The sequence below is a fragment of the Halomonas nitroreducens genome (genome assembly GCF_003966155.1).
Taxonomy (GTDB): domain Bacteria; phylum Pseudomonadota; class Gammaproteobacteria; order Pseudomonadales; family Halomonadaceae; genus Halomonas; species Halomonas nitroreducens.
This window is the reverse complement of the sequence record NZ_RXNS01000013.1, coordinates 56,127-111,446: the sequence shown is the minus strand read 5'-3', so window position 1 is coordinate 111,446 and position 55,320 is coordinate 56,127. Positions and strand designations below refer to the sequence as shown.

Sequence of the window (55,320 nt, the reverse complement as noted above, 5' to 3'; positions counted from 1 at the left end):
ATGCCGCCGGCTTCCGCGTGCAGAGCATCACCGACGCGACGCCCATTCCCCACAATGGCTGCCGTCCGCCGAAGAAACGCCGCGTTTAAGGAGACAGATTCATGGCTCGTTATATTGGACCGAAGTGCAAACTGTCTCGTCGTGAAGGCACCGACCTCTTCCTGAAGAGCGGTGTCACTCCCTTCGAGAAGAAGTGCAAATCCGAGCAGATTCCGGGTGTGCACGGCCAGCGTCGTCAGCGTATTTCCGACTACGGCTTGCAGCTTCGCGAGAAGCAGAAAGTACGTCGCATGTACGGCGTGCTCGAGAAGCAGTTCCGCAACTACTACAAGGAAGCGGCCCGCCTGAAGGGCGCGACCGGTGAGCTGTTGCTGCAACTGCTTGAATCCCGACTGGACAACGTCGTCTACCGCATGGGCTTCGGCGCCACGCGTTCCGAGGCGCGTCAGCTGGTCAGCCACAAGGCGATCGCCGTCAACGGCAAGGCCGTCAACGTGGCGTCCTACAAGGTCAAGCCGGGTGACGTGGTCTCCGTCCGTGAGAAGGCCAAGAACCAGGCGCGTATCCAGAACGCCCTGGGCATCGCCGCCAACCGTGGCGACGTGGCCTGGATCGAGACCGATGCCAAGAAGATGGAAGGCACTTTCAAGGCTCTGCCTGAACGCGGTGACCTGTCTGCCGACATCAACGAAAACCTGATCGTCGAGCTGTACTCGAAGTAAGCGGCCCCGCCGTGGCGCTCCCCGGCGACGGGGAGCGGCCTTCAGTACCGAGTATCCGTTTGGCAGCCTGAAAGGTATTCATAATGCAGCGTTCAGTGACAGAGTTTCTCCGTCCTCGCGACATCAAGGTCGAAGAGATCAGCGCACACCACGCGAAGATCGTGCTCGAGCCCTTCGAGCGTGGTTTCGGCCACACGCTGGGGAATGCACTGCGTCGCATCCTGCTCTCGTCCATGCCCGGCTGTGCCGTGGTGGAAGCCGAGATCGCCGGTGTCGACCACGAGTACAGCGCGATCGAGGGCGTCCAGGAAGATGTCATCGAAATCCTCCTGAACCTCAAGGACGTGGCGATCAAGATGCACAGCCGCGACGAGGCGGTGCTCTCGCTGAACAAGCAGGGCCCGGCCGTCGTGACCGCGGGTGACATCGCCCTCGACCATGACGTCGAGATCGTCAATCCCGAGCACGTCATCGCGCACGTCAACGAGGGCGCCGAGCTGAAGATGCAGCTCAAGATCGCCCGCGGCCGCGGCTACGAGCCGGCGGACGTTCGCGGCGAGGCGGACGACGAGACTCGTGCCATCGGCCGCCTGCAGCTGGATGCGACCTTCAGCCCCGTGCGTCGGGTTTCCTACTCCGTCGAGGCCGCGCGTGTCGAACAGCGCACCGACCTCGACAAGCTGATCATCAACCTGGAAACCGACGGCACCCTGGACCCGGAAGAGGCGATCCGTCGCAGCGCGACCATCCTGCAGGAGCAGCTGGCCGCGTTCGTCGACCTGGAAGCCGACAAGGAACAGGAAGTGGAGGAGGAAGAGGATCATATCGATCCGATCCTGCTGCGCCCCGTAGACGATCTCGAGTTGACCGTGCGCAGCGCCAACTGCCTGAAGGCCGAGAACATCTACTACATCGGGGACCTGATCCAGCGCACCGAGGTGGAGCTGCTGAAGACCCCGAATCTCGGCAAGAAGTCCCTGAATGAGATCAAGGACGTGTTGGCCGCCCGTGGTCTGTCCCTTGGCATGCGGCTGGAGAACTGGCCGCCGGCTAGCCTGAAGGACGACAAGGCCTCCGCGTGAGCGTCGACTCGAGTCCCAGTTTGGTAAGGAATCACAACCATGCGTCATCGTAAGAGTGGTCGTCACCTGAATCGTACCAGCTCGCACCGCCAGGCCATGTTCAAGAACATGAGCGTGTCGCTGGTCGAGCACGAAGTGATCAAGACAACCCTGCCCAAGGCCAAGGAGCTGCGTCGCGTCATCGAGCCGCTGATCACCCTGGCCAAGCAGGACAGCGTCGCCAACCGTCGTCTGGCCTTCAGCCGCACCCGCTCCAAGGAAGCGGTCGGCAAGCTCTTCAACGAGCTGGGTCCGCGTTACGCCGAGCGTCCGGGCGGTTACGTCCGTATCCTCAAGTGCGGCTACCGCACCGGCGACAACGCCCCCATGGCCTACGTCGAACTGGTCGACCGTCCGGTCGTCGAGGAAGCCGCCGAGGACTGATCCTCGTGCGCGCCTCCTGGGCCTCAGACGAAACCGGCTCCCCTTCGGGAGCCGGTTTTTTTGCGCCCGGCTTCGCCGGGAGTCGGAAGCCATAAGCTGTAAGCCAAAAGAAAACCCCGTCAGATGCTGTCCTTCGGGGGTCTATGCGGTGCTTACAGCTTAAGAGGCGGCTTCCGTCTCGGCCTTGGCGGCCGTGCCGCGTGCCAGCAGCGGCCTGAGGAAGCGCCCGGTGTGCGAGTCCTCGCGGCGGGCGACCTGCTCCGGGGTGCCCTCGGCGATGATCCGTCCGCCGCCGGAGCCGCCCTCCGGGCCGAGATCGATCAGCCAGTCCGCGGTCTTGATCACGTCCAGGTTGTGCTCGATGACCACGATGGTGTTGCCGTGGTCGCGCAGCCGGTGGAGCACCGTGAGCAGCTGGCGGATGTCCTCGAAGTGCAGGCCGGTGGTGGGCTCGTCGAGGATGTACAGGGTCTTGCCGGTGTCGCGCTTGGCCAGCTCCCGGGCCAGCTTGACCCGCTGGGCCTCGCCGCCGGAGAGGGTGGTGGCGCTCTGGCCGAGGCGGATGTAGGACAGCCCGACGTCCATCAGCGTCTGCAGCCGGCGAGCGATGGCCGGTACCGGGCTGAAGAACTCCAGGGCCTCCTCCACGGTCATCTCCAGAACCTCATGGATGCTCTTGCCCTTGTACTGGATCTCCAGGGTCTCGCGGTTGTAGCGCTTGCCCTTGCAGACATCGCAGGGCACATAGATGTCCGGCAGGAAGTGCATCTCCACCTTGATCATGCCTTCGCCCTGGCAGGCTTCGCAGCGCCCTCCCTTGACGTTGAAGGAGAAGCGGCCGGGCTTGTAGCCCCGGGACCGGGCCTCCTGGGTACCGGCGAACAGCTCGCGGATCGGCGTGAAGATGCCCGTGTAGGTCGCGGGGTTCGAGCGCGGGGTGCGGCCGATGGGGCTCTGGTCGATGTCGATGACCTTGTCGAGGTGCTCGAGCCCCTCGATGCGGTCATGGCTCGCCGGGGTCAGGGCCGTGGCTCTATTGAGCTCGCGAGCGGCGATGGGCATCAGTGTCGCGTTGATCAGCGTCGACTTACCCGAGCCCGAGACGCCGGTGACGCAGACGAAGAGTCCCAGGGGCAGCGTCAGGGTCACGTCCTGGAGGTTGTTGCCCCGGGCACCGGAGAGTCGCACCGTCTTCTCGGGATTGCCGGGGATCCGCCAGGGGGGCACTTCGATGCACTTCACGCCGGCCAGGTACTGGCCGGTGAGGGAGGCCGGGGTGGCCATGATCTGCGCGGGCGTGCCCTGGGCCACCACCTGGCCGCCGTGGACGCCGGCGCCGGGGCCGATGTCGAGCACGTGGTCGGCGGCGCGGATGGCATCCTCGTCGTGCTCGACGACGATCACGGTGTTGCCCAGGTCGCGGAGGTGCTCGAGGGTCTTGAGCAGGCGGTCGTTGTCACGCTGGTGGAGGCCGATGGAGGGTTCGTCGAGGATGTACATCACCCCCACCAGGCCGGCGCCGATCTGACTGGCAAGGCGGATGCGCTGGGCCTCGCCGCCGGAGAGGGTCTCGGCGCTGCGCTCCAGGTTGAGGTAGTCCAGGCCCACGTTGACCAGGAACTCGAGCCGTGCCTGGATCTCCTTGATGATCTTCTCGGCGATCTCGCCGCGCCGGCCGGGGAGGGCCAGAGCCTGGAAGTAGGTCAGGGCCTCGCCGATGGGCAGGTGGACCAGCTGGGGCAGCGGGCGGTCGTCGATGTAGACGTGCCGGGCCTCCTTGCGCAATCGACTGCCCTCGCAGGCCGGACAAGACTGGGTGGCGATATAGCGGGCCAGTTCCTCGCGCACCGCGCTGGACTCGGTCTCCCGGTAGCGGCGCTGCATGTTGGGCAGCACGCCCTCGAAGGGATGCTCCCGGGTGACCTTGCGGCCGCGGTCGTTGACGTAATGGAAGGCGATGGCGTCATGGCCGCTGCCGTGGAGGATGACCTCGCGTTCATGGCGGGCCAGATCCTGCCAGGGCGTCTCCAGGGTGAAGCGGTAGTGGTCGGCCACCGCCTGCAGCTGGTTGAAGTAGTAGACGCTGCGCCTGTCCCAGCCCTTTATCACGCCTTCGGCCAGCGACAGCTCGGGGTGGCTGATCAGCTTGTCCGGGTCGAAGTACTGCTGGACACCGAGGCCATCGCAGCTCGAGCAGGCCCCGGCGGGATTGTTGAAGGAAAACATCCGCGGCTCGAGCTCGGCGATGGAGTAGCCACAGACCGGACAGGCGAAGCGTGCCGAGAAGGCGATGTCGTCGGCCTCGCCGTCCATGAAGTGGACCAGGGCGATGCCATCGGCCAGGCCGAGGGCGGTCTCGAAGGATTCCGCCAGGCGCTGGGCCAGGCCCTCACGGACCTTGATGCGGTCCACCACCACGCTGATGTCGTGCTTGCGATTCTTGTCCAGCGGCGCGATATCGTCGAGCTCGAGCACCTGGCCGTCGACCATGGCGCGTACGAAGCCCTGGGCGCGCAGCTCGGCCAGCAGCTGCAGGTGCTCGCCCTTGCGGCCCTTGACCACTGGAGCCAGCAGCATCAGCTTGCTGCCCTCGGGCAGCCCCAGCACCTGGTCGACCATCTGCGAGATGGTCTGGGCCTCGAGGTCCTCGCCGTGCTCGGGGCAGCGCGGCGTCCCGGCGCGGGCATAGAGCAGGCGCAGATAGTCGTAGATCTCGGTGATGGTGCCCACGGTGGAGCGCGGGTTGTGGGAGGTGGATTTCTGCTCGATGGAGATCGCCGGCGAGAGGCCCTCGATATGGTCGACGTCGGGCTTCTCCATCATCGACAGAAACTGCCGGGCGTAGGTGGAGAGCGACTCCACGTAGCGGCGCTGACCCTCGGCATAGAGGGTGTCGAAGGCCAGCGAGGACTTGCCCGATCCCGACAGGCCGGTGACCACGATCAGCTTGTCCCGGGGCAGCTCGACGTCGATCTGCTTGAGGTTGTGGGTGCGGGCACCCCTGACCAGAATCCTGTCCATTCCCACCTCGCGAGACACGGCAAAAGGACGATTATACGTGGCCCCGCGCGGCCCCGGCAAAGCCCCGCCCGGCGCCGGCTTTCCCTGGGGGGCGGCGAGCCGCTAGAATATGCGGTCCATTCCGGTCCGCCAGCCTCCACCCACGGAACGTCATCCCCTATGCGAAAGGTCTCAGGACTGCTGTTAGCCTCGGAGCGCCGCGCCATCACCGGCCTGGCCGGCCTCTATGCCTCGCGCATGCTGGGGCTGTTCATGGTGCTGCCGGTGCTGGCCCTGCATGCCGACGACCTGGCCGGGGCCACGCCCCTGCTGGTGGGGCTGGCCCTGGGCGTCTACGGCCTGACCCAGGCGGCGCTGCAGATTCCCTTCGGCCTGCTCTCCGACCGCATCGGCCGCAAGCCGGTGATCGCCGGCGGCCTGGTCCTGTTCATGCTCGGCAGCGTGGTGGCGGCACTGGCCGACAGCATCGGCGGGGTGATCCTGGGGCGCTGCCTGCAGGGCAGCGGCGCCGTGGCGGCGGCGATCATGGCCCTGCTCGCCGACCAGACCCGCGAGCAGGTGCGCACTGCCGCCATGGCCACCATTGGCCTGTCCATCGGGGTGGCCTTTGCCGTGGCCATGGTGCTGGGGCCGCTGGTCTCGGCGCGCTACGGACTGGCGGGCGTCTTCTGGTTCACCGCTGCCCTGTCCCTGGTCGGCCTGGCCGTGCTGTGGCGGCTGGTGCCGCCGGCGCCGCGGCGCCGGGGCCACCGGGACGTGGGCCTCGACCGGGGGCAGCTAGGGACCATCCTGGGGCGCCTCGACCTATGGCGCATGGATGCCTCGATCTTCGCCCTGCACCTGATCCTGATGGCGATCTTCGTCGCCGTGCCCTTCCGGCTGGTCGAGGCGGGCATCGTCATCGAGCAACATGGCTGGGTCTACCTGGGCATCATGGCCCTGGCCTTCGTGGCCATGGTGCCGCTGGTGATTGTCGCCGAGAAGCGCCGCCGGATGAAGGCCATGTGCCTGGGGGCGATCGGTGCCATCACCCTGAGCCTCGCCGGCCTGGCGGGGCTTGCCGACGGTCTCTGGGCGCTGATGAGCTGGCTGCTGGTGTTCTTCACCGCCTTCAACCTGCTGGAGGCGACCCTGCCCTCCATGCTCAGCAAGCTCGCCCCGGCCGGGGCCAAGGGCACGGCGATGGGCCTCTACTCCACCAGCCAGTTCCTGGGGGCCTTCCTGGGCGGCGTGCTGGGCGGGGCCCTGTCCCAGCAGTGGGGGCTCTCGGCGGTGTTCATCGGCTGTGCCATGCTGGGGGTGGCCTGGTGGGGACTGATGATCGGCATGACACCACCGCGGCATCTGTCCAGCGAGGTGGTCGCGCTGGACGAAAGCCATCATGATGATGCCCTGGACACCCTGATGGCGCGCTTTGCCGACGTGGCCGGCGTCGAGGACGTGATGGTGGTACCCGAGGAACGGCTGGCCTATCTCAAGGTCGATCGCCAGCGCCTCGACGAGCGGGCCCTGGCGGAGCTGGTGGCCCCGGGCAAGGAGCGGGACGGCACCTGATCCCGCCGGGTCGCGAGACCCTGACACGGTGGCGAGGCCGGCCCGCCGGCCTCGCCGATTCAGCAGCATTATGCATTCGAGAAGGAGTCAACCATGGCCCGTGGCGTCAACAAGGTCATTCTCATCGGCAACCTCGGCCAGGACCCGGAAGTGCGCTTCACGCCGTCCGGCACCGCGGTGGCCAACCTCAACCTCGCGACCACTGACACCTGGACCGATCGCCAGAGCGGCCAACGTCAGGAACGCACCGAGTGGCACCGGGTGGTGATGTTCAACAAGCTCGCCGAGATCTCCCAGCAGTATCTGCGCAAGGGCTCGCGGGTCTACGTCGAGGGCCGCCTGCAGACCCGCAAGTGGCAGGACCAGAACGGCCAGGACAAGTACAGCACCGAGATCGTCGCCAACGACATGCAGATGCTCGACTCCCGCAGCGGCGGCGAGATGGGCGGCGGCATGCCCCCGCAGGGCGGCAACTTCGGTGGCCAGCCCCAGCAGGGCGGTGGCTTCGGCGGCCAGCAGCAGGGCGGCAACTTCGGTGGCCAGCCCCAGCAGGGCGGCAACTACGGCGGTGGCCAGCCCCAGCGCCCGGCCCCCCAGCCGGCGCCCAACCAGGGCGGTGGTCAGCAGCAGGGCGGCAACTACGGGGCCCCGGATCCGGGCAGCTTCGACGACTTCGACGACGAGATCCCCTTTTGATCAAGCCCGTCCTCGGCTAGCCGCTAGGAGTCGCCGTGAAGCTGTTGATCTTGGATGCCGGGCATTGCCTGAGCCTGGCGCTGGCCCGGGAGGCCAATCGCCGCAGTGACGTCGAATTGCTGATCGAGCCAGGCTTGGCGCTGACCGTGGCGCGCCTCGACGAGGTGCGCCCGGATGCCCTGGTGATCCCGCCTCTGTCGCGTCCGCTGACTGCCGACCCGGCAGCCGTGACGGCCCATGCCGAGGCCGTCATGGCCTGCATGGCGGCGTGTCGGGCCCGGGACGTCCCGCTGACCTGGTGCGTGTCGGACCAGCTCTACGAGGATGGCTTCGAGAGCCCCATCGACGAGCACGTGATCCCCGAGCCGCGTGACGAGGGCCTGCGGCAGCTGGTGGCGGCCGGCGACCGGATCCGCGCCGAGCTGCCCCGTCACCTCATCGTGCGCCTGGGACCGCTGTTCGCCCTCGAGGGCAGCCATGCCTGGCTGGGCGAGCTGCTCGATACCCTGATGGCGGGCGGTGACCTGCGCGCGGAATCCGACGTGATTTTCTGTCCGACCTCCGCCGATGCGGTGGCGATGGCGCTGATCGGCATGCTGCAGCAGCAGCACTGCGGCGCCGAGGCCTGGGGCAGCTATCACCTGGCCGGCACCGAGCCGGTCAGCGCCTACACCTTCGTCTCCATGGTGCGCACCCAACTGTCCACGCGTCTCGAGGGGCGTGGCGAGACGGTCGCCCTGGGCGGGGTCAAGGCGCTCAGCCACCACCACGACCAGCCGCTGCGCCGTGTGCTCAACTGCCGACGGGTGCTGAATGTCTTCGGGGTCCACCAGAAGCCCTGGCGGCTCGAGGTCGGCCGCATGCTGGATGCCTGGTGCCTGGCTCGGGATGACGACCCCGGGGCGACCAAGGAGGCCGACCAGGCATGAACCCGATTCGCAGCGTCATCTTCTATATCGGCTACGTCCTGGCCATGCTGGTCTGCGGCGTGCTGTTCCTGCCGCCGTCGCCCTTTCTGCCGCTGAAGTCCCGCTACCGGCTGCTCAACCTCTACAACCACTTCATCATCGCCTGGTTCGGCCTGGTGTGTGGCGTGCGCTATGACATCCGCGGCCGCGAGCGTCTACCCGACGGGCCCTGCGTGATCCTGGCCAACCACCAGTGCGAGTGGGAGACCGTCTACCTGCAGCTGCTCAAGCCACCGGTGTGTACGGTGCTCAAGCGGGAGCTGCTCAATATCCCGATCTTCGGCTGGGGGCTGCGCCTGCTGCATCCCATCGCCCTTGACCGTTCCAAGCCGGCCCGGGCGATGAAGCAGGTGCTGACCCAGGGCAAGCGCCGGCTGGAGAAGGGGCTCTCGGTGCTGATCTTTCCCGAGGGCACCCGCGTGGCGCCGGGCCAGCGGCGTCGCTACAACAAGAGCGGCGCGGTAATCGCCTGCCGAGCCGGCATGCCGGTGGTGCCGGTGGCCCACAATGCCGGTGAGCGCTGGCCCGGGCGCCACTGGGTCAAGCGGCCGGGGCGGCTGTCCCTGGTGGTCGGCGAGCCCATCGAGACCGCCGGCCGCAGCCCCGAGGAAGTGCTGGCCGAGACCGAGGCCTGGATCGAGGCCCGGCTCGACGAGATCTCCGAGGTCCCGCGTCCCCGCCAGGTGCCCGTCGGCCGCGAGACCGTCACCGGCTGAGTCGGGGGCCGCCGGCCGGAACGCAAGGAGGCGCCCCGGGGGCGCCTCCTTGCGTTGCACGGCGTTGCGCCGTATCAGTCGCGGTACTTCTGCAGCACCAGACAGGCGTTGGTGCCGCCGAAGCCGAAGCTGTTGGACAGCACCCGCTCGACCCGGGCCGCGTCGCGGCGCTCGGTGACGATGTCGAAGCCGTCGGCCTGCTCGTCCAGCTGCTCCACGTTGGCGGAGGCGGCGATGAAGTCATTCTCCATCATCAGCAGCGAGTAGATGGCCTCCTGCACGCCGGTGGCGCCCAAGGAGTGGCCGGTCAGCGACTTGGTCGAGCTCATGGCCGGCGTGGTGTTGCCGAAGACCTCGCGGACCGCCTTCAGCTCGGCCACATCGCCCACCGGCGTGGAGGTGCCGTGCGTGTTGATGTAGTCGATATCGCCGTCCACGGTGGCCAGCGCCTGGCGCATGCAGCGCACCGCCCCTTCGCCGGACGGGGCGACCATGTCGTAGCCGTCGGAGGTGGCGCCGTAGCCGACCAGTTCGGCATAGATCTTGGCTCCGCGGGCCTTGGCGTGCTCCAGTTCCTCGAGCACCAGCATGCCGCCGCCGCCGGCAATGACGAAGCCGTCGCGGGTCTGGTCATAGGGGCGCGAGGCCTTCTCGGGGCTGTCGTTGTACTGGGTCGAGAGGGCGCCCATGGCATCGAACAGGCAGGACAGGGTCCAGTGCTCCTCCTCGCCGCCGCCGGCGAAGACCACGTCCTGCTTGCCCATCTGGATCTGCTCCATGGCGCTGCCGATGCAGTGCGCCGAGGTGGCGCAGGCCGAGGAGATGGAGTAGTTGACGCCCTTGATCTGGAAGGGGGTGGCCAGGCAGGCGGAGACCGTGCTGCCCATGGTGCGGGTGACCCGGTAGGGGCCCACGCGGCGCAGGCCCTTCTCGCGCATGATGTCGGCGGCTTCCACCTGATTGGCGCTGGAGGCGCCGCCGGAGCCGGCGATCAGGCCGGTACGCTCGTTGGAGACCTGCTCGGGGGGCAGGCCGGCATCCTCGATGGCCTGGGCCATTGAGACATAGGCGTAGGCGGCGGCATCGCCCATGAAGCGGCGCAGCTTGCGATCGACCTGAGCTTCCAGGTCGATGTCGACCACCCCGGCCACCTGGCTGCGGAAGCCACGCTCGGCGTAGTCTTCCTTGAAGCGAATGCCTGAGCGCCCGTTCCGCAGAGCCTCGAGCACCTGTGTTGCGTCGTTGCCCAGGCAGGACACGATGCCCAGGCCGGTGACTACCACTCGTCGCATGGGAGCCTCCTGTTCAGAAATTCGCGGTGGAGGTGAACAGGCCAACGCGCAGATCGTTGGCCTGGTAGATCTCGCGGCCATCCACGGACACCGTGCCGTCGGCCATGCCCAGGATCAGGCGCCGGGTGATGATGCGCTTGATGTTGATACGATAGGTGACCTTCTTGGCCTCGGGCAGGATCTGGCCGGTGAACTTGACCTCCCCGCATCCCAGGGCGCGGCCACGGCCGGGGTGGCCCAGCCAGCCGAGGTAGAAGCCGACCAGCTGCCACATGGCATCCAGCCCCAGGCAGCCGGGCATCACCGGATCGCCGGGAAAGTGGCAGTCGAAAAACCAGAGGTCCGGATGGATGTCGAGCTCGGCGATCAGTTCGCCCTTGCCGTGTTCGCCACCCTCTTCATGGATGTGGGTGATGCGATCGAGCATCAGCATATTGGGTGCCGGCAGTTGGGCGTTGCCGGGGCCGAACAGCTCGCCACGGCTGCATGCCAGCAGTGCTTCGCGATCAAAGGAGTGTTGCTTGGTCACTGAATCGTTCCGAGTGTCGAGATGATTGTATGCCATGATACGGCATGCGACCGCCCAGGCGGCCCTGCCTAGTCTACTGTTCGCGTCCAGCGAATGCACGCCGGGGCCGATGTCGAGAACGCCGGCGCCTGGCCCGGGGTACAGTTCCTGGCGGGGCGGCCGATAGAGGCTCAAGGTCTTCTTGTCCCTGACCGGACGAGCCATTATCCATCTCCGTGAGTCGATTCCAACGCTATGTGGCCCGCCTTCTCGCTCAACCGCCCCTTGCTCTGGATCGCCCTGGCCGCCCTCTCGGCGAGCATCTGGCTGCCCGTGGTCGGGCTGCGCCTGGCCGCCGTCGGCCTGGTGCTCCTCGGCCTCTGGGACGCCTGGCGCCAGGTCCGCCGAGAGCACCTTCGTGCCCGCCTCGGCCAGGAGGCACTGTCGCTCACCGAGGAGGGCGTGATCGTCACCGATGACGCCAATCGGATCCTCGCCGTCAATCCCGCCTTCACCCAGATCACCGGGTACGACCCATCGGAGGTGCGTGGCCTCAACGCCGCCACCCTCTCCGCGCCGCGCCACGACAAAGCGTTCTTTGCACGGTACTGGCAGACCCTGCAGAGCACCGGGCGCTGGGAGGGCGAGATCTGGAACCGTCGCAAGCAGGGCGACGAGTACCCCGAGTGGCTCAAGGTCAAGGCCATCACCGACGACCAGGGAAGAGTGCGCCACTATGTCTGCCTGTTCTCCGATATCTCGCTGCGCAAGGCTCGTGAGCGAGACCTGCGGCGCATCGGTTTCGAGGATCCCCTGACCGGCCTGCCCAATAGGCGCCGGCTGCATGACCTGCTCAGCTCGCGACTGCGCCACCTGCTGGCCGGCGAGAGCCTCGACATGGCGATCATCGACATCGACGGTTTCAAGGAGGTCAACGACGGCTTGGGGGTCGAGCTCGGCGATCGCCTGCTCGCCCGTGTCGGCGAGCGCCTGGCGGGGTATGTGGCGGGCGGCGTGGTGGGACGCCTGGGCGGCGACGAGTTCATGGTCATCCGCACCACCACCTTCGACGACCACGACAACTGGGTGGCCGGTCTGCAGGCCCACCTGGGCGAGCCCTTCGAGCTCGAGCGCCACTCGCTGCGCCTGGGCGTGACCATCGGCAGCTGCCGAGCCCCGGAGGACGGTCGCGACTCCGGGGTGCTCTTCCAGCGCCTGGAATCGGCGCTGTACACCGCCAAGCGCAACGGCCGCAACCACTGCCAGCGCTTCCGCCCGGCGCTGGACGTCCAGGACAGCCCACAGCTCGGCCTGGTCAGCGAGCTGCGCCACGCGCTGGCCACCGGCGGCCAGCTCGAGCTGCACTACCAGCCCCAGTATCGGCTGGACGATGACTCCATGGCCGGGCTCGAGGCCCTGCTGCGCTGGCGCCATCCCCGGGACGGCATGATCTCGCCGGGGGACTTCATTCCGCTGGCCGAGCGGCACGGCCTGATGGCTGCCCTCGGCAACTACGTGATCGACCAGGCCCTGGCCCAGCTGGCCCACTGGCGGGGCCAGGGCATGCCGGAGGTGCCGGTGTGGATCAACATCTCCGCCATGCAGCTGTTCCAGGGCGACCTGGAAGCGGCGCTGGCCACCGGACTGGCGCGCCACGGCCTGCCGGCGGGACGGCTGGGCCTGGAGCTGACCGAGTCGGTGCTGCTCGACGAGCGTGCCGGCGACGTCGCCCCGCGCCTGGAGGCGCTGCGCGACCGGGGCCACCCGGTGGCCATTGATGACTTCGGCACCGGCTATTCGTCGCTGGGCTATCTCAAGCACCTGCCGCTGGACAAGCTCAAGCTCGACCGCGCCTTCGTGCATGCCCTGCCCGACGACCAGGCCGATGCCGCCATCGTCGTCGCGGTGCTGGCCATGGCCAAGGGACTCGGCCTCCAGGTGGTGGCCGAGGGCGTGGAGACGCCGGCCCAGGCCGACTTCCTGCGCGCGGCCGGTTGCGAACTGGTGCAGGGCTTTCTCTATGCCCGGCCGCTGACGGTCGAGGCGCTGGAGGCGCACTGGCAGGCGCGCTCCTCAGCCGGCCCGCATGCGGGCAGCGCTCGCGGCGTGCCCGAGCCGGTGGCACAGCCACAGGCATAGCCCCGCCCAGACCAACGCCTCGACCGCGAGCAGCCAGGGGGCCAGGTCGACGCCGGCCAGACGCGCCCCGGCGAGGTAGGAGAGCGGCCCGCTGGTGGCGCCGCCGAGGACCGCCAGCCAGGGACGGCGCCACAGCCAGGCCAGCGAGTGGTGCAGCAGGCTGGCGAACAGCGGCCACAGCAGCCACAGCCAGGGAGGCAGCAGGCCCAGCACCCGGGGCTCGGCGGCGAAGCGAAAGCCACCGGCCAGGGCCAGGCCGCCATCGATGACCAGTCCCAGCGCCGCGAAGCCGATCAGCCAGCGCCATTCCCCTGCTCGGGCCAGCCAGCGCAGGTGCAGCGCCAGTACCAGCGCCACCACGGCACCGCCCACCAGGCTGCCGCCCAGCACGCAGGCGAACCAGCCGAGCTGGAAGCCCGCCAGGTTGGCGAGCAGTCGGGCGGTGGTCACACCTGCCCCGTCAGCGGGGCCGGCCGGGCCCCGGGCTTGGCCAGCAGCAGGTGGCAGGTACCGATGCTGCGCTCGAGGAAGCCCCCCTCGCAGTAGCACAGGTAGTAGCGCCACATGCGGATGAAGCGCTCGTCATAGCCCAGGCGTCGGACGGTATCCAGGTTGGCCTCGAAGCGGTGGCGCCACTCGCGCAGGGTGCGCGCATAGTGGAGGCCGATCTCGTCCAGGGCCAGCAGGTTGAGCGAGGTGCGCCGGGTCAGGGCGTCGAGGATGGCCCGGTGGGAGGGCAGGAAGCCGCCGGGGAAGATATAGCGCTTGATGAAGTCCATCTCGCGCTTGGCGGCCTCGAAGCGCTGGTCGCGGATGGTGATGGCCTGCAGCATGGCCAGGCCGTCGTCGGTGAGCAGGCGATCCAGGGTGGCCAGGTAGGTGTCGAGGTACTGGTGGCCCACCGCCTCGATCATCTCCACCGAGATCAGGCGATCGTAGCGACCCACCAGCTCCCGGTAGTCCTGCTTGAGCAGGGTGACGCGGTCCTCGAGGCCCTCCGCCTCGAGCCGCCGGGCGGTGTGGGCGTACTGCTCCTCGGAGATGGTGGTGGTGGTGACCCGGCAGCCGCGGGTACGGGCCGCATGGATGGCCAGGCCGCCCCAGCCGGTGCCGATCTCCAGCAGGTGGTGATGGGCGCGGACGTCCAGCCGGTCGAGCATCAGGTCGAGCTTGTGGGTCGAGGCCTCTTCCAGGCTGGCGCCGGGGTGCGGGAAGACCGCGCTGGAATACATCCAGTGCTGGCGATCGAGGAAGGTCGCGAAGAGCTCGTTGCCGATGTCGTAGTGGGCGGCGATATTGCGCCGCGAGCCGCGGACGGTATTGCGCTGCAGGCCATACAGGGCGCCGAGCAGCCAGCGGCCGAGACGCGCCAGGCCACCCTCCATCTCGCCATTGATCCGCTCCAGGTTGGCGGCGAACAGCCGTACCAGGGCCACCGGGTCGTCGGCGTCCCAGTCGCCGTCCATGTAGGCCTCGCCGGCGCCCACGGTGCCCCCCAGCGCCACGCGCCGCCAGACTCGGCTGTCGCGCACCACCAGGGTGACCCGCAGGTCGCCGCCACGGCCCAGGTGATGGCGCTGGTGGCCCTCGATCAGGGTGATGTCGCCTCCCTCCAGACGGTCGAGCTGCTTCAGCAGGCGGGGCTTGAGCCAGCGGGACAGTCGGTCGCCATCGGCCGGCAATGGTTGAGCATTGGCGGTGCGCAGGGTGTTCACGGCGATGTCTCCTCGCGGTGGGGGTGGGCATGCAGGGGGACGCGCTTGAGCCACAGGCGCAGCGCCTCGAAGTGGATGCCGGCCAAGGTCTTCAGCGCCATCCACGGCTGACGGGCCAGGGTGGCGACCAGCACGCCGCGGGTGGCGGGGCGCGCCTCGAGGGTCAGGGTGGCGTCGAAGTGGCGGGCCTCGCCCTGCCAGGTCTCCATGTGCATCGTCAGCGCCTCGCCGGGGGCGTTGAAGCACCAGCGATAGCGCATGTCCATGGGATTGAAGGGGGAGACATGCATGGCCTTGTCGAACTCGGCCCGGTGGCCATGCCGCCGCGGTTCCACGGTACAGGCGTAGGTGGTGCGTTCCCCCCAGGGGGTGTTGCTGACCTCGCCGAGCAGGGCACGCAGCTCGCCGCGCGCGTCGTAGGCGTAGTACAGCGAGACGGGGTTGAAGCCCACTCCCAGGGTGCGCAGCTGGGTCAGCAGGCAGATGCGCCCGTCCGGTGCGCTGCCCAGCTGGCGCTGCAGCTCGCCGCGCACGGCATCCTTGAGGGGACGGTCGTGAGGCGCCAGGTAATCCTCCCGACGGAAGCGCGCCAGGGCCGGGCGGCGGGCGCTGAAGCCAGGCACGCCGTCGAACAGCTCGGGTAGCTCGTCCAGGTCGAGCCAGGCCATCCACAGCCGGTAGCGGAAGGCGTGGTGTCGCGGCAGGAAGCGCCGATGGCGCAGCCAGCCGCGATAGATGCGGGAGCGCGGTGCGGCGTTCATGCCGGGATCTCCAGGTCGGCGAGGCGCGGGCCCGCCGCGCTCGACGCCTGTTCGTCGCAGCCCAGGGAGTGGGCCACGCGCAGGGCGCTCCACACGCCATCCTCGTGGAAGCCGTGACGCCAGTAGGCACCGCAGAAATGGGTGCGCTGCGCCGGCGTCGAGATCTCGTCGTGACGCTGCTGGGCACGCTGGCCGGCCAGGGTGAACTGGGGATGGGCATAGGTGTAGCGTCCCAGCACCTTTGCCGGATCGATGCTCGCGCCGTCGTTGAGGGTCACGCAGAAGGTCTGCGGGGCCGTGAGGCGCTGGAGGATATTCATGTCGTAGGTCACCGAGACCCGGGCCGCCTCGCCGCGACCGTCAAGTCGATAATTCCAGCTGGCCCAGGCCCGGCGCCGTCGCGGCAGCATGCGGGTATCGGTGTGCAGGACCACCTCGTTGTCCTGGTAGGGCATGGCGCCGAGGATCTCCCGCTCGGCGGAAGAGGCATCCTCGAGCATTGCCAGTGCCTGGTCGGCATGGCAGGCCAGCACCACCTGGTCGAAACGCTCCTCGCCGTCGGCGCTGCGCAGCCGAACTCCCTCCGTCTCGCGGCGGATCCCCAGCACCGGCGTGGCCAGCCGGATGCGCTCGGCGTAGGGCGCGGTCAGGGCCGGGATGTAGGCCCGCGAGCCGCCGACCAGGGTGTGCCACTGCGGCCGATTGGTCACCGAGAGCAGGCCATGATGGTGGAAGAAGCGCACGAAGAAGTGCAGCGGGAAGGCCCGCAGGTCGCGGATACTGGCCGACCAGATCGCCGCGCCCATGGGCAGCAGGTAGCGGCACTGGAAGTCGCGGCCGAAGCCGCCGTCATCGAGGTATTCGCCGAGTGTCAGCCCCGCCGGCAGGCGCTGCTCGAGCAGGTCGCGGGTCGCCTGGCGGTTGAAGTGCAGGATGTCGCGCAGCAGGCCGTGGAAGCGCGGGCGCAACAGGTTGCTGGGCTGGGCGAACAGGCTGGCCAGGGTATGGCCGTTGTACTCGAAGTCCCGGGCGGTCTCGTGGACCGAGAAGCTCATCTCGGTGGGCTGGCTGGCCACGCCCAGGCGCTCGAGCAGTCGCCGGAAGTGGGGGTAGGTCCAGTCGTTGAAGACGATAAAGCCGGTATCGATGGCGTACGTGCGACCGTCGACGGTCACGTCCACGGTGGCCGTGTGGCCCCCCAGCCGGGACTCGGCCTCGAAGAGGGTGACCTCGTGGCGGCTCGACAGATACCAGGCGGCGGTCATGCCGGCGATGCCGCTGCCGACCACGGCGATGCGTTGGGCGGCATTCCGCTGGGCATGCAGGGGCGAGAAGAGCTGGGTCATGAGCGGACCTCCCGGGGGGCGGCATCGTGATCGCGGGTCAGGCGACGGCCGAGGCGGAAGCGCAGCCCCGGCGACAGGCTGCCCAGCAGCTTGAGCAGCAGGGTGAAGCGTCGCGGGAAGTGGATGTCCAGGCGATGGGCGGCGAGGCCGGCGAGGATGGTCTCGGCGGCTCGCTCGGCACTCACCCGCATCGGCATCGGGAAGTCGTTGCGGTCGGTGAGCGGTGTCTTGACGAAGCCGGGATGGATAAGGCTGACGTCGATCCCCTCTCCGGCCAGGTCGAGGCGCAGCGATTCCAGAAAGTAGCTCAGTGCCGCCTTGGAGGCGCCGTAGGCCTCGGCCCGGGGCAGCGCCAGGTAGGCCGAGGCGCTGGAGGTGGCGGCGAGCAGGGGGCGGCCCCCCTCGGCCCGGGCCCGGCGAAGCAGCGGCAGGGCGGCCTCCACGCCATACAGGGCGCCGAAGACATTGGGGGCGAAGACCCGCTCGACGAGGGCGCTATCGAAGTCACGGGCGTCCAGATACTCGCAGGTCCCGGCGTTGAGGATCACCAGGTCCAGCCCGCCGAAGCGGGCCTCCAGGCGTCGCCCGGCGGCCAGCACGGCCTGGCGGTCGGTGACATCCAGGGGCAGCAGCAGGGCATTGTCTTGATTGCCGGCCAGTTCGGCCAGGGCCTCGGGACGGCGGGCGCTGAGCGCCACTCGATGCCCCTGCGCCAGTAGGCGCTCGGCCAGGGCCCGGCCGATGCCCGAGGTGGCCCCGGTCAGCCAGATGCGTTGCGTTGCGTGCGGTGCCGTCATGTCGTCTCCCGAGGCTCCTGGGGGTGTCCCTCCCCCTGGTGGTACGCGGGAAACGATGGTCTGGATTCACCGTCCCGCGCGTCGCTTGATCACGCCTATCAGTTTTCCGATCACCGGCAGGTGCTCGTAGAGCAGGGCGCCGGCGTCGAAGTAGTCCCGGTGCCGGCAAACCCGCCCCGAGCCGTCGGCGGCGAAGGTCAGCCGCGAGCAGCCCGGTACCGTGATCTCTCGCCCGCCGGCCAGGCGGGGGTGCGCCAGGTGCAGCGTCCAGGAGACGAAGGCGTGGTCGTCCTGGCGAAGGCGATCGTGAAAGTCGAAGCGACACGCTGTCACGTTCTCGTACAGGGCCGTGAAGTAGGCTTCCAGCGCCGGCAGCCCGTCTATCCGGTGAAGCGGGTCGAAGAATTCCACATCACGAGTGTATACCTTGTATAGCTTTTCTGTACAGGTTTTGTCCAGCTTGTTGTAGAAGGCGCAGAAGGCCTCCAGGGAGGGGTCCCGGTTCATGACGCGATCCTCGGTGGTGGGGCGAGCTCAGCGCTCGGTGGACAGGCCCTTGAAGGCTGCCAGCGCCCGGGCCCGGGCGGCCTTGTGCTCGATGATGGGGGCGGGATAGTCGAGACGGGCCAGCAGGTCATCGCCGGGGGCATGGCGTGCCTTGGCTGGCAGGGGGGCCAGCTCGGGCAGCCACTCGGCCAGGAAGCGGCCCTCGGGATCGAAGCGCTGAGACTGGGTGATGGGGTTGAAGATCCGGAAGTAGGGGGCGGCGTCGGTGCCGGTGGAGGCCGCCCATTGCCAGCCGCCGTTGTTGGCGGCGAATTCGCCGTCCACCAGGTGGCGCAGGAAAAAGGCCTCGCCGCGGCGCCAGTCGATCAGCAGGTGCTTGGCGAGGAACATGGCGGTGACCATGCGCAGGCGGTTGTGCATCCAGCCGGTGGCCACCAGCTGGCGCATGGCGGCGTCGACGATGGGGTAGCCGGTGCGCCCCTCGCACCAGGCACGGAAGCCCGGCTCGTCGTCTCGCCAGGGCAGCGCCTCGGTGTGGGCCTGGAAGGCTCGGTGGCGACAGACCCGGGGGAAGCCCACCGCCACGTGCTGGTAGAACTCCCGCCAGATCAGCTCGCCGACCCAGGCCGTGAGGCCGGCATCGCCATCGGCCAGGGCGCCGTCGTTCTCGGCGAGCACCGCCTGCAGGCACTGGCGGTGAGAGATCATCCCCAGCGCCAGGTAGGGCGACAGCTCGCTGGTGCCGCGAATCGCCGGGAAGTCGCGCTGGTCGGCATAGTGGCGGCCGCGGAAGCGCAGGAAGCGTTCCAGGCGGTCGGCGGCTGGTCCCTCGCCGGCGGGCCAGCGTCGGCCGTCCACCGGGGTGTCCGCCAACTCGGGGAGCGCCGGCAGCGGCTCGGCGGCAATGGCCAGGCGCGTCTGGGGAACGGGCGTCTCGCGCAGGGCCAGGCGTTCGGCGGTGACCTGGCGGTGCCAGGCCCGGGCAAAGGGCGTGAAGACCCCATAGTAGTCGCCCTTGCCGGTGAGCAGCTCACCGGGAGCGAAGGCCACGGCATCGTGGTGGCCGGTGGCGGCGAGGCCGGCGGCGCGGAAGGCCTCGACCACCCGGACGTCGCGGCGGGCCTCGTTGAGGGGGTACTCGCGGTTGAAGTGCAGCGCCGCGGCGCCGACCTCCCGGGCCACGGCGAGCAGCGTCTCGGGGACCGCGTCGAAGGTGTCGGCCTCCCGGTGCAACAACGGGATGTTCAGTCCGTCCAGGGCCTCGGCCAGGGCGGCGACGCCGCGGTGCCAGAAGTCCAGCTTGTTGGCGCCGTGACCGTGGGCCCGCCACTGAGCGGTGCTGCGCAGGAAGACGGCCACCACGGGCCCCCGCTGGGCGGCCGCGGCCAGGGCGGTGTTGTCGTGGATGCGCAGATCGCTGCGGAACCAGACCAGGGTAGGTGCCATGGGACGCTCCCGTTCAGGCTGCCTGAGTGAGGGATTGCAGGCGGGTCATGGCCCGAGGCAGGTCGTCGCCGAGAACTTCCACCCCGGTGCCGTTCAGGTCGGCTTCGCGGATGCGCGCGACGGGGCCGCACAGGGTCAGGGGGACGTCGAGCTGTTCGGCCAGTCGGGGCAGCTGGCGGCGTATCAGGTCCGCCTTCTCGGCCCTGCCGCTGGCCAGCAGCAGGGCATCGGCGTGAAAGCGCTCCACGGCCAGCGGCAGCTCCTGTACCGGCAGGGGGGCGTCGAGGAGCTGGACCCGGTAGCCCCGATCGCTGGCGGCAAGGGCGGCGAGCAGCCCCCAGAGGGGACCGCCATCGTCGGGCATCGGCACGATCAGCACCAGCGGCCCGGCGGCCACGGGGTTGGCATGGTAGAGCCGGGTGCCAATGCGGGTGCGCAGGAAGGCCTCCAGGGCCCGGCGCTGCAGGTCGGCGCCGAGGCGCTCGTCCCAGCCTTCCTCCAACTCGCGGATCACCGGCTGCCAGAGCTCGTCGATGCAGGTCGCCACCGGGTAGAGCGACAGTCCCTGGTTGAACAGCGCCTCCAGGCGGGCCAGGTCCAGGGCCTCGGCGGCGGCGATCAACTGGCGACGCTGGCTCTCCCAGTCCCCGGCGGCGGGGGGCGGCGCCTCCACGGCGTCCGGCTGTTCGAGCAGTTCGCGAACCTGGCTGACCGGCACGCCGCGGTTGAGCCACTGCAGGATCCGCTCGACGCGCTCGATGTCCTCCCGTGCGTACAGGCGGTGCCCCTTGGGCGTGCGTCGCGGACGAATCAGGCCGTAGCGGCGCTCCCAGGCGCGCAGGGTCACCGCATTGACGCCGGTCAGGCGGGAGACCTCGCGAATCGGATAGAGCGGCGTATCGGCCGGGTGGTTCGCCTGATCGCTCATGCGCGCCTCTGTCTCGGTGGTGGGGGCGGTGGCCGGTGGATGTCGCGGCCATGATGGACAATTTTGTACAAAAAATGCGTTGATGTACAACACGTCCGTCAGGGCGCTTCTCCCGCCTGTTCGGCGACCACCGCCGCCAGGGCGTCGACGAAGGCCGGATGCTCGCCCACTGGCGGCAACAGCGTCAGGGCAAGGTGCGGATGGGCCTCGCCCAGGGCGGCCACCTGGCCGGGGACATCCTTGCGCAGGTGGCGGCCGGCGGCGAAGAACAGCGGCAGGATTTCGGCCCGCTCGATACCGGCGGCCTCCAGCTCCGCCACCGTGCTCTCCAGCGAGGGCTCGCAGAGCTCCATGTAGGCCAGGCGTAGCGGGGTGGTCAGCCGGTCAGCCAGGGCCGAGGCCAGGTTCTCGAAGGGGGCTCGCCAGTTGGCGTCGCTGGAGCCGTGGGCCAGCAGGATGAGGGCGCTGCGCATGTCAGGGAATCTCCGTTGCATGGGGGATGGGGGGGCGGCAGGCCAGGGCCCGGCCCAGGCGATGGCCCGAGAGCCAGGCATCCTCGACGCGGGCGTCGCGCCAGGCATCGCCGCACAGGGCCAGGCCGCTCTCGCCCTGGCGAAAGTCGGGGAAGCCGCTTCCCGGCAGCGCCGCCGGCTGGGCGAAGCGCCAGCGGTGAGCGCCGCTATGGCGCGGCATGGGTAGGGTGACCCCCTCGGGCAGGGCGGCCTGCAGGGCGTCGAGCAGGCGGGCACTCACGCTGCCGGCGTCCTCCTCCAGTCGCCGCTCGCTCCAGTCCAGCCGGGCCAGCAGGGTGAGGCTCTCGCCCTGGGCCTCGCGCCCCGGCTTGGTCTGGTTGCGGGTGACCAGGCGCAGCGGGCCCTCGGCCAGTTCCAGCACCTGCCAGTCGGTCGCCAGTCCCGGCAGTGGCGGCAGGGGGGCGTCGAACCGGGCCCAGCCGGCCCAGCAGGCCCGCTGGGGAATGCCGCGGCAGGCCTCGGCCAGGTCGGCATCGTGAGGGGCGACCAGCGCCTCCGCCTGGGGCGCGGGCAGCGCCAGCACGACCGTCGCGAAGAGGCCATGCCGGGTTCCCGCCTCGCTGATCAGGCGCCAGCCATCGTCGGCATTTTCCAGGGCGACGATCCGGGTCGCGGTGTGCAGGGGCAGGTCGCCGGCCAGGTGACGCAGCAGGGCGCTCATGCGAGGGGTCCCGGTGAAGCGAGGCCGGTCGTCGCTCCGTCGGCTGGGGCGGCCGGTGGTCAGCCGCCAGACGACCGCCGGCCAGGGCGCCACCACGCCGGCCCGCTGCCAGGTTGCGACCTGTTCACCGAAGTCCGCGTCGCGCACACTGAAATACTGGGCGCCCAGCTCGACCACCGCGCCGGTCAAGTGGCGGCTGGACATGCGGCCGCCCGGGCCGCGGCCCTTCTCGAACACCGTCACCGGGCGGCCGGCGTCGGCGAGCGACCGGGCGCAGGCGAGGCCGGCGATGCCGGCGCCGATGACAGCAGTGGAGTCGGGGTGCGGGATCATGGCAGTCTCATGCAGTGATCGGGATTTACCGCTAGACTAGCAGACGTGTACAACAGCTGTATAACACCAGGATGCAGGGGAGGCGTCGAATGCGTGTATTGATCACCGGAGGCAGTGGGTTCGTCGGGCAGGCACTGTGCCGGCGACTCGAGGAAGCCGGCCATCGCCTGCTGGTGGTGTCCCGCGATCCGGACGGTGTCCGTGATCGTCTGCCGGCAGGCACGGACATCCGCCGCTCGGTGCTCGACTTCGTCGACACGCCCCCCGATGCCCTGGTCAACCTGGCCGGCGAGTCTATCGCCGCGCGGCGCTGGAGCGATGCCCAGAAGGAGCGGTTGATCGATTCGCGGGTCAACGTCACTCGCGATCTGGCGATGCTCTGCGAGCAGCTCACGGCCACCCAGGGGCGAGCGCCGGCGGTGATGGTCTCGGCCTCCGCCATGGGGTTCTATGGCGATCAGGGCGAGCGTGTGGTCACCGAGGAGACGCCTCCCCACGACGAGTTCGCTCACCGGCTGTGCAAGCGTTGGGAAGAGGTGGCCGGCGAGGTCACGACCTTCGGCACCCGGCTGTCGATCCTGCGCCTCGGGCTGGTGCTGGACGCCGGCGGCGGTACCCTGCAGAAGATGCTGCCGCCCTTCAAGCTGGGGCTGGGGGGACGTTTCGGCCATGGCCGCCAGTACATGCCCTGGGTGCATCGCCAGGACCTGGTCAGCATGATCCTCTTCTTGATCGAGCGGGACGACCTGGACGGCCCCTTCAACGGCAGCGCGCCGAACCCGGTGACCAACGCCGAGTTCACGCGCACCCTGGCCCGCCACCTGCACCGGCCGGCGGTGTTGCCGGTACCGGCCCTGGTACTGGAGAGCGCCTTTGGCGAGATGTCGCGGCTGTTGCTGACCGGCGCGGACATGCGCCCTCGGCGGCTCGAGGAAGTCGGCTTCGTGTTCCGCTTCCCGACCCTGGACGAAGCCCTGGCGGACATCCTCGGCTGAGTTCGCCGCCGGGGCTGGCCGATATGCCACAGGCCGCGCCGGCAAGCTGCCGCCGCGGCCTGTGGCGGAACGGGCCGAGGCCTAGCGAGTGGTCTCGTCGACGGTGACGATGACCCGCACGGCGTCGAGGCGCAGCCGGGTGCCCTCGATGGCCGCATCCAGGGCGGCGCGCTCCTCGCGCAGGGCGGCCAGCTCGTCCTCGCGCACCGCGGGGTTGCGGCGGGCCAGGGCCTCCAGACGGGTCAGCTCGGCGTCGAGCTCGTCGCGCATGCGCCCCTGGGCGGCCTCGACGATGCTCGGCAGCTCCCGCTCGGCCTCGGCCTCGGCACGGTCGAGCAGCTCGCGCAGCTGGTCGTGTCGGCTCTTGATCAGGTCCCGGGCCACCGCCTTCTTGACCTTCTGCAGGTTCTTCGAGAGGCCGGTAAAGGAGACCTTGGCGGTGAGGTTGGCGCCGGACTCGTCGAGCAGCACCCGCACCGCAGTGGGCGGCAGGAAGCGGTTGAGATGCAGGCGCTTCGGGGCGGGGCAGTGGGTCCGGAAGACCAGCTCGGCCATCAGCCGGCCGCCGGGAATCGAGGGATGCTTGAGCAGGGCCAGGGCGGTGTTGCCCATGGTGCCGTCGAGGATCCGCCCCATCATCTCCCGGGTCAGGGGATGTTCCCAGGACAGCCGCTGGACGTCGTCCCGGGCCAGGGCGCGCTCCCGGGAGAAGGTGGCCGAGAAGCCCTCCTCGCCCTTCACCAGCCCTGGCAGGCCGTCGAGCATCTGCGGGCTCGGCTGCAGGTGCTGGATGCCCCCGCCGAGGTCCTTGCTGTCGACCCCGAAGATGTCCAGGGCCTGATCCAGGTAGCGGGTCAGCGCCTTGTCGGCATCCAGCTCGCGGACCGCGGCGATGGTCGCCTCGGCACGATCCGCGCGGCAGGCGTTGAGTTCCAGCAGGCGGTTGCGGCCGGCGTCGCGCTCCGCCAGGCGGCTGTCGAACAGCTCGCGAGTCTCGCCGATCACCTCGTCGAGGCTCTCGTCGTCGAGCAGGGCATCGGCCAGGGCATCACCGAAGGCCTCGAAGATCTCGCTGCCCAGGCCGTGGGGCGTGCTGAAGGCATCCATGCCCTCGTGGTACCAGCGCAACAGCTGCTCGCCGGGACTGCCCGCGAACACCGGCACATGCAGCTCGATGGCGTGGCGCTGGCCGATGCGGTCGAGGCGGCCGATGCGCTGCTCCAGCTGGTCCGGGTGCAGCGGCAGGTCGAACATCACCAGGTGACGGCAGAACTGGAAGTTGCGGCCCTCCGAGCCGATCTCCGAGCACACCAGCACCTGGCAGCCATCCTCCTCGTCGGCGAAGGCCGCCGCCGCCCGGTCGCGCTCGACCAGCGACAGGCCCTCGTGGAACACCGGGGCGTGGACGCCGCCCAGCACTCGCAGGCCCTCGGCCAGGCCCAGGGCCGTCTCCCAGTCATGGGCGATGACCAGCACCTTGTCGTCGCCGAGCTCGGTGAGCCGCTCGAGCAGCCAGGTCACCCGCGGGTCGAACTGCCACCAGGGCTCGGTGTTCAGGGGATCGTCGGCCAGAGCCCGGTACATGGTGTCCAGATAGACCAGCACCTCGGGGTGGTCGAGGCCGGTCTCGATCAGCAGCTCGTCCAGATAGTCCTCGTCCCGCGCCAGGCGGCGCAGCACCCGACGATAGGAGGAGGGCAGCTCGAGGTGGGCGACCTGCAGCCGACGCTCGGGGAAGCCGCCCACATGGCGACGGCTGTTGCGAAACATCACTCGGCCTGTGCCGTGGCGGTCCAGCAGCTGGTCGCGCAGCTGGTCCCGGGCCGCCTCGTGCTGCCCGGGGGCGCCCTCGGCATTGGCCAGGGTCTCCAGCAGGGCGAGGCTATCGGGGTCGTCGATCACGGCGGCGACGGCCTCTCGGTCGGTCGCCTCGCCGGGCAGGCGTTCCAGGGCATCGATGGCGGCGGCCACCTCGACGTAGTGGCGCTCTTCCTCCTGGAAGGCGGCGAGGCTCTGGTAGCGGTCCGGGTCGAGCAGGCGCAGCCGGGCGAAGTGGCTCTGCTGGCCCATCTGCTCCGGCGTCGCCGTGAGCAGCAGCAGGCCGGGGGCCGTGGCGGCCAGGCGCTCCACGCAGCCGTAGCCGGGGCCGACCGTCTCGTGCGACCACTCCAGGTGATGGGCCTCGTCGACGATCAGCAGGTCCCAGGCGCAGGCCTCGGCCTGGGCCTGGCGATGGGGGTTGGCGAACAGCCAGTCCTGGCTCGCCAGCACCAGCTGGCCGGCCTCGAAGGGGTTGCCGCTGCCGTGGGCCAGGCTCTGCTGCTCGTCGAGCAGGGTGACCTCCAGCGAGAAGCGGCGCAGCAGCTCCACCAGCCACTGGTGGGTGAGGCTTGCCGGCACCAGGATCAGCGCCCGCTCGCCGCGCCCGGTGAGCAGCAGGCGGTGCAGGATCAGGCCGGCCTCGATGGTCTTGCCCAGGCCTACCTCGTCGGCCAGCAACACCCGCGGGGCATGGCGGCGGGCGACCTCGTCGGCGATGTAAAGCTGGTGCGGGATCAGGTCGATGCGCGGGCCGGCCAGGCCCAGCGCCGGATTCTGCTCGACCCGGTGATGGTGGTGCAGGGTGCGGAAGCGCAGGTCGAACCAGTCGTTGCGGTCCACCTGGCCGGTCAGCAGCCGGTCGCGGGCCTGGTCGAACTGCATGGTGTCGGCGAGCTTCGCCTCGGGCAGCTCGCACAGCTCGCCGGCATCGCTCTCGCCGATGTAGACGATCAGCCCGCCGACCTCCTTGCTGTCGTCGACGGTCATCTGCCAGCCTTCGGCGCACTCGATACGGTCGCCGCTGCCGAAGATGACCCGGGTCAGGGGGGCGTGCTGGCTGCTGTAGGTTCGGGTTTCCTGGCTGGCGCCGAAGAGGACGGTGACGCTGCGGGGGTCGCAGTTGAGGATGGTGCCCAGGCCGAGTTCGGCCTCGCCATCGCTGATCCAGCGCTGGCCGGGAGAGAAGTCGCTCATGGTGCCTCGGGGATGCTTGGGATCGGTTCTCGCGCCGCTGGCCACGCCCGGCCCCGCGGCGACAGGGCGCGGTATCTTACAGCAAACCCCGGCGCGGCTTAAGGGCCTGTGACGCGAATCCCCCGGCGCTCACTCCGCGTCGAGCCAGGCGGCGAGGGTCGCCCGGGGCACTTCGCCCACGTGCTGGGCCCGGGCGCGGCCCTCGGCATCGAACAGCAGGGTGGTGGGCAGTCCCGGGGCGCCACTCGCCACCAGCACCGACTGGCGCGGGTCGAGCAGGGCGTGCTCGAAGGCGAGCCCCTGATCGTCAAGGTAGCGGACCACCGGCAGCAGGTCCTCGCCCTGGTTGATCACCACCACGGTGACGTCGTCCCGGGCATCGGCCTCGGCCAGCAGCGGCATCTCGCGCCGGCACGGCGGGCACCAGGTCGCCCAGAGATTGATCACCACGGTCTGGCCGGTGAGGGAGGCCAGCGCAACCGGTTCCCCCTCGAGGTTGTCGAGGGTCAGCTCGGGGAGCTCGCGCAGGGTCATGCCGCCGCCCAGCGGCGCCAGGGTCACCAGCGCCAGCCACAGCAGCGAGGCGCCGAGCGTCAGCCCCAGGGCGCCGAGCATGGCGCCGAGGTGATGGCGCAGCGTCCAGGCGCTCCAGGCCAGCGCGGCCAGCAACCCCCAAAAGGCATGATAGCCCGGCTGCCAGAGCTTGAGGGCATCCAGCGGCGCGTCGAGGTAGCTGGGCAGGTGCAGGGCCACGTGGCCGACCCGGGCCCCGGCGAGCCAGACGAGCATTAGCCCCTGGAGCCAGCGGGCGTGGTGCCGCCGGGGCAGGCCGAGCAGGAAGGCACTGGCCGCCAGCAGCAGCAGGGCGGCGGCGAGGGCATAGAGGCGCGGCAGGGGAATGAGCACGGGCCCCAAGGCGATGGCGTCCATTCGTGATGGGCTCTCCCGAGAGTCGGGTTCGGCGCCCTGCGCCGGACCGGTTACACTGGATACATTCGTTTCGCCAAGCCTACTGCCGGTGGGCGGGGCTGTCATCCAGCGGGAGCATTCATGGCAAGACCGGCCTTCGATACCCTGCGGGCCCTGGCCATCGCCAGCCAGGCCCTGGGCTTTATCCTCATCATCACCCTGGAAACCGTCATGGGCGATGCTGCCCGGCCCTGGCAGGGCTGGACCCTGGCCGCCATGGTGGTGGTCGCCCTGTGGATCGCGCTGGTGCGACTGTACCGGCGCAACAAGGCGCGCAAGGCCTGGGCGCGCCAGCGGGCCGATGACTAGCATCGCCTGGCGGGGGGCATGGGCGCTGGCCGCGTGGCTGGTGCTGGGCCTGCTGGCGGGCTGTGCCGGCCAGCCCGTGCCCCGGGAGCACGGGCTGGCGCTGCGCGATGCGGAGATTCGCAGCACCTGGCTGGGCCAGTGGTCCCGCCAGGCCGCCGCCGACCATGCCGGCCTGAGCGGCTTTGCCCTGCTGGCCAAGGGCGAGGAAGCCTTCGCCCTGCGCGCCAACCTGGCCGAGCAGGCCAGCAAGCGCCTGGACGTCCAGACCTACCTGCTGGGGGAGGGGCAGACGGTCCAGGTCCTGCTGCATCGCATGATCGGCGCCGCCCAGCGTGGCGTCGAGGTGCGCCTGCTGCTCGACGACCTCACGGCGTCGGGGCAGGGCGACCAGCTGGCGGCCCTGGACAGCCATCCCAACATTCAGGTCCGGGTCTTCAACCCCTGGCCCCTGGGGCGCGAGCACCTGGTCAGCCGGGTGTTGCTGTCGTTGCCCGCCCTGGCCCGCCAGCACCGGCGCATGCACAACAAGACCTGGATCGTCGACAACGCCGTGGCCATCACCGGCGGGCGCAACCTCGGCGACGAGTACTTCAATGCCAGCGAGCCCCGCAACTTCGCCGATGTCGACCTGCTGGCGGTGGGCGGCGTGGTCGATGCCCTCTCGCTGAGCTTCGACCTCTACTGGAACCACTTCCTCAGCCAGCCCCTCGCCCGCTACCACACCGCCGCGCCCGAGGCCTGGCGCGACCTGGCCGCGACGCTGGCGCGCCAGCTGGCCGAACAGCGCGACAGCGACTCGCCCTACTTCGTCGCCCTGCGGGCCCGCTACGGGGCGGCCGCCGAGGACAAGCTGTTCAGCGAGCTGCACTGGGCCCCGGGCCAGGCCCTGTGGGACCCGCCGGGCAAGGTCGCCGGCCGCGAGCGCTCGCCGCTCAAGCGGACCCTGTTCGGGGCCCTGCTCGACCAGCTTCCGGAGCTGGAGTCGCGGCTGGTGATCGTCTCGGCCTACTTCGTTCCCGCCGAGCGAGGGACGGCCCTGCTGACGCGACTGGCCGAGTCGGGTATCCGCGTCGAGGTGATCACCAACTCCCTGGAGGCCACCGACCTGTCCCTGGTCCATGGCGCCTATGCCGGGCGCCGCCGTGCACTGCTGGAGAGCGGCGTGCGGCTTCACGAGCTGCGCGGCCGCCAGCAGCGTGGCGAGGAGGCCGAGATCGGCATCCCCGGCACCTCGATCTCCTCGCTGCACAGCAAGGCCGTGAGTTTCGACGACGACCTGGTGTTCATCGGTTCCTTCAACGCCGACCCGCGCTCGGTCATCTGGAATACCGAGGTCGGGGTGCTGGTCGAGAGCGAGCCCCTGGTGGCCGAGTTCCTCGAGTTCGCCGAGGCGGGCATGACCCCCTCGCTGAGCTACCTGCCCGGCCTCGACGGCGAGGGGCGTTTGTACTGGCTCACCGAGCTCGACGAGCGGCTGGTGCGCCTCGACCGGGAGCCGGGCTCCCTGAAGCAGCGGCTGGGCTCCTGGTTCAGTCGCCTGCTGGGCCTCGAGATCTGGCTCTAGCCCCTACCGGCTTGACCCCGGTCAAGCCGACGCCGGGCCGCGTTGTGGGCGAGGCGGAAGCGACTAGGCTTATATAAGCAAGGCCCATGTTGGGCCCCTTCCCATCGCATCCTGCCAGGGGGTGATCATGTACAAGTCGATCCTCGCGCCCGTCGACGGTTCCGAGCATTCCGCCAAGGCGCTGGGCGTCGCGGCCCAGCTGGCGCGGGCCTCGTCCGCGTCCCTCACCCTGATGACCGTGGCCGACTATCCGCCGGGCAACATGGGGCTGTTCACCGGAGGCACCCCCGAGCCCTTCACCGCGGAGGACTGGGGCAAGGTGGCCGACTCCCTCAAGCAGGACGCCGAGGCGGCCCTGAGGAAGGTCCGCGACAGCGTCGACCTGCAGGGCATCGAGGTCGAGGAGGTGATCCGCCAGGGCATGCCGGCCGAGGGCATCCTCAAGGAGGCCAAGCAGCGTGGCGTCGATGCCATCGTCATGGGCAGCCGCGGGGTCAGCGACATGCACGGCATGATCTTCGGCAGTACCTCCCACAAGGTCAGCCATGTCGCCGACTGCACGGTCATCACCGTGGCCTGACACCCGGGCACGTCGATGACGCCCGGCTGACCGCCGCGCGTCCGTTCCGTGACATTTCCTCCTAAGTCACTGATTCTCGGTGGCCCGCGTTGACCGGCCGGGTCTCGCGCAGGATGGGCAGGAGCTGGCGGCCTGGCGGGACGTCCGGCAGCACTATGGCTAGTCGCCAGGCCCCGCGAGGCCAGGGGCAACGAAAACGGCCGAACCCGGCAAACGGGTTCGGCCGTGTTGTCGGCAGGGCGTCACTGCCGGTTATGGAGCATCAGGAGGGGAAGGAGAACTGCGCGCCCTCGCGGATCCCGGCCGACGGCCAGCGCTGGGTGACGGTCTTGCGCTTGGTGTAGAAGCGCACGGCATCCGGGCCGTAGGCGGACAGGTCGCCGAACAGCGAGCGCTTCCAGCCGCCGAAGCTGTGGTAGGACACCGGCACCGGCAGCGGCACGTTGACCCCGACCATGCCCACCTGGATGCGGTCGCAGAAGTAGCGGGCCGCCTCGCCGTCACGGGTGTAGATGCAGGTGCCGTTGCCGTACTCGTGATCGTCGATCAGCCGCATGGCCTCCTCCATGGAGCCGGCGCGGACCACCAGCAGCACCGGGCCGAAGATCTCCTCGAGGTAGCAGGTCATGTCGGGGGTCACGCGGTCGATCAGCGTGCCGCCGACATAGAAGCCGTTTTCAAAGCCCGGCACCTGCACACCACGGCCGTCGACCACGATCTCGGCGCCCTGGGCCTCGGCGCTGTCGATATAGCCGCAGACCTTCTCCTGGTGCGCCTTGGTGATCACCGGGCCGAAGTCGTTCTCGGCGTCGAAGTGGGGACCGACCTTCAGGGTTGCCATCTGCGCCTGCATCTTGTCGACCAGGGCGTCGGCCGCCGCATCGCCCACGGCCACCGCCACGGACAGCGCCATGCAGCGCTCGCCCGACGAGCCGAAGGCGGCCCCGGTCAGGGAGCTGACCACGTTGTCCATGTCGGCATCCGGCATGACGATGGCATGGTTCTTGGCGCCGCCCAGCGCCTGGCAGCGCTTGCCGTTGGCGCTGGCGCGGCTGTAGATATACTCGGCGATCGGCGTGGACCCGACGAAGCTCACGGCCTTCACGCGGTCGTCGTCGAGCAGGGTGTCGACGGCTTCCTTGTCACCGTTGACCACGTTCAGCACGCCGGCGGGCAGGCCCGCCTCCTGGGCGAGCTCGGCGATGAAAAGCGCCGAGCTGGGGTCGCGCTCGGAGGGCTTGAGGACGAAGGTGTTGCCGCAGGCGATCGCCATGGGGTACATCCACAGCGGCACCATGGCCGGGAAGTTGAACGGCGTGATGCCGGCGACCACCCCCAGCGGCTGGAGCTCGCTCCAGGAATCGATGCCGGGGCCGGTGTTCTTGCTGTGCTCGCCCTTGAGCAGCTCCGGTGCGCCGCAGGCATATTCGACGTTCTCGATGCCACGCGAAAGCTCGCCCTTGGCATCGTGGACGATCTTGCCGTGTTCCTGGCCGACCAGCCCGCAGATCTCGTCGGCATGCTGCTCCAGCAGCGCCTTGAAGCGGTACATCACCCGGGCTCGCTTGGCGGGCGGGGTGTCGCGCCAGGCCGGGTAGGCGGCCTCGGCGGCGGCGATGGCCGCCTCGACGGTGGCCTTGCCGGCCAGGCTCACCTGGCCGGCGACCTCGCCGGTGGAGGGGTTGAAGATGTCCTGGGTGCGCACGGCGTCGTCGACTCGAGTGCCGTTGATCAGATTGCCAAGCGTGGTCATGGGGTACCTCTTCGTAAAGGGTGGTGGGTCTAGATGTGTCAATGCCGTTTCTGCGGGTTCAGTCCAGCTCGCCGATAGCCTCGCCCAGGGCGTTGATGAGTCGGTCGATCTCGTCGCGCTCGACGATAAAGGGCAGGCCGAGCTGGATGGTGTCGCCGCCATAGCGCACGTAGAACCCCTTGTCCCAGCACTTCATCGCGATCTCGAAGGGCCGGCGAGCCGGCTCGCCGGGGTAGGGCTCGACCTGCAGGGCGCCGGCGAGGCCGTAGTTACGGATATCGCTGACATGGCGGCTGCCCTTCAGGCCGTGCAGGGCGTCCTCGAAGAGCGGCGCCATCTCCCGCACGCGGTCGATCAGGCGGTCCTGCTCGAGCACGTCCAGGGCGGCCAGGGCCGCGGCACAGGCCACCGGATGCCCCGAGTAGGTGTAGCCGTGGGGCAGCTCCATCATGTAGTCGGGACCGCCCTGCTCCATGAAGGTGTGATAGATCTCCCCCTGCACGATGACACCGCCCATGGGCACGGCGCCGTTGGTCAGCTGCTTGGCGACGTTCATGATGTCCGGGACCACGCCGAACTCCTCGGCACCGGTCATCGCGCCCATGCGGCCGAAGCCGGTGATGACCTCGTCGAAGATCAGCAGGATGTCGTGGGCATCGCAGATCTCGCGCAGGCGCTTGAGGTAGCCCCGGGGCGGCGGGATCACCCCGGCCGAGCCGGCCATGGGCTCGACGATCACCGCGGCGATGTTGGAGGCATCGTGCAGGGCGATCAGCTCCAGCAGCTCGTCGGCGCGCTCGGCCCCGCGCTCGGGCATGCCACGCGTGAAGGCGTTTTCCTTGAGCAGGGTATGCGGCAGGTGGTCGGCGTCGACCCCCTGGCCGAACAGGGCGCGGTTGGCGCCGATGCCGCCCAGGCTGAAGCCGCCGAAGTTGACGCCGTGATAGCCCTTGGAGCGGCCGATCAGCTTGGTCTTGGTAGGCTTGCCCTTCTTGCGCCAGTAGGCGCGGGCGATCTTCAGCGAGGTGTCGGCGCTCTCGGAGCCGGAGCCGGTGAAGAACACGTGATCGAGCCCCTGCGGGGTCAGCTCACGAATCCGGTGGGCCAGCTCGAAGGCCTTGGGGTGGCCGTACTGGAAGGCCGGGGCATAGTCCAGCTGGCGCAGCTGCTGGTGGACCGCCTCGGCGATCTCCGGGCGGCAGTGGCCGGCACCGCAGGTCCACAGGCCCGAAAGGCCATCGTAGATCCGGCGACCGTCGGCCGCGGTGTAGTAGCTGCCCTCGGCGCCGACGATGATCCGCGGGTCGCGCTTGAACTGGCGGTTGCCGGAGTAGGGCATCCAATAGGCATCCAGCTGCTCGGCGGTCAGGCCCGCGGTCTGTTGGGGAGAACGATCTGACATGGCAGTACCCTCTGTGCTCATCGTCTTGTTGGAGGTTGTGCAGAGAAGCGTGGTTCAGGGCGGCGATAAGTTAAATCTAGACTTGTTGAATTTCATGTAAGTACTGGATTAACTTTCTGGTTCGTCCCGCCGAGCCGGCGGGAGACACTTCAACGCGAGGGGAGAGGCCATGACACGCCGCAAGGAGGCCCTGACGGGACAGCTCAGCGATGCGGACCTGCGGCTGCTGCGCATCTATCGCAAGGTCGTGGAGTGCGGTGGCTTCTCCGCCGCCGAAGTGGAGCTGAACATCAGCCGCGCGGCCATCAGCATGGCGATGAGCGACCTGGAGACGCGTCTGTCCCTGCGCCTGTGCCAACGGGGCCGCAGCGGGTTCGCCCTGACCGACGAGGGCGCCGAGGTCTTTGAAGCCACCCTGCAGTTGCTGGCGGCGACGGAGGGGTTCCGTACCCGCGTCAACAGCCTTCACGCCTGGCTCAAGGGCGAGCTGAACATCGGCATCACCGACAACCTGGTGACCATGCCGCAGATGCACATCACCGATGCGCTCAGCGCGCTGAAGGAGCGCGGTCCCGACGTGCGCATCAACATTCGCATGATCCCGCCCCACGATATCGAGCTCGGCGTGCTCGACGGCCGCCTGCACACCGGGGTCGTACCCGCGATCAAGACCCTGCCCGGGCTTAACTACCTCTCGCTCTACGAGGAGACGTCGCAGCTCTACTGCGCTTGCGGGCACCCACTGTTCGATGCCGAGACCGTGACCGATGGGCAGTTGGCGAGCAGCGATGCCGTGACGCCGGCCTATGCCCAGAGCCCGGAGATCAAGGCGCTGCATGAACCCCTCAAGGCCACCGCCTCGGCCACGGACCGGGAAGGCATCGCCTTCCTGATCCTCTCCGGTCGCTATATCGGCTACCTGCCGACCCATTTCGCCGAGCGCTGGGTGCGTGACGACCGGCTGCGCGCCCTGAACCCGGACACCTGCCGCTACGTCACCCGCTACAGCGCCATCACCCGCAAGGGGGCCCCGCCCAACCTGGTCCTGGAAAGCTATCTCGAGGAGCTGGGCCAGCTGGTGGAGGGTTGAACTCCCTCATCTTCCCATCACCGGCTTGCCGGCAACCCTCGCCGAACCGCGCCCGGCACCGCCCGGATCATGCCCTGCCTTGGTGCGCGTAGCCTGGCGGTATTGCCAGCGTGGCGCATGGGCAGTGCGTTTTACCTTATGGAAAAATTTATCCTTGACCATCCGAAAATCGCCTTTTACCTTTACCAAAAGGTCAAAAACAGGTAGCGGTTCGATACTTCTGATTTTGATCAAGTAATTGACTGTATTTTCTGTTTTTTTGCAGTTTTTATTTGGCATGGGTGGTCGGGGTGCGCGGGGTGTATCGCTCGGTCGTAGCCTGATTTTCCGTCTCCCGACAGCATTCACTTATTCCTGGTGATGTCCGGAAAGATAGGTGTATTTGCTAATAAAGCCGTTGGCCATTCAGAAGAGAGCGGCCAGGATCGAGAAGCCTAATCCCACAACAACAAGAGGGATATGCGATGAGAAAGTTGAAGTGCGGCCTGATCCAGATGGGCCTCAAGGGCGACGCCTCGATGCCCCCGGAGCGGATCCGGGAACAGATGCTCGAGGCCCACCTGCCCTTGATCGATGAGGCAGGAAAGCAGGGTGTACAGGTGCTCTGCTTTCAGGAAGTCTTCACCCAACCCTATTTCTGCCCCAGCCAGGACAGGAAATGGTACGACGCCGCGGAGCGAATTCCCGACGGTCCCACCACCAAGCTGATGCAGGAATACGCCAGAAAGCATCGGATGGTGATCGTGGTGCCGATCTATGAGGAGGACATCACCGGTGTCTACTACAACACCGCAGCCGTCATCGATGCCGATGGCACCTACCTGGGCAAGTATCGCAAGAATCATATCCCCGACACGGCCCCCGGCTTCTGGGAGAAGCTGTACTTCAAGCCGGGAAACAGCGGCTATCCAGTCTTCGATACGGCCTACTGCAAGCTGGGGGTCTATATCTGCTATGACCGTCACTTCCCGGAGGGGTGGCGGGCGCTTGCTCTGAACGGCGCCGAATATATCGTCAATCCTTCCGCCACGGTGGCTGGCAAGAGTCGCTACCTCTGGGAGCTGGAACAGCCCGCCTCGGCGGCCGCCAATGGTGTCTTCATCGGGGCCATCAACCGCGTCGGCCGCGAGGCCCCCTGGGATGAGCAGATGGGCGAGTTCTACGGTTCCAGCTATATCGTCAATCCGCTGGGCAAGATCGAGGCCCAGGCCAGCGAGGACCAGGATGAACTCCTGGTTCATGAGATCGACCTGGACCTGATCCGTGAAGTGAGAAACGGCTGGCAGTTCTTCCGTGACCGCCGCCCCGAATCCTACGACGAGCTGATCGAGCAATAGTCGCCGGATGGCCCACGAGGCCCGGTGAGCTCGCATGAAATCCGTACCTGGACTGCTCCAGGAATACAACAATAACTCTCTGGGTAATACACAATGAATCATACAAGCGATGACGCGGTAATCGGCGCAGGAGCCGATCGCCGAGGCGAGTACTGTCCGGATCTATGGAATGCCGACCTGGCTCCTGTGGACAGGGCACAGCGGACCTGGAACTGGCAGAACATCGCCGGCCTCTGGGTCGCCATGGTGGTGTGCGTGCCGGCCTACATGCTGGCGGCGAGTCTCGTGCCCGAGGGGATGTCGTGGTGGCAAGCGGTCCTGACCGTCTTTCTCGGCAACTTGATCGTGCTGGCCCCCATGCTGCTGATCGGGCATGCCGGCACCAAGCACGGCATTCCTTTCCCGGTGCTGTTGCGCGCCTCCTTCGGCACCTCCGGGGCGAAGCTCGCGGCCATGATGCGGGGGGTCGTGGGCTGTGGCTGGTTCGGCATCCAGACCTGGGTCGGCGGCTCGGCCATCTATGTCATTCTCAATATCCTGACCGACCATGCGCTGGTCGGTGAGCCGATTCCCGGGCTGGGCATCGATATGGCCCAGTTCCTGTCCTTCCTCGCCTGCTGGGCCATGCATGTCTATTTCATTGCCAACGGCACAGAATCGATCCGGGCCCTAGAGACCTATGCCGCGCCTTTCCTGATCGCCATGTCAATCGGCCTGCTGGTCTGGGCCGTGGTGAAGGCCGGGGGGCTAGGGCCCATGCTGTCCACGCCGTCCCAGTTCGTCGAGGGCGGGGCCCGGGAAGGGGAGTTCTGGCAGGTGTTCTGGCCGGGCCTGACCGCCATGGTGGGCTTCTGGGCCACCCTGGCACTCAACATCCCCGATTTCACCCGCTTCGCCAAGAACCAGAAGCATCAATTCATCGGCCAGGCAGTGGGCCTGCCGATCCCCATGGCGCTGCTGGCCTTCATCGCCGTGGCCGTGGCCTCGGCCACCGTGGTGATCTATGGCGAGGCGCTGTGGGATCCGGTCGCCATCACCGAACGCATGGGCGGCCTGGCGGTCATCATCGCGCTGGTTGCCCTGCTGATCGCCACGGTGACGACCAACCTCGCAGCCAATGTGGTGGCGCCGGCCAACGGCTTCTCCAATCTCAGCCCGCGCAAGATCTCCTTCAAGATGGGCGGCTATATCACTGCCGGGCTGGGGATCGCCATCATGCCTTGGAAGCTGCTGGAGTCGACCGGCGCCTACATCTTTACCTGGCTGATCGGTTACTCCGCGCTGCTCGGCCCGCTGGCCGGCATCATGCTGGCGGATTACCTGCTGCTGCGGAAGACCGAGCTGTCGGCCGACGACCTGTTCAAGAATGACGGCTGCTACAGCTACCGGAATGGCTGGAACCCGAATGCCTTCTTGGCCTTCGGCATTGCCGTGCTGCCCAACCTGCCGGGTTTCCTGTCCGCCGCCGGCCTGATCGATAGCGTGCCGAGCCTGTTCTCCGCGCTCTACAACTATGCCTGGTTCGTCGGGGTTGCCGTCGGCGCCGCCGTCTACCTGACGCTCATGCGACTGAGTCGCCCCGCCGTGGCCAGCGCCACGCCGTGACCCTCACCTCGCCGTCGAATAACAAGGAGAGCCATATGTCCGTTCTGATCAAGGGTGGCACTGTCGTCACCGCCGACCTCAGCTTCCGCGCCGACGTCTATTGCGAAGATGGCCGGATCGCCGCCATCGGCGAGGATCTCGCGGTGCCGGCCACGGCCGAGGTGATCGACGCCGCCGGGCAGTACGTGATGCCGGGCGGTATCGATCCCCACACCCATATGCAGTTCCCCTTCATGGGAACCGTGGCCAGCGACGACTTCTATACCGGCACCGCCGCTGCCCTGGCTGGCGGCACCACCAGCATCATCGACTTCGTCATCCCCAAGCCGGGACAGCGGCTGATGGAGGCCTATGAGCAGTGGCGAGAGTGGGCGGAGAAAGCCGCCGCCGACTATACCTTCCACGTGGCCATCACCTGGTGGGACGACTCGGTCCGCGAGGACATGGGAACCCTGGTGCGTGACCACGGGGTCAATAGTTTCAAGCACTTCATGGCCTACAAGAATGCCATCATGGCCGATGACGAGACGCTGGTGAAAAGCTTCCGGCGGTCGGTGGAACTCGGCGCGATGCCCACCGTGCATGCCGAGAACGGTGAGCTTGTCTACCAGCTGCAGCAGGAGATGCTGGATAAGGGCATCACCGGCCCGGAAGCCCATCCCCTGTCACGTCCACCGCTGGTCGAGGGCGAGGCGGCGAACCGCGCGATCCAGGTTGCCCGCGCCATGAACGTGCCGATCTACCTGGTCCATGTTTCCTGCAAGGAATCCCTGGATGCCATCACCCGGGCGAGAACCTCCGGCCAGCGGGTCTATGGCGAGGTACTAGCGGGTCACCTGACCATCGATGACAGTGTCTATCGCAGCAAGGATTTCGACTTCGCCGCCGCGCACGTCATGAGTCCTCCCTTTCGTCCCAAGGCGCACCAGGAGGCCCTCTGGCACGGGCTGCAGGGCGGTAACCTGCAGACCACGGCCACCGACCATTGCTGCTTCTGCACCGACCAGAAGGCGGCCGGTCGCGACGACTTCACCAAGATTCCCAACGGCACGGCCGGCGTCGAGGACCGCCTGGCGATCCTCTGGGACGAAGGCGTCAACAAGGGGCGCCTGACTCCCAATGAGTTCGTGGCCGTCACCTCGACGAATACCGCCAAGCTGTTCAACCTCTACCCGCGCAAGGGCAGCATCTCGGTGGGCGCGGATGCCGATATCGTGGTCTGGGACCCGCAAGGATCCCGCATCATCTCCGCCGCGACTCATCACATGAACGTGGACTTCAACATCTTCGAGGGCCGTACCGTGACCGGCATTCCCTCCCATACGCTCAGCCGTGGCCGGATCGTCTGGTGCAACGGCGAGCTGAGGGCCGAGCGGGGGGCCGGGCGCTACCTGCACCGTCCGCCATTTGCCCCGGTGTTCGAGGCCATGGCCAAGCAGGGTGCCCTCCAGGAGCCCCAGCCGGTCGAACGCTGATCGTCCCCCTTCTGGCGGGGGAGAGTCCCCGCCAGTTTTTTCCCTTCCTGTCCTTCCTGCCGATCCGATGGCCCCCTGCGGTCGCCCGTCACGATGCTCCTTCTCCCTATGTGCGCTCACTTGAGGGCCGAGGGGGTATGGTAGAATTGGCCCAAAAAACGCGGCAGCAGCCCCGAGGCTGGGGCATGCTCAAGGGCTGGGTACGTCTTGCCCGTGAAACTGCACCAAAAGGGAGCTGGATACCGGATGAGCGAACATCAGCACAGGGCGAAACCCAGGAAGCCCTCGCCCGCTCGCGCGGCGCAGGAGGCGAAGATACTGGCCGCGGCGGAGGAAGCCTTCGCCCATCTTGGCTACAACGGGGTGTCCCTCGAGGCGATCGCCGAGCGGGCCGGCCTCTCGAAGCAGAACATGCTCTACTACTTTCCTTCCAAGGAGAGCCTCTATCACCAGGTGATCCGCAATATCCTGGACCTGTGGATCGAGAAGATGGCCCTGCTCGAGCAGGAGGGCGACAGTCCCCGGGACATGCTCGAGAACTATATCCGCGGCAAGCTGGAGATTTCCCGTACCCGGCCCAACGGTTCCAAGGTGTTCGCCAACGAGATCATCAGCGGCGCGCCTCACCTGCAGGAATACATGCGCAACAACCTGCTGCCGCAGCTCGATTCGGATATCGCGCTGGTGAAAAGCTGGATCGCCGACGGGCTGATGGACCCGGTCGACCCCGAGCACCTGTTCTTCACCATCTGGGCATCCACGCAGACCTATGCCGACTTCTCCACGCAGATCGGGATGGCACTGGGCAAGGAAACCCTGGACGAGGGGGACTTCCAGCGGGCCGGTGACTTCCTGGTGCACGTGATTCTCAAGGGCACCGGCCTGGTCGAGGCGACACCATGATCGGACCGATGGCTTCGGGCGGTCCGCCTTGATGGCATGAGGCGGTGACAGACGAAAAGGCGGTGTCCCGGGGAACACCGCCTTTCTCGAGTGGGTTGCTGTCGCTCAGAAGTGGAACTTGACGAGGGCGCTGACCGAACTCTCGGTGTCCATGACCTCATCGCTCAAGCCATACTTGTTGCGCCAGTAGGCATATTCGATGCCGGCATAGAGCACTCCGGGATGGCCACTGAAGTGGCCCACATCCAGCTTCAGCTGCGGCGTGAAGTTGAGTTCCGCCGCGTGATCCGATTCACCGGTCGAGTAGTCCAGAAAGCCATCGATCAGAAAGCGAGCCGGCCCGATCTCGAAGGGTGAGCCCCATGTCAGCGTCAGCTGCAGATCATCCGAGACCTCGCTGTTGTTGACATAGTAGAAGGCGGTGTTGACGTACTGGAAGCCGGGCACGTCCCACGCCAGGCTGACGCCGGTGAGGTAGTTGTTGAGGTCGGTCTCACCGCCGAACTCGTAGGTGGCCGCCAACGACAGGTCGCGAATCGGCCCCGTGCCCAGGTCGAGCCCGCTCAGCCAGGTCAGGCTGAGCGTGGGAGAGAACTCGCCGTAGACATCGTCCTGTCCCCTGGCACGGCCGTGGCCCTGATTGACGTCGACGAAGAAGAAGCTGCCGCCCCAGTCGTGGGCCGTCACATTCTCGAAGGTGAAGAACGTCTGTTCCTGCTGCTCCTGGCCGAAGGCCTGGTACTGGTCGCTGTGCAACAGCGAGAGGCTCGAGTCGGAGAAGAGTTTTTCCGCCTGGGCCGAGGAGATACCGACCAACGACAGGCAGGCGATGGCGATAGCGCGCTTGCAGTGCGTCATGATGCGTCTCTTGTGGTTATTGTCGTGAATGTTCCTGCGTAAGAGGTTCACGGTGGGAAAGCGGGGGCCAAGGGCCCCCTTTCATGTGACGACCCAGCTCAGGCGGCCTCGTTGAGGGCCCCCGTGAGATCGAGGATCGCCTGCTTGCCGTCGCCGAAGAGCATCAGGGTGTTGTCCTTAGCGAACAGCGGGTTGGGCAGGCCGGCAAAGCCCGGGCTGAGACTGCGCTTGACCACGACCACGGTACGCGCCTGGTCGACGTCGAGGATCGGCATGCCGTAGATGGGGCTACCCTTGTCCTCGCGGGCCATGGGATTGGTGACGTCGTTGGCGCCGATCACGATTACCACGTCGGTCTGGGTGAAGTGCGGGTTGATCTGCTCCATGGGCTGCATCTTGGCGTAGTCGACCTCCGCCTCGGCGAGCAGCACGTTCATGTGCCCCGGCATGCGCCCTGCCACCGGGTGCAGGCCGTAGATCACCTCCGCTCCGCGGCGCTCCAGCGTATCGGCCAGGTCGCGGACCGCGTGCTGGGCCTGGGCCATGGCCAGGCCGAAGCCCGGGACGATCACCACCCGCTGGGCGGTTTCGAGCAGCATGCCGACTTCCTCCGCCGAGGAGGACTTTACCTTGCCGGCATAGACCTCGTCGGCGTCCATGGCCTCACCGCCTTCCTCGGAGAGCGAGCCGAACAGCACGCCGGCCAGGGAGCGGTTCATGGCCACGCACATGATGCGGGTCAGGATCAGGCCGGAGGCGCCCACCAGGGCCCCGGACACGATCAGCACGGTGTTGCCCATGATGAAGCCGGCGGCGGCGGCGGCGATGCCCGAGTAGGAGTTCAGCAGGGCGATGACCACCGGCATGTCGGCCCCGCCGATGGGCACGACCAGGGTCACCCCCAGCACCAGGGCAATGGCGGTCAGCACCAGCACCAGGCCGATGCCGCCGTTACCCGCGGCCAGGGTGGCGACGATGGCCAGTGCGGCGACGAGCAGCGCGCCGTTGACCAGCGTGATGCCCCTGAAGCCCATGGGGCTGCCGGGCAGCAGTTCCTGCAGCTTGCCGAAGGCCACTGCGCTGCCCGTAAGGGTCACGGCACCGATCAGCACCGTCAGGCCGATCGCCGTGAGGCCGACGATACCGGATGCGGCCACCGGGCCGCTGGTGGAGAGGAAGCTGGCCACGGCCACGGCCAGCGAGGCGCCGCCGCCGAAGCCATTGAGCAGCGCCACCATCTGCGGCATGGCGGTCATCTGGATGCGGGTGGCCAGCAGCACGCCGATCGCGGCCCCGAGGATGGCGCCGGTGAGAATCCAGCCGTAGGACAGGATCGACTGATCCAGCAGGGTCACCACCACGGCCAGCAGCATGCCGATGGCTGCCATCAGGTTGCCGCGCACCGCGGTGCGTGGCCGCGTCAGGCCCTTGATGCCGCCGATGAACAGCACGGCGGAGAGCAGGTAGCAGAGATTCACGAATGACAGGCTCATGGCTTAGCCCCTCCGACTGAACATGCGCAGCATGCGGTTGGTGACCATGAACCCACCCACTACGTTGATGGTGGCGAGGGTCACGGCAATCATGCCGAGCACCGACACCCAGAGGCCGCCGACCTCCCCCGAACCGGCGGCGAGCAGGGCCCCCACCAGGGTGATGCCGGAAATGGCGTTGCTCCCCGACATCAGCGGGGTATGCAGGGTGGCCGGGACCTTGGTGATCAGCTCGACCCCCAGGATCACGGCCAGCACGAACAGCGACACTTGCATGATGATCATGTCCATCACGCCACCTCCTCGCTGGCCTTGACGGGAAAGGAGAGGCGCTTGCGTATGCGTGTAGCGCGAACCTGGCCCGCGTGGGTCACCACGGTCTCGTCGAGGATCTCGTCCTCGAAGTCGAGGTGCAGGCCCCCCTGGTCATCCAGCAGGTGGCGCAGCAGGTTCTCGAGATTGCGGCCGTACATCTGGCTGGCATGGTGGGGCAGGGTGGCGACGAGGTTGCGCGGGCCGATGATGGTGACTCCATAGACGCTGATCACCTCCCCCGGCTGGGTCAGCGCGCAGTTGCCGCCGCGTTCGGCGGCGAGATCGACGATCACGGCGCCGGCCTTCATGCCCTTGACCATCTCCTCGGTGATCAGCACCGGCGCCTCGGCGCCGGGGATCGCTGCCGTGGTGATGACCACGTCCTGCTGGGCCAGTACCGCCCCCATCTGGGCGCGCTGGCGATCGAGGAAGGCATCATCCTGTTCGCTGGCGTATCCGCCCTGTCCTTCGGCGGCCGAGGTGTCCAGGTCCAGCTCGACCGGCTTGGCGCCCACCGAGAGGATCTGTTCCCGGGCGGCGGGGCGAACGTCATAGGCCTCCACCACGGCGCCCAGCCGCTTGGCCGTCGCGGCGGCCTGGAGCCCGGCCACCCCGGCGCCCATGATGAAGACCCGGGAGGGATTCAGGGTGCCGGCGGCGGTCATCATCATCGGGAAGATGCGCGGCGCCTGAGCGGCGGCCAGCAGGACGGCCTTGTAGCCGGCGAGGGTGGCGATCGAGGACAGCGCGTCCATGCTCTGGGCGCGGCTGATGCGGGGCACCAGCTCCAGCGCGAGGGTCGTGATGCCGCGCCTGGCCAGGTCGCTGAAGCGGTCGGAATGGCTGAGCGGATCCATCAGGCCGATACAGACGTGGCCCTCCCGCAGGTCGGCCAGGCCCTCCTCGTGGGAGGCGTCGACGCAGAGGATGATCTCGCCCTTGTCCAGCAGCTGGGCACGCGTCTCGAGGATCTCGGCGCCGGCCTCGCGATAGCTGGCATTGGGGAAGCCGGCGGCGTCGCCGGCGCCGGTTTCCACGAAGACCTGACAGCCGCGGCCGGTCAGGGCCGAGACGTTCGTGGGGGTCACGGCCACCCTGGCTTCGCCAGGATGACGCTCCCGCATGACGGATAGTCGCATTGTTGTTCTCCAGGGTTCCTAGGGACTTGTCATCAATCGTTGGCGCGTTCCAGCACCGCCTTGAGCAGGACGTCGCAGCCGGCGGCCAGGTCATCGGCATCGGCGCGCTCCAGCTCGTTGTGACTGATCCCGTCCTCGCAGGGCACGAAGATCATCGAGGTGGGCGCGACCCGCGAGATGTAGCAGGCGTCGTGGCCGGCACCGCTGACCATCTCCCGATGGCTGAGGCCGAGGGCCTCGGTGGCCTTGCGCACCGAGGCCACGCAGTCACGGTCGAAGGGTACCGGCGGCGAGTGCCAGATCTGCTCGAAGTCCATCTCCAGCCGGAGGTCCTCGACGATGCGCCGGGCGCCTTCCCGCAGCGCCTGGTCCATCCGCGCGAGGACCTCGGCATCGGGGTGGCGGAAGTCGACGGTGAAGAACACCTGGCCGGGAATGACGTTGCGTGAGTTGGGGAAGACCTGCATCAGGCCGACGGTGGCGCAGGCATTGGGCTGGTGCTCCATGCCGATGCGGTTGACCATGTCGACGATGCGGGCGGCGCCCACCAGGGCATCGCGACGTGTCGGCATGGGCGTCGGGCCGGCATGGGATTCCTGGCCGGTCAGCGTGACCTCGTACCAGCGCTGGCCCTGGGCATCGGTCACCACGCCGATCCGCTTGTCCTCCGCCTCGAGGATCGGGCCCTGCTCGATATGGGCCTCGAAGAAGGCCTTGAAGGGGCGGCCGCCGACCTCGGCACTGCCGGCATAGCCGATACGCGCCAGCTCCTCGCCCATGGTCTTGCCGTCCAGGTCGGCGCGGCTGAGGCCATACTCCAGGTCGAAGGCGCCGGCGAAGACGCCGGACGACACCATGGCCGGCGGGAAGCGCGAGCCTTCCTCGTTGGTCCATACCGAGGCCTCGATGGGCGCCCGGGTCTCGATGCCGTTGTCGTTCAGGGTGCGGATCACCTCGAGCCCGGCGAGCACGCCATAGACGCCGTCGAACTTGCCGCCGGTGGGCTGGGTGTCCAGGTGGCTGCCCATCACCACCGGCGGCAGCGAGTCGTCCTGGCCGGCCCGGCGCGCGAAGATATTGCCCATCTTGTCGACGCTGATCGTGCAGCCGGCGGCCTCGCACCAGCGCACGAAGAGGTCGCGTCCCTGCTTGTCGAGGTCGGTCAGCGCCAGGCGGCAGCAGCCGCCCTTCTCGGTGCCGCCGATCTCGCCCATTTCCATCAGGCTGTCCCACAGGCGCTGCTTGTTGGTGCGGATGTCGTGCATGATGTGCCTCGCGAAACGTTGTCCGAATACCGTGGCTTCGTGAACAGGGCGCAGGGGCCCTTTGCCAGGCCCGGTGAGGGGCGTGGCCCTGTCGCGTCTAGGGTTGGAAGGGTGGCCGGTGGCGTCGCCACCGGCCACCTGGGTCAGTCGCGGAAGCGCGGGATGATGTGCTCGCCGTACTGGGCGATGATGTTTTCCTCGTCGCCGTTATCCAGGTAGATGTTGAAGTGGGTCATGCCCGCTTCTTGGAGGTGCTGCAGCTTGGTGACATGGTCATCGGGCTGGCCCAGCACGCAGAAGCTCTCGACGATCTCCGGGGTGATGAAGTCGAGGTAGGGGTTGTCGCTCTGGCCATGCTTGGAGTAGTCATAGCCCTTGCGCTTCTCGATGTAGTCGGTGAGGCTCTTGGGCACCAGGCCGCTGTCGGTGCCGTATTTTTCGACGATATCGGCCACATGGTTGCCGACCATGGCCGGGAACCACTTGGTGGACTCGATGCAGCTGGCCTTGTCGCCGAAATAGGCGGGAGCGGCGACGATGACCTTGTAGTCGGCCATGTCACGACCGGCCTCGTGGCCCGCCTTGACGGCCTGGTTGCCAAGCCACTCGACCAGGTAGGGGTCGCCGATCTGCAGGATCACGCCATCCCCGACTTCGCCGGCGGTCTTGAGGGCCTTGGGGCCATAGGCGCCGATATGCACCGGCAGCTCATAGCCATCGGCCCAGGGGAACTGGACCGGTTCCGGACACTCCCCGTAGATCACTTCCTCGCCGCGTACCATGGCCTTCACCTTGTGGGTGAACTCAGCCACCCGGGCCAGGGGGGCGGGCTTCTTGCCCATCACCCGCACCGAGCTGTCCCCGCGGCCCAGGCCGATATCGAAGCGCCCGCCGCTCTGCTTGGCCAGGCTGCCGAAGAGGCTCGCCGCCAGCGACCAGTCGCGGGCATTGGGGTTGGTCACGCAGGGAGCGAAGCGCATCTTGGTGGTGTGTTCCATGCACATGGCGATGGCCGGATAGCACTCGCGCCACAGGATGTGCGAGTCATAGAACCAGCAGTAGTCGAAGCCGGCCTCCTCGGCCTGCTTGACCAGCTTGCGGGCGCGGTCGGGGCTGACGAAGCCCTTGAAACAGATACCGAATTCCATTGTCGTGTTCCTTCTGTTGTGATTGTTGGTCGTGCTCACCATGGCGCGTGGGACCTCAGGCCCCTGGGGCCCAGATGCGGATCCCCGCATGGGTAAAGGGCACCTTCTTCGAGATGTTGAGGCGGATCAGGATGGGGGTGATGGCCTCGATGCAGCGGGCGTTGACGGCCGGCCCGGCGTTGTAGGCCTGCACATCCAGCTTGCGGATCAGGTCGATGACGCGCTCCTTGGCCGCCAGGTCATTGCCGCAGACCAGCACGTCGCAGTTGATGCCGTGGTCCAGGTTGTTGAGGGTGGTGGCCGAGACGTTGTGCAGGGCGCCGACCACCGGGACGCTGTCACCGAGCAGGGCCTGGGCGGCCTCGGTGGCGGAACCAGCGGGCGGCATGTCCACCGCCTTGGGGTCGCCCTCGGCCAGGGGCACCACGATGTCAATCAGGGTCTTGCCCTCCAGCAGGTCGCGGATCGCCTCCAGGGTGGCGTCATGGGCCGCGTAGGGCACCGCCAGGATGACCATCTCGTCGGCGGCGGCCACCGCGCCGCGCAGGTCCTCCCCATCGATGGCCGCCGCCCCGCCGGCCAGCTGGGCCTGGAGCTCGTCGGCGACCGCCTGGGCGCGCCCGGCGTCCCTCGAGCCGATCACTACCGGGATGCCGGCCCTGGCGAAGCGCAGGGCCAGGCCCCGGCCCTGGGAGCCGGTACCACCAAGAATTGCAATACTCATCGGAACAGGTCCTCTTGTTGGGGGCGTATCAGGTCACGTGCCGAGCTGTCGCTGGCATGCCAATCGATGCCCCGGAACAGCACCACCGGGGTCTTGTCACTCTTGCCCATCAGCAGGCCCGAGGCCGCCGCCAGCTCGTCGGCCAGGGCCGGCATGGTCACCGACAGCACGCGGCCGAAGGCGTCCCGCTCGCCGACCAGGTCGATCTGGCTGGGCACCCGGGCCAGGCCGATGGCCACGTTGACCAGGCCCATGCGCCAGGGGCGGCCGAAGGTGTCGGTGATCACGATGCCCAGGCGTACGCCGAAGGCAGCCTCGAGGCGCTCGCAGAGCCGGCGGGCACTCTGGTCGGGATCTTCCGGCAGCAGGATGATGGTGTTCTCGGCACCGACGTTGGACTCGTCCACCGCCGCATTAGCGCAGATGAAGCCCAGGCGGTGTTCGGCGATCAGGGTGCCTTCCGTCTGCTGGGGGCGCTTGACGGCGCGCACCACGCGGCGGGATTCCCCGAGGATGGCCTCGACCTTGCGCGGGTCCTTGTTGACCTGCGCGGCCAGCTCGCGGGCCTTCTGACCCGGGGTGATGTCGGCCAGGGCCACCACCCGGCCCTCCGCCTTGGAGACGACCTTGTGGGCGATCACCAGGATGTCGCCGTCCCGCAGCGGCTGGCCGCTACGCGACAGGGTCTCGACCAGGATCTGCGCCAGGTCGTCCCCCGGGGCGATGTCCGGGATGCCGGCCACCGTCTGCATGGCGATGTTGCCGTGGCGGGACGGGCTCAGGGTGTCGTCAGCCAGGCGGCCCACGGCGTCATCGATGACGGGCTCAGGTGGCGTGTCGAGCAGAGGTTCCATAGCTTCACCAGCTCCTGCGGCGCATCGCCGCTGTGTTGACGAACGAGGGTATCCAGGGTGTCGAGGTCCTCGGGGGTATCGAGGTCGAAGCGCAGGTGGTCGAGGTCCAGTATCCGGTAGGGCACGCCCCGCTGGTGAGCCGCCTGGCGGTGCGCCTCGCTCGAGCGCTCGCCGAAGCAAAACGGCAGCACATCGGGAGGCGAGGTCAGCAGGGCGTTGGTGCCGCCGTCGCTGGCCGGGCAAATCAGTACCGAGGGGCCGGGCCGGGGAGCACCGAGCAGCTCGCGCAGTTCGGCCTCGTCGAGATGGGCGATATCCGCCGGGACCAGCAGCTGGGCCGCATAGCCCCGCCGGCGGCTCCATTCGGCGGCCAGGGTGGCCGCGGTGGAGAGTCCTCGAGGACGGGGCTCGCGCAGCACGGCGGCGTCGTAGCGGCGCGCCAGGTCGTCGATGACCGGCGAGGCGGTGACCACCAGCAGGTCATGCTCGGGCAGCCGCTCGCGAAAGAAGGCCAGGGTGCGTTCGCACAGCCGTCGCGCCAGCGCCGAGCGGCGGTCGGGGGCCAGGACCTGGCCGAGGCGGCTCTTGGCCTCGCCGAAGTCCTTGACCGGGATGACGATCAGGGTGTCTAGGGACATGACAGGGCCTCGTCTTGCGGATGCGGCTGTCCGGCGAACGCCAGGACCTCCCTGGCCAGGCGTGCCTTGTCGGCAGCGCCGGTCATCAGGGTCCGGGTGATCTTCAGCGCGAGACCCCGCTTCGCCAGGGCGGTGGCGTCGCCCGCGTCCTGCGCATCGATCACCAGGCCGTCGATCAGTCCGGCATAGCTGTCGGCCACGCCCAGGTTGCTGCAGGCGAAGCCGGCGGCGACCAGCATGCGGTCGGCGGGCCCCTTGACCGTGCGCCCGCCGATCAGCGGCGAGACCGCGATGCGCCGGGCGTGGCTGCGCTCCACGGCCTGGCGCACGCCGGGGATCTCCAGGATGGGGGCGATGCTGACCACGGGATTGCTCGGCGCGATCAGCAGCAGGTCGGCGGCCTCGATGGCGGCCAGGGCCTCGGGGGTCGGGCGGGCCTCGGCGAGCCCATCGATGTGGATATCGAGGACCTCGGGGCGGCACTGCTCGCGGACGAAATACTCCTGGAAGGCCAGCCAGCCTGCCGCCGTCTTGACCCGGGTCTGCAGGCGATCATCGGTGGGCAGCACCAGGTTGAGCGTCACTCCCAGGCTCTGGGCGATGCTCTGGGCGATGGCACTCGGCCGAAGGCCCTGGCGGCGCAGCTCGGTGCGGTAGATGTGGGTGGCGAGGTCCTGGTCGCCCAGGTACATCCAGGTGTCACGCCCCAGCCGCGCAAGGCCGTCCAGCACGCGGTGACTCTCGTTGGCCAGGCCCCAGCCCTTCTCGCGGTCGATGAGCCCGGCCAGGCTGTAGGTCAGGGTGTCGATGTCCGGGGAGACCCAGAGGCCATGGAATTCCTGGTCGTCGGCCACGTTGCCGATCACCGTCAGCTGCTCCGGCGCGCAGACGGCGGTCAGGCCGACGGCGAGCTTGGCGCCCCCCACGCCGCCAGCCAGCAGCGTGATGCGTGGCTGGCCCCCGCTCATCCCAGGCCTCCCGCCACCCGGGGCAGGCTCGACGCCGGTGCCGGGGCGTCGATGATCTCGAGATGACGATAGAGGGTGTTGCGGCGCACCGGCTGGCGGCCCATCCGTCGGATCATGCGGGCCAGGTCGTCGGGCCGCATCTCCTGGCCATGATCGCCGCCGGCGGCCCGGGAGATGCTCTCGTTCATCAGGGTGCCGCCGAGATCGTTCACGCCGGCGGCCAGCATCTCGCGGGCCAGGTCAGGACCCAGCTTGACCCAGGAGGCCTGGATGTTGTCGATCCAGCCGTTCAGCATCAGCCGGGCCACGGCATGCATGCGGATATGCTCGAGACGGCTGGGCCCCGGACGGACTCCCTCGTGCTCCAGGAACAGCGGGGTCTTGTAGTGGACGAAGCCCAGCGGCACGAACTCGGTGAAGCCGCCGGTCTCCTTCTGGATCTCGCGCAGCAGGGCCAGGTGGGCGGCCCAGTGCTCCGGCCCGTCGATATGCCCGTACATGATGGTCGAGGTGGTGGGCAGGCCCTGGCGGTGAGCCGTCTTGATGATCTCGACCCACTCGGCGGTGGTCAGCTTGTCGCGGGTCAGCTGCTGGCGGATCTCGGTGTCGAGAATCTCCGCGGCGGTGCCGGGCATGGAGCCGAGGCCATGGTCGACCAGGTCGCGGATGAAGTCGTCGTAGCCGAGGCGGCTCTTGCGGGCGCCGAACCAGATCTCGAACGGCGAGAAGGCATGGATGTGCATGTCCGGCAAGGCGCCCTTGATGGCCTTGAGCATGTCGCGGTAGAAGTGGCCCGGAATGTCCGGGTGCAAGCCGCCCTGGATGCACACCTCCGTGGCGCCGCGGTCCCAGGCTTCCTGGGCCCGTCGGGTGATTTCCTTGAGGTCGAAGAACTCGGCGTCTGCATCGCCCTTGCGCTTGGCGAAATTGCAGAAGCGGCAGCCCATGTAGCAGACGTTGGTGTAGTTGATGTTGCGGGTGATCACGAAGGTGGCGGCATCGCCGACTCGCTGTGCCCGCAGCCGGTCGGCGGTCGCGGTCAGGGCGTCGAGTTCGGCCCCCTCGACACCGAACAGGCGGATGGCGTCGGCTTCGCTCAGTTCCTGCCCGCCCAGGACGCGTTCCAGAATGCCGCGTATGGACGCTCCCACCCCGGCCCGATACAGCTCGTCGGGGAAGGGGGAAAGGCGATTCAGACTAGTGCTGCTGGTCATGGAGGCACTCCTGCTCAGGGGCGTGTGGTCAGAGGCACTGCTGCAGTGCCAGGCCATCCGCGCGGGCGATGCCGGATAGCCGGGAGGCGATGGAGGGCGTGAAGAACTGCTCCGGCGCCTGCCTCAGGTAGCGGGGGTAGACCGCCAGGCGTTCCTCCAGCCCAAAACCGCAACGGGCCGTCGCCTGGCGCAGGGAGGCGATCTGGGGCCAGGCGCGCTCGGGATTGATGTGATCGATGGTCACCGGCGAGATGCCACCCCAGTCGTTGATCCCGGCGTCGATATAGGCCGCGAAGCGTTCCGCGAGATTGGGCGGGGCCTGGAGGCTGATCGAGGGATCCAGCAGCAGGCGGGCCAGCACCAGAGTGCGCACCATGTCATCGAGGCTGGGTTCCGGGCTCCCTGCCATGGCCGTGCCGGGCTTGGCCCGGAAGTTCTGGACGATGACTTCCTGGATATGGCCGTAGCGACGATGCAGGTCGTTGATGGCCTGCAGGCTGTCGACCCGCTCCGCCCAGGTCTCGCCGATACCGATGAGGATGCCGGTGGTGAAGGGCACGCCCTGGCGCCCCGCCCGCTCCAGGGTCCGCAGGCGCTGGACGGGCACCTTGTCCGGGCAGGCAAAGTGGGCCTCGCCACGCTGCAGCAGGCGCCGGCTGACGTTCTCGAGCATCATGCCCATGCTCACGCTGACTGGCTTGAGCCTTGCCACGTCAGCGTCCGACAGGGTGCCGGCATTGACATGGGGCAGCAGCGAGCTCTCGTCCAGCACCCGGGCACACATCTCGGCGAGGTAGTCGATCATGCTGTTGTGCCCCAGCGCCGCCAGGGCCTCCCGGGCTTCCGGATAGCGCAGTTCCGGCTTCTCGCCGAGGCTGAACAGCACCTCCTTGCAGCCCAGGCGCTCCCCCTCGCGCACCACCGCCATGACTTCCTCGGGACGCATCACTCGGGCTGCCTCGGAGCCCGGCTTCTGCACGAAGGTGCAGTAGCCGCAGTCGTCGCGGCACATGTTGGTCAGCGGGACGAAGACCTTGCGGGAGTAGGTGAGGGTTTTACCCCATTGCCGATCACGCAGCTGGGCCGCACGAGCGGAGAGAGTCTGGAATTCGCTATTCGGCGCCGTTTCCAGCGCCAGTGCCTGCCGACGGGTCAGCATGATAAGCAGCGCCTCCTGTTGTTGTTGTGCGCTTGTCTTGTGTTCTGCTTGGCATGACGCGGTCTGCGTTTTTACCAAATGGTAAATTCCAATCTAGAGCACTTTTTTCCATTTGGTCAAACTTTTTTTGACTGACGCTTCGGGCCTCTCTGCGGCGGCCCTCGTGGAGGGGGCAGGGCGATAGAAAGGTAAGCATTTGCTGTCATGAGCTTAACGATTCATGCGTTTAATCCCGCGGAGGGACGGCTCAGGCTGAGGTCGTCAATCCTCCAGCCCATGACGACAACCAGGAGCGCGCATGCATATCGCCGTCCCGAAAGAAATCAAGAATCATGAGTACCGAGTGGCCCTGACCCCCTCCGGGGCCCGTGAACTGGTCGGTCGCGGCCATCGCGTTACGATCCAGGCCGGGGCGGGAGATGGGGCCGGCTTTGCGGATTCGGCCTTCGAGACGGCCGGGGCGTGGATCGAGCGCGACGTGGCGGCGCTATGGCATGAGGCCGAGCTGATCCTCAAGGTCAAGGAGCCCCAGCGCGAGGAGGTGGCCTGTCTGTCCGCCGGCCAGACGCTCTTCACCTATCTGCACCTGGCGGCCGAGGAGAATCTCACCCAGGGGTTGATGGAAAGCGGGGCCACCTGCATCGCCTACGAGACCATCACCGATCGCCAGGGCGGGCTGCCCCTGCTGGCGCCGATGAGCACCGTGGCCGGGCGCATGGCGGTGCAGGCCGGAGCCCACAGCCTGGAGAAGGCCCAGGGCGGCGCCGGCATCCTGATGCCCGGGGTGCCGGGGGTCGCGCCGGCGAGGGTGGCGGTGATCGGAGGGGGCGTGGTCGGCGAGAATGCCGCGCGGATGGCCCTGGGGCTGGGCGCGGAGGTCACCGTGCTGGACAGGTCCATTGCGCGTCTCGAGCAACTCGATGACCGCTATCAGGGACGCATGAAGACGCTGTATTCCACCGCCGATGCCCTGGAGCAGGTGGTGAGGGAGTCCGACCTGGTCATCGGTGCCGTGCTGGTCCCGGGGGCGGCAGCGCCCAAGCTGATCACCCGCGAGATGCTGGCCGACATGAAACCGGGGAGCGTGCTGGTGGATGTGGCCATCGATCAGGGCGGCTGTTTCGCCACCAGCCGGGCGACCACCCATGCCGAACCGACCTATCTGGTCGATGGCGTCGTGCATTACTGCGTGGCGAACATGCCCGGCGCCGTCGCCCGCACCTCCACCCAGGCGCTGACCAATGCCACCCTGCCCTACATCATCTCACTCTCTGACAAGGGCTGGCGGCAGGCCCTCGCCGATGATCCCCACTTCCTGGCGGGGCTCAATGTCCATGATGGACGAATCACCCATGCGGCGGTGGCGGAGGCGTTCGGTCTGAGAGGCCGGGCGGCCAGCCTGGTGGTGAGCTAGTCATGTGACTCGGGAGCGGTGCGACGCGCCGCTCCCGTTCGGTGATGGGGGCCTGCTTCAGGCCGCGTCGGACGTCACCGCGGCATAGGCCACCATCTCCACGCGCATCGCCTCCCGGGCGAAGCCGGAAACGATGATGGCGGCCCGGTTGGGGTAGGGTTCGCGCACGTACTCGGCGTAGACGCGGTTGACCGTGGCCAGATCCTCCCGGGCGGTGACATAGATCAGCACCTGAGTCAGGGCCGCCATGCCGGCGCCGGCCTTCTCCAGGGTGTGGGCGAGGTTGTCCAGGGTCTGGCGGGTCTGGGCCTCGATGCCGCCCTCGACCACCTGGCCGTCCGCGCCGATGGGAATCTGGGCGGTGAACAGGATGCCGTTGCCGACGACGGCCCATTCCAGGGGCGCCTGGGAGGCGAAGAGGTCGGTGCGTACGGGATGAATCATCGGGGATGTCTCGTCTCAGTCATTGTCGTTGGTGCCGGCACCGGCACCTTCTCGGGAGGCCTCGGTGGCCTCCACCAGCATGCGGGTGGCGAGGTGCTTGAGGCGTTCCCAGACGGCCTCGTCGACCTCGATGCCTTCCGCCAGGGACTGGTTGCGGCAGGCCAGCAAGTCCGATTCGTCATGGCGTGCCAGCAGGTCGTAGCGGTAGTCCGAGCGCATTGCCGGCAGCAGGTCGACGTGGTTGGCCATCACCAGGGTGATGCCGTCGTTGGGCTCGTTCTCCTCCGGAACTTCCTGCACTGCATAGACGCGGATCTCCGGTGCCGAACCGTTGGCACGGAACCCCACCACCTGCTCGGTCGGTGGTTGCTGGGCGTTGCGCCAGAAGGCGGTCACGTTCATGCCGCGTCCCGCCAGCCGGGCCAGGTAGCCCATGATCAACTGCCGGTTGTGGCAGTGGCGGATCTTGATCACCGAGAGGCCCCGGGCCCGGGCCTTGGCGAAGCCGAGTTCCATGGCCAGGGTGGAACTGCGCAGCACGCTCTGGCCATGACCGTCGACCACCGCCAGGTCGCCGTCCTGGTAAAGCACGCTGGGCAGCTCGTCGGGATCCTCGTCGAGCAGGAAGTCCAGGCCGCGGTTGAGGGCGGCCAGCCCGCCGAGGCCGAAGCACTGCATCCAGGCGACCATGTCGGCGGCATCCGCGGCGTCGCCTTCCTCGAAGCCCATGCCGATGAAGGCCTTGCGGCACAGGCCCTGCAGCTCGTTGTAGGACGCCTTCATGATGTCTCTCCTGCGCCTTGTCGTTGTGAGGGCATGACGCCCTGGGGCTCCAGCGGGAAGCTCCAGTCATCGAAGTCGGCCAGATCCCGGGGCTCGGCGTTGAGCTCTTCGACCAGGGGCGCGCCCTGGAAGAGGGTGATGCGCACCCAGCGGTCCGACTTGGGGTCGAAACGGCTGGCGCCGAAGAACGACAGCTTGGTGCGCAGCAGGTGCATGGGTTTCATGTCCCGGTGCCAGAGGTTGGCGCGGATCTCGCCGTAGGGCGTCTCCACCATGGACTGGATGCGACGCACGATGTCCTTGTGGCGCGGGTGGGCGATCAGGAATTCCACCACCAGGGCGCGGGGGTTGGCCTCCAGGAAGTCGCTCAGCACCCCATGGGTATGGTGCACGCGGGGCGCGATGGCCAGCGGCAGTTCCTTCTCGGCGCCGGGTTCCTCGCCGCGCACACCGAGCCGCGGTTCCTCCTTCTCGGCGGAGCGGTACCAGAACCAGTGACGTGCCTCGGGGCGCTCGAAGTCCTCGGCCAGTGCCCAGTCGTAGTGGGTCTCGATCAGCTGCTTGAGGCGTACCAGGGGCATGTCGGGGGTCAGCTCCAGGCACTCCTCGGTGCCCATCCGATCCTCCAGCGGATCGACAAGCTCGGGGTAGAGCTCGAGCAGCAGGGTGTTGACCAGTTCCTGGGCCTCCAGCGGCAGGGTACGTGAGCTCCAGGCCACCAGCTGCTGCCAGAGGTCATCCTCCAGCGGCACCTCCTCGAGCCAGGCGATCACCTCGGGCAGGGCCGCCACGATGGCGGCATTCCGCGCGCCCTGGTCGGTGTCCTCGCTGACCGTCTGGTCCAGGTGATGCATGGCGCGGTGGGTCAGGGCGATCAGTCGCCCGCGCCTTTGCTCGTCCGGCGCCTGGCCCAGGGCCAGTGCCAGCGCGGTCTCCCGGCAGTGCACCCATTGCTGGATCAACTGGGGATGGTTGATCAGGAAGGGGGCCATGCCGAGGCCGGTGGAGTTGCCGATGCCCAGGTAACGACGCAGTTCGGTGGCCATGGGCACCGCACGCTCGGGCGAACGGCAGCGGGCGATGTGCTCCACCTGCTCGATGGAGAAGTGGCGCAGCAGGTAGACGGCCAGCATCTGGGCCGAGAAGGGCCGATGGAAGTCGGGGTTGTCCTGCAGGCGCACGAAGTCGGCGATGCCGAACTTGCCGTTACCGTAGACCGCCGTGGTCCGGTAGAGGTAGCCGACTCGGGTCAGCCAGGCCGGGTCGGGCTGGTGCCCGGCGGACAGCGCCTCCACGAAGTGGGCAAAGTTGCGCAGGCTGCGGTTGGCCCGGGACAGCACCAGCAGCCGCGGGTGCTGGCGCCCGGCCTCCTGCAGCGGCACGTTGTCGGCCATCTGCTCGAGCAGGGCGTCGTCCACATCGCCCTCCACTACCCCGAAGGTGACGTCCCAGGCCTGGGCGATCACCCGGTCGGAGCGCTGGTCGTCGTCCAGGTGTTGGGAGAAGATCACCCCGTGATAGCGGCCCTGGGGCGTCTGCAGTCGATAGATGGCAATGCCATGACCCCGCTCGTCCAGGTCGAAGCGGCTGGGGCTGATCTGCCAGCGCTGGCGCGCCATCTGGCGCACCAGGCTGCGCACGAAGCTCAGCCGGCTGGCGGGCAGGCTGCCGAGTCGCTCAAGCTCCATCACCTCGGCAGCGGGGCGTAGCGGAGCCAGTGGAGTGGTCGGGAGGGTCAGCTCAGGCATGGTCGTGCTCC

General features: G+C 68.0%; 53 protein-coding genes (2 of these 53 running past the window's edge). 19 read left to right on the top strand and 34 right to left on the bottom strand.

Annotated elements, in window-relative coordinates; translation table 11 throughout:
- The 4 genes from rpsK to rplQ form a co-directional block, all read left to right on the top strand.
- On the top strand, positions 1-89 hold the 3' portion of the coding sequence (gene rpsK, locus EKG36_RS14200) for a 30S ribosomal protein S11 (RefSeq protein WP_013331014.1). The gene continues 298 nt to the left of window position 1, outside the view; 89 of the gene's 387 nt are visible here — the last part of the coding sequence; its start codon lies off the left edge, out of view; the stop codon is at positions 87-89.
- 12 nt (positions 90-101) lie between these two features.
- A complete protein-coding gene (gene rpsD, locus EKG36_RS14195; protein WP_126485222.1) occupies positions 102-722 on the top strand; it encodes a 30S ribosomal protein S4 in 621 nt (206 codons plus the stop codon).
- 83 nt (positions 723-805) lie between these two features.
- Positions 806-1,804: a DNA-directed RNA polymerase subunit alpha gene (locus EKG36_RS14190; protein WP_126485220.1), complete on the top strand. Its 999-nt coding sequence runs from the start codon at positions 806-808 to the stop codon at positions 1,802-1,804.
- Between the two features lie 39 nt (positions 1,805-1,843).
- Positions 1,844-2,227, top strand: a complete 384-nt coding sequence (rplQ, locus tag EKG36_RS14185; RefSeq protein ID WP_126485219.1) for a 50S ribosomal protein L17 — start codon at positions 1,844-1,846, stop codon at positions 2,225-2,227.
- A gap of 159 nt (positions 2,228-2,386) precedes the next feature.
- Here rplQ and uvrA read toward each other — a convergent pair whose 3' ends face one another.
- Positions 2,387-5,248 (bottom strand): excinuclease ABC subunit UvrA, encoded by a 2,862-nt coding sequence (gene uvrA / locus EKG36_RS14180; RefSeq protein ID WP_126485217.1) that lies wholly within the window; start codon positions 5,246-5,248, stop codon positions 2,387-2,389.
- Between the two features lie 159 nt (positions 5,249-5,407).
- Here uvrA and EKG36_RS14175 point away from each other — a divergent pair, with 159 nt between their 5' ends.
- From EKG36_RS14175 to EKG36_RS14160, 4 genes are all read left to right on the top strand, one after another.
- The gene (locus tag EKG36_RS14175; protein WP_126485215.1) at positions 5,408-6,802 is read left to right on the top strand and encodes an MFS transporter; all 1,395 of its coding nucleotides are present in this window, start codon (positions 5,408-5,410) and stop codon (positions 6,800-6,802) included.
- Positions 6,803-6,895: 93 nt separating this feature from the next.
- A complete protein-coding gene (ssb, locus tag EKG36_RS14170; protein ID WP_126485213.1) occupies positions 6,896-7,498 on the top strand; it encodes a single-stranded DNA-binding protein in 603 nt (200 codons plus the stop codon).
- Between the two features lie 35 nt (positions 7,499-7,533).
- Positions 7,534-8,427, top strand: a complete 894-nt coding sequence (locus tag EKG36_RS14165) for a sugar nucleotide-binding protein (RefSeq protein WP_126485211.1) — start codon at positions 7,534-7,536, stop codon at positions 8,425-8,427.
- On the top strand, positions 8,424-9,182 hold the full coding sequence (locus EKG36_RS14160; protein ID WP_126485209.1) for a lysophospholipid acyltransferase family protein: 759 nt from the start codon (positions 8,424-8,426) through the stop codon (positions 9,180-9,182). The genes EKG36_RS14165 and EKG36_RS14160 overlap by 4 nt, the downstream gene beginning before the upstream one ends.
- Before the next feature lie 74 nt (positions 9,183-9,256).
- On the opposite strand, the gene fabB is transcribed toward EKG36_RS14160, so the two are convergent.
- Both fabB and fabA read right to left on the bottom strand, forming a co-directional pair.
- Positions 9,257-10,474, bottom strand: coding sequence for a beta-ketoacyl-ACP synthase I (gene fabB, locus EKG36_RS14155; RefSeq protein WP_126485207.1), 1,218 nt, complete (start codon positions 10,472-10,474; stop codon positions 9,257-9,259).
- A 13-nt stretch (positions 10,475-10,487) separates the two neighbouring features.
- Positions 10,488-11,003, bottom strand: a complete 516-nt coding sequence (gene fabA / locus EKG36_RS14150) for a 3-hydroxyacyl-[acyl-carrier-protein] dehydratase FabA (protein WP_126485289.1) — start codon at positions 11,001-11,003, stop codon at positions 10,488-10,490.
- 234 nt (positions 11,004-11,237) lie between these two features.
- On the opposite strand from fabA, the gene EKG36_RS14145 reads away from it, so the two are divergent.
- Positions 11,238-13,121 carry a putative bifunctional diguanylate cyclase/phosphodiesterase gene (locus tag EKG36_RS14145; RefSeq protein ID WP_126485205.1) on the top strand — a complete coding sequence of 628 codons (1,884 nt, stop codon included), beginning with the start codon at positions 11,238-11,240 and terminating at the stop codon, positions 13,119-13,121.
- On the opposite strand, the gene EKG36_RS14140 is transcribed toward EKG36_RS14145, so the two are convergent.
- The 10 genes from EKG36_RS14140 to EKG36_RS14095 all read right to left on the bottom strand — a co-directional run bounded on the left by EKG36_RS14140 (position 13,056) and on the right by EKG36_RS14095 (position 22,148).
- The gene (locus EKG36_RS14140) at positions 13,056-13,571 is read right to left on the bottom strand and encodes a DUF2878 domain-containing protein (protein WP_126485203.1); all 516 of its coding nucleotides are present in this window, start codon (positions 13,569-13,571) and stop codon (positions 13,056-13,058) included. The genes EKG36_RS14145 and EKG36_RS14140 overlap by 66 nt on opposite strands.
- The gene (locus EKG36_RS14135; protein WP_126485201.1) at positions 13,568-14,836 is read right to left on the bottom strand and encodes an SAM-dependent methyltransferase; all 1,269 of its coding nucleotides are present in this window, start codon (positions 14,834-14,836) and stop codon (positions 13,568-13,570) included. The genes EKG36_RS14140 and EKG36_RS14135 overlap by 4 nt, the downstream gene beginning before the upstream one ends.
- The gene (locus tag EKG36_RS14130; protein WP_126485199.1) at positions 14,833-15,597 is read right to left on the bottom strand and encodes a DUF1365 domain-containing protein; all 765 of its coding nucleotides are present in this window, start codon (positions 15,595-15,597) and stop codon (positions 14,833-14,835) included. The genes EKG36_RS14135 and EKG36_RS14130 overlap by 4 nt, the downstream gene beginning before the upstream one ends.
- A complete protein-coding gene (locus EKG36_RS14125) occupies positions 15,594-16,943 on the bottom strand; it encodes an NAD(P)/FAD-dependent oxidoreductase (RefSeq protein WP_126485197.1) in 1,350 nt (449 codons plus the stop codon). The genes EKG36_RS14130 and EKG36_RS14125 overlap by 4 nt, the downstream gene beginning before the upstream one ends.
- Complete coding sequence (locus EKG36_RS14120) at positions 16,940-17,740, bottom strand: SDR family NAD(P)-dependent oxidoreductase (RefSeq protein WP_126485195.1); 801 nt, start codon at positions 17,738-17,740, stop codon at positions 16,940-16,942. Before EKG36_RS14120 ends, EKG36_RS14125 begins: the two co-directional genes overlap by 4 nt.
- A gap of 66 nt (positions 17,741-17,806) precedes the next feature.
- Entirely contained in the window at positions 17,807-18,247 is a 441-nt protein-coding gene (locus tag EKG36_RS14115; RefSeq protein ID WP_126485193.1) for a nuclear transport factor 2 family protein, read from the bottom strand.
- 27 nt (positions 18,248-18,274) lie between these two features.
- Positions 18,275-19,693: a deoxyribodipyrimidine photo-lyase gene (gene phrB, locus EKG36_RS14110; RefSeq protein WP_126485191.1), complete on the bottom strand. Its 1,419-nt coding sequence runs from the start codon at positions 19,691-19,693 to the stop codon at positions 18,275-18,277.
- A 13-nt stretch (positions 19,694-19,706) separates the two neighbouring features.
- Positions 19,707-20,621: a MerR family transcriptional regulator gene (locus tag EKG36_RS14105; RefSeq protein ID WP_126485189.1), complete on the bottom strand. Its 915-nt coding sequence runs from the start codon at positions 20,619-20,621 to the stop codon at positions 19,707-19,709.
- 98 nt (positions 20,622-20,719) lie between these two features.
- Positions 20,720-21,094 carry a sirohydrochlorin chelatase gene (locus tag EKG36_RS14100; RefSeq protein ID WP_126485187.1) on the bottom strand — a complete coding sequence of 125 codons (375 nt, stop codon included), beginning with the start codon at positions 21,092-21,094 and terminating at the stop codon, positions 20,720-20,722.
- 1 nt (position 21,095) lies between these two features.
- Positions 21,096-22,148, bottom strand: coding sequence for an NAD(P)/FAD-dependent oxidoreductase (locus EKG36_RS14095; protein WP_126485185.1), 1,053 nt, complete (start codon positions 22,146-22,148; stop codon positions 21,096-21,098).
- Between the two features lie 89 nt (positions 22,149-22,237).
- Between EKG36_RS14095 and EKG36_RS14090 the strand changes: the two genes are divergently transcribed.
- Positions 22,238-23,143 carry a TIGR01777 family oxidoreductase gene (locus EKG36_RS14090; RefSeq protein ID WP_126485183.1) on the top strand — a complete coding sequence of 302 codons (906 nt, stop codon included), beginning with the start codon at positions 22,238-22,240 and terminating at the stop codon, positions 23,141-23,143.
- Positions 23,144-23,224: 81 nt separating this feature from the next.
- On the opposite strand, the gene rapA is transcribed toward EKG36_RS14090, so the two are convergent.
- Both rapA and EKG36_RS14080 read right to left on the bottom strand, forming a co-directional pair.
- Positions 23,225-26,158, bottom strand: coding sequence for an RNA polymerase-associated protein RapA (gene rapA / locus EKG36_RS14085; protein ID WP_126485181.1), 2,934 nt, complete (start codon positions 26,156-26,158; stop codon positions 23,225-23,227).
- Positions 26,159-26,287: 129 nt separating this feature from the next.
- A complete protein-coding gene (locus EKG36_RS14080) occupies positions 26,288-27,088 on the bottom strand; it encodes a TlpA disulfide reductase family protein (protein ID WP_126485179.1) in 801 nt (266 codons plus the stop codon).
- 120 nt (positions 27,089-27,208) lie between these two features.
- On the opposite strand from EKG36_RS14080, the gene EKG36_RS14075 reads away from it, so the two are divergent.
- The 3 genes from EKG36_RS14075 to EKG36_RS14065 all read left to right on the top strand — a co-directional run bounded on the left by EKG36_RS14075 (position 27,209) and on the right by EKG36_RS14065 (position 29,580).
- Positions 27,209-27,436: a hypothetical protein gene (locus EKG36_RS14075; RefSeq protein ID WP_126485177.1), complete on the top strand. Its 228-nt coding sequence runs from the start codon at positions 27,209-27,211 to the stop codon at positions 27,434-27,436.
- Positions 27,429-29,000, top strand: a complete 1,572-nt coding sequence (locus EKG36_RS14070; protein WP_126485175.1) for a phospholipase D family protein — start codon at positions 27,429-27,431, stop codon at positions 28,998-29,000. The genes EKG36_RS14075 and EKG36_RS14070 overlap by 8 nt, the downstream gene beginning before the upstream one ends.
- A 127-nt stretch (positions 29,001-29,127) precedes the next feature.
- The gene (locus EKG36_RS14065) at positions 29,128-29,580 is read left to right on the top strand and encodes a universal stress protein (protein ID WP_126485173.1); all 453 of its coding nucleotides are present in this window, start codon (positions 29,128-29,130) and stop codon (positions 29,578-29,580) included.
- A gap of 262 nt (positions 29,581-29,842) precedes the next feature.
- Here EKG36_RS14065 and EKG36_RS14060 read toward each other — a convergent pair whose 3' ends face one another.
- On the bottom strand, positions 29,843-31,333 hold the full coding sequence (locus tag EKG36_RS14060; RefSeq protein ID WP_126485171.1) for a CoA-acylating methylmalonate-semialdehyde dehydrogenase: 1,491 nt from the start codon (positions 31,331-31,333) through the stop codon (positions 29,843-29,845).
- Positions 31,334-31,391: 58 nt separating this feature from the next.
- On the bottom strand, positions 31,392-32,735 hold the full coding sequence (gene aptA, locus EKG36_RS14055; RefSeq protein WP_126485169.1) for an omega-aminotransferase AptA: 1,344 nt from the start codon (positions 32,733-32,735) through the stop codon (positions 31,392-31,394).
- A 169-nt stretch (positions 32,736-32,904) separates the two neighbouring features.
- Here aptA and EKG36_RS14050 point away from each other — a divergent pair, with 169 nt between their 5' ends.
- Positions 32,905-33,825, top strand: coding sequence for a LysR family transcriptional regulator (locus tag EKG36_RS14050; protein ID WP_126485167.1), 921 nt, complete (start codon positions 32,905-32,907; stop codon positions 33,823-33,825).
- Positions 33,826-33,831: 6 nt separating this feature from the next.
- Here EKG36_RS14050 and EKG36_RS14045 read toward each other — a convergent pair whose 3' ends face one another.
- Positions 33,832-34,104, bottom strand: coding sequence for a hypothetical protein (locus EKG36_RS14045; RefSeq protein WP_126485165.1), 273 nt, complete (start codon positions 34,102-34,104; stop codon positions 33,832-33,834).
- Positions 34,105-34,289: 185 nt separating this feature from the next.
- On the opposite strand from EKG36_RS14045, the gene EKG36_RS14040 reads away from it, so the two are divergent.
- The 4 genes from EKG36_RS14040 to EKG36_RS14025 all read left to right on the top strand — a co-directional run bounded on the left by EKG36_RS14040 (position 34,290) and on the right by EKG36_RS14025 (position 39,145).
- The gene (locus tag EKG36_RS14040; protein WP_126485163.1) at positions 34,290-35,162 is read left to right on the top strand and encodes a nitrilase-related carbon-nitrogen hydrolase; all 873 of its coding nucleotides are present in this window, start codon (positions 34,290-34,292) and stop codon (positions 35,160-35,162) included.
- Between the two features lie 93 nt (positions 35,163-35,255).
- On the top strand, positions 35,256-36,767 hold the full coding sequence (locus tag EKG36_RS14035; RefSeq protein ID WP_126485160.1) for an NCS1 family nucleobase:cation symporter-1: 1,512 nt from the start codon (positions 35,256-35,258) through the stop codon (positions 36,765-36,767).
- Between the two features lie 35 nt (positions 36,768-36,802).
- On the top strand, positions 36,803-38,242 hold the full coding sequence (gene hydA, locus EKG36_RS14030) for a dihydropyrimidinase (protein ID WP_126485158.1): 1,440 nt from the start codon (positions 36,803-36,805) through the stop codon (positions 38,240-38,242).
- Positions 38,243-38,488: 246 nt separating this feature from the next.
- On the top strand, positions 38,489-39,145 hold the full coding sequence (locus tag EKG36_RS14025) for a TetR family transcriptional regulator C-terminal domain-containing protein (RefSeq protein ID WP_126485156.1): 657 nt from the start codon (positions 38,489-38,491) through the stop codon (positions 39,143-39,145).
- A gap of 105 nt (positions 39,146-39,250) precedes the next feature.
- Here the strand turns inward: EKG36_RS14025 and EKG36_RS14020 are convergent, their stop codons facing one another.
- The 12 genes from EKG36_RS14020 to cofG all read right to left on the bottom strand — a co-directional run bounded on the left by EKG36_RS14020 (position 39,251) and on the right by cofG (position 50,920).
- Positions 39,251-40,003, bottom strand: coding sequence for an outer membrane protein OmpK (locus EKG36_RS14020; RefSeq protein ID WP_126485154.1), 753 nt, complete (start codon positions 40,001-40,003; stop codon positions 39,251-39,253).
- A 98-nt stretch (positions 40,004-40,101) separates the two neighbouring features.
- Positions 40,102-41,496 carry an NAD(P)(+) transhydrogenase (Re/Si-specific) subunit beta gene (locus EKG36_RS14015; protein WP_126485152.1) on the bottom strand — a complete coding sequence of 465 codons (1,395 nt, stop codon included), beginning with the start codon at positions 41,494-41,496 and terminating at the stop codon, positions 40,102-40,104.
- A 3-nt stretch (positions 41,497-41,499) separates the two neighbouring features.
- Positions 41,500-41,787, bottom strand: a complete 288-nt coding sequence (locus EKG36_RS14010; protein ID WP_108446994.1) for an NAD(P) transhydrogenase subunit alpha part 2 — start codon at positions 41,785-41,787, stop codon at positions 41,500-41,502.
- Positions 41,787-42,950 carry a Re/Si-specific NAD(P)(+) transhydrogenase subunit alpha gene (locus tag EKG36_RS14005; protein WP_126485150.1) on the bottom strand — a complete coding sequence of 388 codons (1,164 nt, stop codon included), beginning with the start codon at positions 42,948-42,950 and terminating at the stop codon, positions 41,787-41,789. Before EKG36_RS14005 ends, EKG36_RS14010 begins: the two co-directional genes overlap by 1 nt.
- Positions 42,951-42,982: 32 nt before the next feature.
- Complete coding sequence (locus EKG36_RS14000; RefSeq protein ID WP_126485148.1) at positions 42,983-44,215, bottom strand: Zn-dependent hydrolase; 1,233 nt, start codon at positions 44,213-44,215, stop codon at positions 42,983-42,985.
- A gap of 143 nt (positions 44,216-44,358) precedes the next feature.
- On the bottom strand, positions 44,359-45,363 hold the full coding sequence (locus EKG36_RS13995; RefSeq protein ID WP_126485146.1) for a TIGR03842 family LLM class F420-dependent oxidoreductase: 1,005 nt from the start codon (positions 45,361-45,363) through the stop codon (positions 44,359-44,361).
- Between the two features lie 55 nt (positions 45,364-45,418).
- Positions 45,419-46,087, bottom strand: coding sequence for an NADPH-dependent F420 reductase (npdG, locus tag EKG36_RS13990; protein WP_126485144.1), 669 nt, complete (start codon positions 46,085-46,087; stop codon positions 45,419-45,421).
- Positions 46,084-46,941: a coenzyme F420-0:L-glutamate ligase gene (gene cofE, locus EKG36_RS13985; protein ID WP_126485142.1), complete on the bottom strand. Its 858-nt coding sequence runs from the start codon at positions 46,939-46,941 to the stop codon at positions 46,084-46,086. Before cofE ends, npdG begins: the two co-directional genes overlap by 4 nt.
- Positions 46,866-47,579, bottom strand: coding sequence for a 2-phospho-L-lactate guanylyltransferase (cofC, locus tag EKG36_RS13980; RefSeq protein ID WP_126485140.1), 714 nt, complete (start codon positions 47,577-47,579; stop codon positions 46,866-46,868). Before cofC ends, cofE begins: the two co-directional genes overlap by 76 nt.
- Positions 47,570-48,547 carry a 2-phospho-L-lactate transferase gene (cofD, locus tag EKG36_RS13975; RefSeq protein ID WP_126485138.1) on the bottom strand — a complete coding sequence of 326 codons (978 nt, stop codon included), beginning with the start codon at positions 48,545-48,547 and terminating at the stop codon, positions 47,570-47,572. The genes cofC and cofD overlap by 10 nt, the downstream gene beginning before the upstream one ends.
- On the bottom strand, positions 48,544-49,761 hold the full coding sequence (gene cofH / locus EKG36_RS13970; RefSeq protein WP_126485136.1) for a 5-amino-6-(D-ribitylamino)uracil--L-tyrosine 4-hydroxyphenyl transferase CofH: 1,218 nt from the start codon (positions 49,759-49,761) through the stop codon (positions 48,544-48,546). Before cofH ends, cofD begins: the two co-directional genes overlap by 4 nt.
- 28 nt (positions 49,762-49,789) lie before the next feature.
- Entirely contained in the window at positions 49,790-50,920 is a 1,131-nt protein-coding gene (gene cofG, locus EKG36_RS13965; RefSeq protein ID WP_126485134.1) for a 7,8-didemethyl-8-hydroxy-5-deazariboflavin synthase CofG, read from the bottom strand.
- A 298-nt stretch (positions 50,921-51,218) separates the two neighbouring features.
- Here cofG and ald point away from each other — a divergent pair, with 298 nt between their 5' ends.
- A complete protein-coding gene (gene ald, locus EKG36_RS13960) occupies positions 51,219-52,334 on the top strand; it encodes an alanine dehydrogenase (protein ID WP_126485132.1) in 1,116 nt (371 codons plus the stop codon).
- A gap of 57 nt (positions 52,335-52,391) precedes the next feature.
- Here the strand turns inward: ald and EKG36_RS13955 are convergent, their stop codons facing one another.
- The 4 genes in view from EKG36_RS13955 to EKG36_RS13940 are tightly spaced (at most 15 nt apart) and all read right to left on the bottom strand, a layout consistent with a single transcriptional unit that may run on beyond the window.
- Complete coding sequence (locus tag EKG36_RS13955; RefSeq protein WP_126485130.1) at positions 52,392-52,778, bottom strand: RidA family protein; 387 nt, start codon at positions 52,776-52,778, stop codon at positions 52,392-52,394.
- Between the two features lie 15 nt (positions 52,779-52,793).
- Positions 52,794-53,561, bottom strand: coding sequence for an Ldh family oxidoreductase (locus EKG36_RS13950; RefSeq protein ID WP_126485128.1), 768 nt, complete (start codon positions 53,559-53,561; stop codon positions 52,794-52,796).
- Positions 53,558-55,309 carry a hypothetical protein gene (locus EKG36_RS13945; RefSeq protein WP_126485126.1) on the bottom strand — a complete coding sequence of 584 codons (1,752 nt, stop codon included), beginning with the start codon at positions 55,307-55,309 and terminating at the stop codon, positions 53,558-53,560. The genes EKG36_RS13950 and EKG36_RS13945 overlap by 4 nt, the downstream gene beginning before the upstream one ends.
- Positions 55,302-55,320: the 3' end of a BCCT family transporter gene (locus EKG36_RS13940; protein ID WP_126485124.1), read on the bottom strand. 1,571 nt of this gene lie beyond the right edge of the window; only the last 19 of its 1,590 coding nucleotides appear in the window; its start codon lies off the right edge, out of view; the stop codon is at positions 55,302-55,304. Before EKG36_RS13940 ends, EKG36_RS13945 begins: the two co-directional genes overlap by 8 nt.

Bases quoted from the DNA above. Each gene is read 5' to 3' on its own strand.
- rpsD (WP_126485222.1), top strand. From the start codon at position 102: ATGGCTCGTTATATTGGACCGAAGTGCAAACTGTCTCGTCGTGAAGGC.
- EKG36_RS14190 (WP_126485220.1), top strand. From the start codon at position 806: ATGCAGCGTTCAGTGACAGAGTTTCTCCGTCCTCGCGACATCAAGGTC.
- rplQ (WP_126485219.1), top strand. From the start codon at position 1,844: ATGCGTCATCGTAAGAGTGGTCGTCACCTGAATCGTACCAGCTCGCAC.
- uvrA (WP_126485217.1), bottom strand. From the start codon at position 5,248: ATGGACAGGATTCTGGTCAGGGGTGCCCGCACCCACAACCTCAAGCAG.
- EKG36_RS14175 (WP_126485215.1), top strand. From the start codon at position 5,408: ATGCGAAAGGTCTCAGGACTGCTGTTAGCCTCGGAGCGCCGCGCCATC.
- ssb (WP_126485213.1), top strand. From the start codon at position 6,896: ATGGCCCGTGGCGTCAACAAGGTCATTCTCATCGGCAACCTCGGCCAG.
- EKG36_RS14160 (WP_126485209.1), top strand. From the start codon at position 8,424: ATGAACCCGATTCGCAGCGTCATCTTCTATATCGGCTACGTCCTGGCC.
- fabB (WP_126485207.1), bottom strand. From the start codon at position 10,474: ATGCGACGAGTGGTAGTCACCGGCCTGGGCATCGTGTCCTGCCTGGGC.
- EKG36_RS14145 (WP_126485205.1), top strand. From the start codon at position 11,238: ATGTGGCCCGCCTTCTCGCTCAACCGCCCCTTGCTCTGGATCGCCCTG.
- EKG36_RS14130 (WP_126485199.1), bottom strand. From the start codon at position 15,597: ATGAACGCCGCACCGCGCTCCCGCATCTATCGCGGCTGGCTGCGCCAT.
- EKG36_RS14125 (WP_126485197.1), bottom strand. From the start codon at position 16,943: ATGACCCAGCTCTTCTCGCCCCTGCATGCCCAGCGGAATGCCGCCCAA.
- EKG36_RS14120 (WP_126485195.1), bottom strand. From the start codon at position 17,740: ATGACGGCACCGCACGCAACGCAACGCATCTGGCTGACCGGGGCCACC.
- EKG36_RS14115 (WP_126485193.1), bottom strand. From the start codon at position 18,247: ATGAACCGGGACCCCTCCCTGGAGGCCTTCTGCGCCTTCTACAACAAG.
- phrB (WP_126485191.1), bottom strand. From the start codon at position 19,693: ATGGCACCTACCCTGGTCTGGTTCCGCAGCGATCTGCGCATCCACGAC.
- EKG36_RS14105 (WP_126485189.1), bottom strand. From the start codon at position 20,621: ATGAGCGATCAGGCGAACCACCCGGCCGATACGCCGCTCTATCCGATT.
- EKG36_RS14100 (WP_126485187.1), bottom strand. From the start codon at position 21,094: ATGCGCAGCGCCCTCATCCTGCTGGCCCACGGCTCCAGCGACGCCAAC.
- EKG36_RS14095 (WP_126485185.1), bottom strand. From the start codon at position 22,148: ATGATCCCGCACCCCGACTCCACTGCTGTCATCGGCGCCGGCATCGCC.
- EKG36_RS14090 (WP_126485183.1), top strand. From the start codon at position 22,238: ATGCGTGTATTGATCACCGGAGGCAGTGGGTTCGTCGGGCAGGCACTG.
- rapA (WP_126485181.1), bottom strand. From the start codon at position 26,158: ATGAGCGACTTCTCTCCCGGCCAGCGCTGGATCAGCGATGGCGAGGCC.
- EKG36_RS14080 (WP_126485179.1), bottom strand. From the start codon at position 27,088: ATGGACGCCATCGCCTTGGGGCCCGTGCTCATTCCCCTGCCGCGCCTC.
- EKG36_RS14075 (WP_126485177.1), top strand. From the start codon at position 27,209: ATGGCAAGACCGGCCTTCGATACCCTGCGGGCCCTGGCCATCGCCAGC.
- EKG36_RS14070 (WP_126485175.1), top strand. From the start codon at position 27,429: ATGACTAGCATCGCCTGGCGGGGGGCATGGGCGCTGGCCGCGTGGCTG.
- EKG36_RS14065 (WP_126485173.1), top strand. From the start codon at position 29,128: ATGTACAAGTCGATCCTCGCGCCCGTCGACGGTTCCGAGCATTCCGCC.
- EKG36_RS14060 (WP_126485171.1), bottom strand. From the start codon at position 31,333: ATGACCACGCTTGGCAATCTGATCAACGGCACTCGAGTCGACGACGCC.
- aptA (WP_126485169.1), bottom strand. From the start codon at position 32,735: ATGTCAGATCGTTCTCCCCAACAGACCGCGGGCCTGACCGCCGAGCAG.
- EKG36_RS14050 (WP_126485167.1), top strand. From the start codon at position 32,905: ATGACACGCCGCAAGGAGGCCCTGACGGGACAGCTCAGCGATGCGGAC.
- EKG36_RS14045 (WP_126485165.1), bottom strand. From the start codon at position 34,104: ATGCCAAATAAAAACTGCAAAAAAACAGAAAATACAGTCAATTACTTG.
- EKG36_RS14040 (WP_126485163.1), top strand. From the start codon at position 34,290: ATGAGAAAGTTGAAGTGCGGCCTGATCCAGATGGGCCTCAAGGGCGAC.
- EKG36_RS14035 (WP_126485160.1), top strand. From the start codon at position 35,256: ATGAATCATACAAGCGATGACGCGGTAATCGGCGCAGGAGCCGATCGC.
- hydA (WP_126485158.1), top strand. From the start codon at position 36,803: ATGTCCGTTCTGATCAAGGGTGGCACTGTCGTCACCGCCGACCTCAGC.
- EKG36_RS14025 (WP_126485156.1), top strand. From the start codon at position 38,489: ATGAGCGAACATCAGCACAGGGCGAAACCCAGGAAGCCCTCGCCCGCT.
- EKG36_RS14020 (WP_126485154.1), bottom strand. From the start codon at position 40,003: ATGACGCACTGCAAGCGCGCTATCGCCATCGCCTGCCTGTCGTTGGTC.
- EKG36_RS14015 (WP_126485152.1), bottom strand. From the start codon at position 41,496: ATGAGCCTGTCATTCGTGAATCTCTGCTACCTGCTCTCCGCCGTGCTG.
- EKG36_RS14010 (WP_108446994.1), bottom strand. From the start codon at position 41,787: ATGGACATGATCATCATGCAAGTGTCGCTGTTCGTGCTGGCCGTGATC.
- EKG36_RS14005 (WP_126485150.1), bottom strand. From the start codon at position 42,950: ATGCGACTATCCGTCATGCGGGAGCGTCATCCTGGCGAAGCCAGGGTG.
- EKG36_RS14000 (WP_126485148.1), bottom strand. From the start codon at position 44,215: ATGCACGACATCCGCACCAACAAGCAGCGCCTGTGGGACAGCCTGATG.
- EKG36_RS13995 (WP_126485146.1), bottom strand. From the start codon at position 45,363: ATGGAATTCGGTATCTGTTTCAAGGGCTTCGTCAGCCCCGACCGCGCC.
- npdG (WP_126485144.1), bottom strand. From the start codon at position 46,087: ATGAGTATTGCAATTCTTGGTGGTACCGGCTCCCAGGGCCGGGGCCTG.
- cofE (WP_126485142.1), bottom strand. From the start codon at position 46,941: ATGGAACCTCTGCTCGACACGCCACCTGAGCCCGTCATCGATGACGCC.
- cofC (WP_126485140.1), bottom strand. From the start codon at position 47,579: ATGTCCCTAGACACCCTGATCGTCATCCCGGTCAAGGACTTCGGCGAG.
- cofD (WP_126485138.1), bottom strand. From the start codon at position 48,547: ATGAGCGGGGGCCAGCCACGCATCACGCTGCTGGCTGGCGGCGTGGGG.
- cofH (WP_126485136.1), bottom strand. From the start codon at position 49,761: ATGACCAGCAGCACTAGTCTGAATCGCCTTTCCCCCTTCCCCGACGAG.
- cofG (WP_126485134.1), bottom strand. From the start codon at position 50,920: ATGCTGACCCGTCGGCAGGCACTGGCGCTGGAAACGGCGCCGAATAGC.
- ald (WP_126485132.1), top strand. From the start codon at position 51,219: ATGCATATCGCCGTCCCGAAAGAAATCAAGAATCATGAGTACCGAGTG.
- EKG36_RS13955 (WP_126485130.1), bottom strand. From the start codon at position 52,778: ATGATTCATCCCGTACGCACCGACCTCTTCGCCTCCCAGGCGCCCCTG.
- EKG36_RS13950 (WP_126485128.1), bottom strand. From the start codon at position 53,561: ATGAAGGCGTCCTACAACGAGCTGCAGGGCCTGTGCCGCAAGGCCTTC.
- EKG36_RS13945 (WP_126485126.1), bottom strand. From the start codon at position 55,309: ATGCCTGAGCTGACCCTCCCGACCACTCCACTGGCTCCGCTACGCCCC.